Genomic DNA, 57,671 nt, shown 5'->3' on the forward strand with positions numbered 1-57,671 from the left:
GAACGTTTGTCGTTGTTGCGGGTGCAAAAGTACCACCTTTATTTACATTTACAAGCCTTTTTTTTATATTTTTTCCATGTTTTAAACGCTTTTTTCTTAACACTCTGATAACTGCTTATTTACAAAATTATTTTTTTCTTTATAATGTAGGTTTTTTCTTTATCACAGTGCCTTTATTATATTTTTAATACTTTTTGCAATGCCTGTTTTGTCAATTTTATATTCTTGAAGGCACTTTTTTGCTATTTATCTCCTCTTTTTACTCCTTCCTTCTTTTGAAAACAGCTGCCCTAGCCCCGAATTAAAAATAAATTCCAATTTTTTAAAACTCAAATTCCAATTTTCTTGGATTTTGAGATATTGTACGCGGGCTTCGACTTCGCTCAGCCTGACAAACGGTATTTGAATTCTAAAACTTCCTTTGTCATTAAATGGGCTTCGGCTTCGCTCAATCTGACATGACTGTAATTATGATTTGGTTTTGATTGATAAATCATAATTACAGTCATGTCTGCAGTACGCATAAGACGTACTGCGGTGCGTCTCTACGGAAAATTGGATTTTAATTAATTTTATACATATATATTATAGTGTGATTTTATACATATATATATGTATAAAAAATAAACCCGACAGGTTTTCAAAACCTGTCGGGTTACATATATAAGTATGAGTAGTTATTTCTTATTTAACTCTTTTGCTCTTTCCTGCCATTTAGCGGATAGTTCATCATAGTTTACGGGATTGGCTGGTTTTTGATTTACTAACCTGCCTGACTCAAAAGCTCGGACTAAGATTGTTTCTATTAAATAGTCCTCGTTTACTTCGTAAGGTTTGTATTCTGTTTTTAGACTGATATCAAAAAGGTTTGCGGTTGTATTTGACACAAAGGCTTTGAATCCACTTTTTAAGGTTTTGATTAGTTCGTATGTTGTAATTCCGGTTTGACGATGAATTAGTTTCACTAGAATCTGACCTTGTTTTCTTGAAAGCTTTTTAAGTCTTTCTTCGAATTCATTATTTAGATAATCTTCTACGATTTTAAAGTACTTTTTCTTTTCGCGATTGGTTTTCAAACGAGCCATGCCGCTATTTAGCGCTGTTAATCTGTCCGAAGCTAATTTAGCATAAGGATAAACTTTATATACTCTGTTTTGAAGAATTTGAAATTGCTTCAATTCTTCTGGATTCATCTTCTCCCCTTTTGAAATAATTATCTCAGGTAATTGGATAGTATCATTTAAAATAGAATCTTGCTCTGTTAGTATATATCCCATCTGCCCGTTCTCTTTTGGAGTAACTTGGGCGTGACATGAAAAGGAAACAAATAGTAAAAACAAAATAAAACTGGTAAATCTCATCGAATCATAATTTAAATGTAAAATTATATATTTATACACAACTCTAATACCAAATTTATATTTTAGCGGAAAAATATTTTTATGAGCACAAATTCTATCTTAAAAGATACCTCAATAGCATTCTTAGAAAGCTACCTAAATAATGCTTCTCCTACTGGTTACGAAAGTGAAGGCCAGAAACTTTGGATGAATTATTTAAAACCTTATGTTGATACTTTTATTACTGATACTTACGGAACGGCTGTTGGAGTAATAAATCCAGATGCTCCTTATAAGGTTGTTATTGAAGGTCATGCTGATGAAATTTCTTGGTATGTAAACTACATTACGGAGGACGGATTGCTTTATGTGGTTAGAAACGGTGGTTCGGATCATCAAATTGCCCCTTCTAAACGTGTACATATTCACACTAAAAAAGGTATAGTAAATGGTGTTTTTGGATGGCCGGCAATTCATACGAGGTTACGTGACAAAGAAGAAGTACCTAAGACCAGTAATATTTTTATTGATTTAGGTTGTGAGAATAAAGAACAGGTTGAAGCTTTAGGCGTTCATGTTGGATGTGTGATTACTTATCCTGACGAATTTATGATTTTGAACGAGAATAAATTTGTCTGCCGTGCTATCGATAACCGAATGGGCGGTTTTATGATTGCCGAAGTTGCTCGCTTATTGCACGAAAACAAAAAAACACTTCCTTTTGGTCTTTATATTGTAAATTCTGTTCAGGAGGAAATTGGTCTGCGCGGTGCAGAAATGATTGCACACAGAATAAAACCAAACGTTGCTATTGTGACCGATGTCTGCCACGATACTACTACCCCAATGATCGACAAAAAAGTGGAAGGTAATTTAAAAATGGGTAAAGGTCCAGTTATCGCCTACTCTCCAGCTGTACAAAATAATCTACGTGATTTGATTGTTGATACTGCTGAAGAGAATAAAATTCCGTTTCAGCGTCATGCTACATCTAGATCTACAGGAACAGATACAGATGCTTTTGCTTACAGTAACGGCGGTGTTCCGTCTGCATTAATTTCACTTCCTTTGCGTTATATGCATACGACCGTAGAAATGGTTCATAGAGATGATGTTGAAAATGTCATTCAGTTAATCTATGAGTCTCTTTTGAAAATTGAGAACAACGAGACTTTTTCTTATTTTAAATAAAATGTATTTTTAATGTAAATCCGGTTTAATTTTTTGACTGGATGTACAAATAATAAATTCACATGAAAATATTACTACTCGAAGACGACTTTACTTTATCAAAAGAAATCTCAGCATTCTTTACTTCAAAGGATTTCGAGTGTTTTGCTTATTATGATGGTTCTTTACTGCTAAAAAAATACTTTCCGTACGAATATGATTTGATTATTCTTGACATTAATGTTCCTGGAACAAACGGAATCGATGTTTGCAAAGGGATTCGGGAAATTGACAAAAAGACTCCTATTATTATGCTGACGGCTTTTAGCGAAATTGAAGATAAATTGTCTTCGTTCGATAATGGCGCAGATGATTATTTGGTTAAACCATTTCATTTTGACGAATTGTATGCCAGAGTACAGTCACTTTTAAGACGAAAAGAAGTTCCGCAGCAAGTAGAAAATAAAATCCTTATAAAGGATCTCGAAATTTTTGAAGATGATATGAAAGTTTTCAGATCTGGAGAAGAAATTAAACTTACTCCAAAAGAGTTTAAATTAATCCTTATTCTGGCGCATGCGAAAGGAAAAGTTTTGTCTAAACAATTTATTGCCGAGAAACTTTGGGATTATCATATTGAAACAAATCAGAATACTATTGAGGTTTATATTAACTTTTTGAGAAAAAAAATAGACAAAGACCATGAAGTAAAACTTATTCGTACCAAAGTTGGTTACGGATATTATCTAAGCGATCAGGAATGACATTAAAAAATCGAATATCACTTTTAGTCAGTTTACTGTTTACCATCCTTTTTGGACTGGCATCTACGGTGATATTTATTTTATATTCTAATTATAGAAAAGAAGAATTTCGTGATCGATTAGAAGTTAAAGCATTGTCTAATATAAAGTTATTAGTTAATGTCAAACAAATAGACAATCAGCTTTTAAAAATAATAGATCAAAACTCTATTAATAAATTATACGATGAAAAAACATTAGTTTTTGATTCTAATTATAAATTGATCTACAGCAGTATTGACGACGCTAAAATTAATTGGTCTGTAGACGATTTGAAGTATTTAAAAAAGAACAAAACCTTTTTTAAACAGCAAGGTGATTATGAGGTATACGGTGTTTTTTATGATACTAATGATAAAGATTTCTATGCCTTAATTTCTGCAACTGATGATTACGGAAACAGAAAATTACTATTCTTAAGATGTACTCTAGTTATTTCTTATATCTTTTTTACCACAATATGCTGGTTATTAACTTCTTTTATGGTTCGAAAAGCTATGAGTCCGCTGAATGCTTTTCATCAAAAAATAAAAAATATAAACGAAAATAACCTCGATACCAGAATTGAATCTAAAAGCAGTAAAGATGAAATTGATCTTATTGCAGATGAATTTAATTTTATGATGGATCGAATTGAAATCTCTTATCAAAGACAGAAAGAATTTACCGCAAATGCTTCTCACGAACTGAGAACACCGCTTTCGCGAATGACATCGCAGATCGAAAATGCTGTAGCTGATCCCGATATTAAGCCTAAAAGTAAGTCTTTCTTAAATGCTATACTGACAGATGTTAATCATTTAGGCGAATTAATCAATTCGTTATTAATTCTTTCCAAAATTGATAATCGAAAATCTGAAAATCATGAAATACAGCGATTAGATGAAATTCTATTTTCGTCTATTGAAAAAATAAATAAAACTTTTCCAGATTTCGTTATTCTTTTTGAAATGGAAGAAAGCGACGATCTTGATACGGCTTTAGAAATTGATGGAAACAAAAATCTTCTAGAAATTGCTATTTCCAATGTTTTAAAAAATGCCTATGTTTATTCGGATAATAAACAAGCTAAAGTTAAAATCAGTACCGAAAATAATCTGTTATTGATATCGATTTCCAATTCAGGACGTACATTAACTGAATTTGAGCAGAAGAATCTTTTTCAGCCTTTTATGCGTGGCGAAAATGCCAAAGGAACTACAGGCTTTGGATTGGGGCTTCGAATTGTCAACCGCATTCTCACACTTCACAATTCATACATAACTTACAGTATTCCAAGCGAAAACATTAATTTATTTTGTATCGTTTTTCGCAAATAAATTCATTTTTAAGCTATTTTTAAGGTTGATTTTAAGGTGTCTTAAAGTCTCTCGATAGCATCTTTGTACAAAATAAATTTGTACAATGAAAAAACTATTTACCTTCTTAGTATTTGCATTACTCCATCAAGTAGTTATGGCTCAAAAAACAGTCACTCTTGAAGAATGTGAAAGCCAATTCTTAAAAAAGAATCTTTTTTTACTGGCATCTCAATACAATATTGATGCTTCGAAAGCACTTACGATTCAGGCTCGCATTTGGGATAATCCAACAATTTCGGCAGAATTGAATGCGTATAATCCAGAACGAGACAAATACTTTGATATTGGTAAAGAGGGTCAGAAAGTATTTGCTATTGAACAGCTCATTTATCTTGGCGGTAAAAAACGTAACGAAGTAAAACTGGCTCAAGCCAATGAGAAATTAGCTGAATTTCAGTTTAATGACTTATTGCGCACCCTAAAACTGCAGCTGCGCAAGAGTTTTTTCACCGTGTATTACAATACTAAAAATCTTGAAAATACTGACAAGCAAATAGTAAACATAGAAAATCTAATTAATTCGTATTCCGTTCAAGCTCAAAAAGGCAATATTCCTTTAAAAGATGTTGTTCGTTTGCAATCCCTGTATCTTAATTTTAAGAATGAAAGAATGGAAGTGGTCAGTGATAATATAGAAGAACAGGCAAACTTAAAATTACTATTAAATGAAACTCAAAATGTAGTTCCTGTAGTAAGTAAAGACGATTCGAATAAATATTTAAAAATAATTGATTTTGATCTTAAAAGCTTCGAACATCAAGCAATTGCTAATCGACCAGATTATTTAGCTAAACAAAAAGAAATCGATGCGAACGAACTTAATGTTAAATGGCAAAAATCGCTGTCTGTTCCAGATATTACTTTAGGAGCTAATTATGATCAGCGAAGCGGTGCATTTAATAGAGAAGCTAATGTTAGCGTTGGAATTCCTCTGCCTCTTTGGAATAAAAACAAGGGTAATATAAAATATGCCCAAACCATCTTAGAACAATCTAAAATTGAAAAACAAAATTTTGAACTGCAGCTGCAAACCGAAATTACTTCTGCATGGACTAAATGGGATGAATCAAGACAAACCTACATTGTCATCAAACCTACTGTAAATGCGGATTTTGAAGCAGTTTACAACGGTATGCTAACCAACTTTCAAAAACGAAATGTAAGTCTTTTAGAATTTACAGATTTTATGGAAAGTTACAATCAAGCCATAATTCAATTAAATGAATTAAAGAAAAAAGTAGTGATCGCAGGAGAAGAATTAAATAGTACCATCAACAAAGATTTATTTTAAAAAACTAAAGAAATGAAACATATATTATTCATAGGAATTGCAGTTGCAAGTTTATCTCTTACAAGCTGCAAAAAAGAAGTTGAAAATCCAGAAACAAATACTTCATTTGTTTTAAGCGATGCGATGCTAAAAACGACTACAACTGCAACAGCCGAAACACAGCCAGTAAAAAATGAACTTAGTTTTTACGGAAAAATTACGGCTGATAATAATAAAATGATAGACGTTTATCCTTTAGTTGGCGGAAACGTAATGAAAGTTAACGTTGAGCTTGGTGACTATGTTAAAAAAGGACAAGTTTTGGCAACTATAAAAAGTACCGATGTTGCCGATTTTGAAAAACAATCTATAGATGCTAAAAGTGATTTACTTGTTGCTAAAAATAATTTAAAAGTTGCTCAGGAATTATTTGATGGTAAATTGAATTCGGAAAGTGATGTTCTGCAGGCAAAATCTGAAGTTAACAAAGCACAATCTCAATTGAGTAAAGTTCAGGAAACGTATAAAATATATAATATTAAAGCAGGATCAATCTATGAAGTAACTGCTCCAATCAGCGGTTTTATTATTCAAAAAAGTATTAATCAAGACATGCTTTTACGTAATGATCGTTCCGAAAATATTTTTGATATAGCAGAAATCAGCGAAGTTTGGGCAATGGCAAATATCAATGAAATTGATATTAATAAAGTAAAACTGGGAACAAGTGCGGCGGTGACAACTTTAAGTTATCCGGATAAAACATTTCATGGTAAAGTAGACAAAATTTACAATGTAATTGACCCTGAAACGAAAGCAATGCAAGCCAGAATTAAATTGAACAACTCTGATTATATGCTTAAGCCTGATATGAATGCTAATATAAAATTGTATTTCAACGAAAACCAATCTTTAATTGCTGTGCCTAGTAAAGCCATTGTGTTTGATAAAAGTAAAAACTTTGTAGTTGTATTTAAAGATCGAAATAATATAGAGACAAGACAAGTAGAAGTATATAGAGTTGTGGGAGATACTACTTATATCTCAAGTGGTTTAAAAGAAAACGAAAAAGTAATCACCAACAACCAGCTGTTTATTTATGGTGCTTTAAATAATTAAGACATGAACAAATTCATTAAAAATATTATTGCTTTTTCTCTAAAGAATAAAGCATTTACCTTCTTTTGGGTCGGGTTATTGGCTGTTGCTGGGTTTATTTCGTTTAAAAATATGCCTATTGATGCTTTTCCAGATGTTACCAATACGCAAATTATTATCATTACGCAATGGAATGGTAAAAGTGCTGAAGAAGTAGAACGTTTTGTTACTTCTCCTATCGAAATCTCGATGAACTCTGTTCAGAAGAAAACGAGTGTTCGAAGCATTACAATGTTCGGATTATCTGTTATCAAAATTATTTTTGATGATGGTGTCGACGATACATTTGCACGTTTTCAGGTCAACAATTTACTTAAAAATGTTTCGCTTCCAGATGATGTCGAACCAGATGTGCAGCCTCCTTACGGACCAACAGGTGAAATTTTTAGATACATTGTAAAAAGTGACAGCAGAGACAGCAGGGAATTGTTAACTTACCAAAACTGGGTAATCGACAAACAACTTCGTTCTCTTCCTGGTGTGGCAGATTTAAATGTTTTTGGAGGCCAGACTAAAACTTATGAAATTGGTGTTGATCCAATCAAACTTGCTAAATATAATATCACTCCCTTACAAGTTTACAACGCTGTAAATTCAGGAAATATAAATGTTGGTGGTGATGTGATCGAAAAAAATGGACAAGCATTTGTGGTTCGTGGTGTCGGTTTATTACAATCTAAAGAAGATATTGGAAATATTATCGTTGATGATGCCGCTGGAAATCCAATTTTAGTTAAAAACTTAGCGGAAGTATACGAAAGTTCGATGCCGAGAGTTGGACAAACTGGTATTGGAAATAATGATGATGCTGTAGAAGGAATCGTAGTAATGCGAAAAGGCGAAAATCCGCAGGAAACTCTTGCCTTAATAAAAGATAAAATAAAAGACTTGAATGAAAATGTTCTTCCTAAAGACATTAAAATTGAGACTTTTTATGATCGTGATAATTTAATGAACTTCACGACCGAAACGGTAATGCACAATTTATTCGAAGGAATTATTTTGGTTACTTGTGTGGTGTTCCTTTTTATGGCCGACTGGCGAACTACTTTTACAGTTTCTATTGTAATTCCGCTTTCCTTATTATTTGCATTTTTATGTCTTAAAATGATGGGAATGAGCGCCAACTTATTGAGTTTAGGTGCAGTCGATTTCGGAATTATTATTGATGGTGCGGTGGTTATGGTCGAAGGATTATTTGTGGTCTTGGATCATCGAGCGCATCAATTAGGAATGGAGAAATTTAATAAAATAGCAAAAGGAAGCCTAATCAAAAAAACAGGAACAGAAATGGGTAAAGCTATTTTCTTTTCTAAATTGATTATTATTACAGCCTTACTTCCTATTTTCTCTTTCCAGAAAGTAGAAGGAAAAATGTTCTCTCCCCTAGCCTTCACCTTAGGTTTTGCATTACTGGGAGCACTTATTTTTACGTTGACGTTAGTTCCTGTTCTATCGCATATTTTATTAAATAAAAATGTAAGAGAGAAAAATAATCCTTTTGTAAATTTCTGGGATCGAATCGTGACCAAAGGTTTTGCATGGACGTTTAAGCACAAAGTACAAACTTTAATTGCTTCTATCGGATTAATGGCTGGCGTTTTCTTTTCTGCAGGTTTCTTAGGAACAGAGTTTTTACCACAATTAAATGAAGGTGCCTTATGGGTTACAGCAGAATTACCGATGAGCACATCACTGCCTGAAAGTGTTAAAACGGCGGCAATGATTAGAAAAGACTTAGAAAGTTTTCCAGAAGTTAAAAAAGTGCTGTCGCAAACAGGACGAAGCAATGACGGAACAGATCCTAATGGTTTTGGATTTATTCAGCTTCAAGTTGATTTAAAACCGAAAGGCGAATGGACACGAAAAATTTCTATGGATGAGCTGATCAATGAAATGGATAATAAATTGAAAGTACACCAAGGAATTACGTATAATTATTCGCAACCCGTAATTGATAACGTTGCTGAATCTGTTGCGGGATTTAAAGCTTCGAATGCAGTAAAAATTTATGGAGACGATTTAAATAAATTAGACCAGCTTGCCAATGAAGTACTGGCAGAAATTAAAGATATTCCAGGTATAAAAGATGCGGGAATTTTAAGAAACGTCGGGCAGCCGGAAATCAGTGTAATCTTAGATCGTGAAAAGATGGCAGCTTACGGCGTGACATTAAGCGATGCTCAAGCCGTTTTAGAACTTGCTTTTGGAGGAAAAACTGCGACTGAAAAATACGAAGATGAAAAGAAATTTGATGTGCGTGTTCGTTTTTCACAAGAATACAGAAAAGATGAAAAAGATTTGGAAGAAATTAAAGTTCCAACAATCAGCGGTATTAAAATTCCTCTGAAAGAAATATGCGATATCAAAACTATCACTGGACCAGCATTTATTTACAGAGATAATACAAAACGTTTTATTGGAGTTAAATTCTCTGTTCGTGATCGAGATTTGGGAAGTACAATTGCCGAAGCGCAAGCGAAAGTAAACAAATTAAAACTTCCGAAAGGTTACACAACTGGATGGACTGGAGAATTTGAAAATCAGGTTCGTGCGAGTGCGCGTCTGGCGCAAGTGGTGCCTATCAGTTTAATTGGAATTTTTGTATTGCTGTTTATTTTGTTCGGAAACTTTAAAGATTCTTTGCTTGTATTGGCCAATGTTCCATTTGCAATTATTGGTGGAATTATTGCCCTGCATATTACAGGAATGAATTTCGGAATCTCTGCAGGAGTTGGTTTTATTGCCCTTTTAGGAATTTGTATTCAAAATGGAGTTATTCTGATATCAGAATTCCATCATAATTTAAAAGCCAAATTTACACTCGAAGAATCCATTTTCATGGGAGTAAAAGCCAGAACAAGAGCCGTAGTTATGACTGCGTTAATGGCCTCAATCGGATTGTTACCAGCCGCAATTTCTACAGGAATTGGTTCTGAATCACAAAAACCGCTTGCCATTGTAATTATTGGCGGTCTTATGACAGCAACTGTCCTTACTTTATTGGTATTCCCTATTTTATTCTGGATTTTCAACAGAAAAAAACATGTACCAATTGAATAATAGTTTTAATAGTTTTTTAGTTTAAATCAATTTGTTGGATTTAAAAGGAGAAAGCATCATTCTTGTAATGATGCTTTTTTGGTTTCAACTCAAAATGTTGTGGAAAAACATTATACGACTAAAAATTTTTAACGCAGAGAACACAACGTTTTTTCGCAGAGTTTACGAAGATTTGAATACTTGTTTACAAAATTTAAATCCTAAATGCTTTGTGAACTTTTTGTTTTTTAATAAACTCAAATATTAGAAAAACTGCGCGTTCTCCGCTATATTTTTTTTGTTTTGAAAAAGTTGAAAACAAAAAAAAGACCTTTTGCTCAGAAAGGTCTTTTAATACTAACTCAAAACTTTTTAAAATTTTATTTCAAATCTTTCAGTAATGCAATTGATTCTGAAGCATTTGATAATTGTGCATATTTTAATGCAGTATATCCTTTTTCATTTTTTTCAGTTGGACGTGCACCACTAGACAATAAAAGTTTTATGATTTCATGTTTATTGTAACGTGCAGCAATCATTAATGGTGTAAGATCGTCATCTGACATTTCGTTTACATCTGCACCATATTCGATAAATTTCTTAACTGTGTCAATGTCACCTTTGCTGATTGCAACATTCAATGGGTTTGCAGCGTAGCTTCCTAATTCAACTTGATTTTTTACAGATGAAACTCCATTTGAAGCCATAGCTACATTTCCTAATGTTACTAAAGCTAATCCTAAATAAATAACTGATTTTTTCATAATGATTGATTGTTTGTTAAATTGATTGATGATGATTTTAATTTCTATTCAAAGGTAATTATTTAATTGTATTATGCATTACAAAGTACTATGTTTTAACCAATTCTTAACATTTACTTAATAAAACCATAATTTAGAGACTAGAACATTACCAAATTCTTGATTTCTATATAATAGACTACAGAAAACACAAAATGTTACAATAAATCTGAAAAAAAAATAATTTACATAGCATTTTTTTTTACTATCAGCTGAAAAACAGGTTATTTTACTTCAGCTTTACCTTAAAATTAATAGTACATAGATTATTTCAAATCTTTTAAAATAGCTATAGATTCTGTTGCTTTGTAATATTGTGCATAACGCAAAGCTGTAAAATCGTTTTCATTTTTCTCCAAAGGTTTTGCGCCATGTGTCAATAAGATTTTAATGATTTCAAATTCATTATACCTTGCTGCTACCATTAATGGTGTCATATCTTTTAAAACTTTATTGACATCAAAACCGTATTCAATAAGTTTCTTAACGGTTCCAATATCTCCTTTACTTATAGCAAGATGCAATGCAGCGTTTGGATTGGTAGAAAATTCAACTTCATTTTTAGTACTTAATTCTGGATTGAATGCGAATGATGGATTTGCAAAAACAAAGACTGCCCCTGCAATAATTACTACTTTTTTCATGATGATGATTTTTTGATTGATGATGATTTAATCTTTAGACGACTTAAAGAACAATTAGGTTGCATTAAAAATCATTTTTTTTCAAAAAAAAGCGCAATTCAGATTTTACCGAACTGCGCTTTCCTATTTTAAGTAAAAATTAAAGCTTGAATCTTTTGCTGTAAATATTTTTCAAATCATCTTCAAACAAAGTAAATGGATCATTATAAAACGCTATAAAATCTGGCGCAGTTATTTGTCCGGGAAATGGAGCATAAAAATGCGTTGGACTCGTCATATCATTTCGCCAAACCAAAACATAGCATAATTTTAAATCTTTAGTCTTTACTGTTTTGAGTAAAACTTCAGTCCACCATTTTTCGTTAGGAATAGATTCTAAACCAGTCTCCGTAAAAGCGGCTAATTTTTTCTTTTTAACGGCTAAATCAGAAAATATTTTAAGCTTTTTAAAACCTGCATCTAAATCATATTTCCCGTCACGTCCAAAATCGCCGTAATCGTCCATTCCTAATAAATCAACATAATTATCGCCTGGATAGCGTTCTAAATATTCTTCTTCAGAATTAAATCGATTATCTGGAGAAAAGGCGTAAATAAAATTATGGACTCCCAAAGTATCTTTTAAATACGAAACGGTAAACTGCCAGACTGCAATAAAATCTTCACGGGCTGTCTGTGTTTTTCCCCACCAAAACCAGTCACCGTCAAACTCGTGAAAAGGTCTAAAAATCATTGGAGAAAGTTTGCCGTCTTTTGCTTTTACAGAATTTGCAAAATCGGCTATTGTTTTTAAAATCTCTTTGTATTGCTCATGATGAGATCCTCCTGGTTTTATTAGAGCCATTGATGCTTTAGAAATATCGTCTTTCCAGTAAAATCCGCCTTCAGAAGCAAGATTATTAAAATGCCATGAAACTGTTGTAATTCCTCCTCTCGCGTATGTATCAATTACAATTTTCCTTAAAGTTTCTTTTGCTTTTTCTGCTTGTTCTTTTGAACCTCCAGAAAAATCACTAAAATCAATTCCAACAATACCGGGATGTGAACCTGTTACGGATTTTACATCTGATCTATTAGATTCATTACTCCACCCGTGTCCATATTCTAAAGCGTGCTGGTGTCCAAAAAGAATATGATTTTCTGAAATCGTTTTTAAATTCTTGTAAAGATTCTTTGTTTCTTTTGTCGCATTTTTATCTAGCTGCGCAAAAAGAAAATGCCCTGCTGTAAGACATACAAAAAGCAGGGCATTTTTTTTGGTTATAAAATTCATGGTTTAAATAATTAGTTTAAACCCGAAATTACTATTTAGAAGATAGGTATTCTAATACGTTTTTATCAATACGTTGGTCAATATTGTCAATGTCTGCTTTTACAAATTTTTCTCCTAATATATTCTCGTACAATTCGATATATCTTTCAGAAACAGATTCAATATATTCATCAGACATATCTGGAATCTGCTGTCCTTCCTGTCCTTGAAAACCATTTTCGATCAACCAGCGGCGCACAAATTCTTTAGATAATTGTTTTTGCTCCTCTCCTTTTTCTTGTCTTTCAGCATATCCGTCAGCATAGAAATAACGAGAAGAATCTGGTGTATGAATTTCGTCAATTAAAACAATAACGCCGTCTTTTGTTTTTCCGAATTCGTATTTTGTATCTACTAAAATTAAACCGCGAGAAGCAGCAATTTCAGTTCCTCTATGAAATAAAGCACGGGTATATTTTTCTAAAACTAAATAATCTTCTTCAGAAACAATTCCTTTAGCTAAAATATCTTCACGAGAAATATCTTCATCATGAGAACCATTATCTGCCTTTGTAGTTGGTGTAATAATTGGCTCAGGAAATTTATCATTTTCTTTTAAGCCTTCTGCCATAGCAACGCCGCAGATTTGTTTTCTTCCTGCTGCATATTCACGAGCTGCGTGTCCTGACAAATAACCACGAATTACCATTTCTACTTTAAAAGGATCACATAAATGTCCAACAGCAACGTTTGGATCTGGAGTAGCAATTAACCAGTTTGGAACAATATCCTGCGTTAATTCCATGAATTTAGTTGCAATCTGATTTAGGATTTGTCCTTTGTATGGAATTCCTTTTGGCAAAACTACATCAAAAGCCGAAAGTCTATCGGTTGCTACCATTACCAAAAGTTCGTCGTTAATATTGTAAACTTCTCTAACTTTTCCGCGGTAAACTGATTTCTGATTCGGGAAATTAAAATTTGTAGTTGTGATTGTATTGCTCATTATCTCGTTGTGTTGTTTTTTATGAATGCAAATTTAAAATTATTTCACAGAGTTTCATCATCAAAAAAAAGATAAATAAGAAATGTGATTAATTGTGTTTAGTTTGCCTCGAATTACACAAATTTCCACGAATAATTTGTTAAAGTAATCAACTGATTTAGCAGCTAAAAAATTTGTGAAAATTTGTGTAATTCGGGACAAAAAATTCTAGACTAGTTCTTTGTCTAATATTTTTGAAGCAATATATCTTGCTACGCCATCTTCGGCATTGGTTTTAATAACTTCCAAATCTGGTAAAGTTTCTTTTAAAACCGCTGGAGCATTCCCCATAATTAAGCCTTTTCCAGATGCAGCTAACATTTGAACATCATTAAATCCGTCTCCAAAAGAAACGGCTTGTTCTAAAGTATAACCTTCTTTTTCGAGCACCTGTTCGATTGCAACTGCTTTATCTATAGATTTGTCCATAAATTCTAAACAAGTCGGCAGACTAAAAGCATGATGCAAATGTTCTGAAGAATTAGCTAAAACATCATCTTTTAATTTTACTAGTTTCTCGTGATCATCACATGAAAAGAAAATTTTAATCGCACCAAAATCTTCTAAGTTTTTATAGTCTACCAATTCTGGACGGTATTTTAATTCTGCTTGAAAAGAGTTCAATCTTTCATTCCATTTATTGGTCTGCCAAACATTCTCTTTAAATAAAACCACTGTAATGGCAGGATCAATTTCAACATTTAGAGCTGCTTTAACTATATCGCTGTCTAAGTTAAAAGCAAAAAGCTGTTCTTTATTTGGTGAATGAATTCTTGCTCCGTTTGAACTTACCAAATAAACGGGAATTTCAAGTGTTTCAATAATTGCCATTGCATCAAGATGATGACGTCCTGTAGCCACAACAATTAAATAACCTTGATTGTGAAGTTCTTGAAAAATGGATTTAGTATAATCTGAAATTCGGTGTTGAGGGTTGAGTAAAGTTCCGTCAAGGTCACTTACTACAACTTTTATATTTTTAAGTTTTGTCATAATTAATATCAAATATCGATGATAGGCAAATTTAAGGTTTTGAGCTCATTTAGACAAAGATTCCAAGCTTTGAAGGCTAAAAATGGGATAAGTTTATTATTTATTTAACTATTTGATCAAATACTGGATTTTAAACAATTAAACCTTAATAATTCCAGATTTGTATAAATTTATAGCCTTTTGAATTACTGTTTCTATTTGTTCTAACGGTAAATCTTCATTAACATCAAACAACATAATTTTCATTCGTGAACGATTTTCCTGAAGCAAAAAACGTTCATCAAAATGTTTTCCTTCCACAATTCCGATATAGGGCTGTTTGAGTTTTTATGAATCCATAAATAACAAAACATTTTTCCTTTATAACAAAAAAATGGCATTCCGTATTTTAAAACATTTGTAATGTCTGTGTCTTGTTTTAAGATAATATCTCTCATGGCAAGAAATGTTCATTTTATAGGTTCTTCTTGGTTTTGGTAGAAATCATCTAGTTCTTTCATCTTCTGATTTTTTTAGTTTTGGCAAACATAATTTTCAAAGTGTCAGAGCATTTTGATTCAGGTTTTATTTTGTAAAACAATGAGTCATTTTTGATATAAAAAATTTCTTTTGTAAAAAGACAAAAACTTTTTCCTTGATCTGGTTCACAATTTTGCATTGTTAATAATGGCAAAGGGGCTTTACCTTTTCTGTCAAAGAAAGTACAATCCACAAAAGGAGAAATCACATAACAAGTATCTATTTTTGTGCTGCTCAATTCGATAGAATCACCTATAATTTTCCACTTTCCTTTCGAAAACACTGTCCAATCACAGCCTGCACCTCTATAATCAAAAGTACTGTCAGCATTTATTTTAATACTTGACTTTCCTGGCACTATATACTCCGTATCGTACCAAGTGCCAACAAACTTATTTTTGGGGATTTCTTTTTTTTGACATGAAAACAAACCAATAAATAATATCAAAATCGATATTCTAATTTTCATTTAAATCTCATTTAATTAATTTCTAATTCAAAAAAATATTCGTTTTGTAATTTTCAAAAGAAAACATACAAAACGAATATCAATAAATGTTAAAACACAATTCACGATTTACATCTAACATTTTATTAAAATTAAAATTAGTCGTGATTCTCAATTTGCTTATAAGCGTCAATTACCTTTTTAACCAATCTATGACGCACGATATCTTTATCATCCAGATAAATAATTCCGATTCCGTCAATGTCTTTTAGAACCAAAATTGCTTCTTTAAGACCAGAAATAGTTCTTCGTGGTAAATCGACCTGTCCAGGATCACCCGTAATCATAAATTTGGCGTTTTTTCCCATACGAGTTAAAAACATTTTCATTTGTGAGTGCGTAGTGTTCTGTGCTTCATCTAGGATTACAAAGGCATTATCAAGCGTTCGCCCACGCATAAAAGCAAGCGGTGCAATTTGAATAATTCCTTTTAAAATGTAATCTTCGAGTTTTTCGTTCGGAAGCATATCACGCAGCGCATCGTAGAGCGGCTGCATGTAAGGATCTAGTTTTTCTTTCATATCCCCAGGCAGAAATCCGAGATTTTCTCCAGCTTCAACTGCAGGACGTGTCAAAATAATCCTTTTAACTTCTTTATCTTTTAACATTTTAACCGCCATAGCGACACCGGTGTACGTTTTTCCGGTTCCAGCAGGACCAATTGCAAAGACCATATCATTTTTCTTAATGGTATCAACCAGCAATTGCTGATTGGGCGTCATCGCTTTGATAATTTTACCGCCAACACCATGAACTAAGATTTTATCATGATCATAAGATCTTTTATCTTCCTGACCATCACTCATAATTACACGTTCAATTACATTATCATCAATATTATTGTAACGGGTAAAATGAAGCATTAATCTTTGAAATCTTTTTTCGAATTCATCTAAAACATCTTTTTCGCCAAATGCTTTTAAAGTTGTCCCTCGCGCTACGATTTTAAGCTTCGGGTAATACTTTTTAATGATTTCTAAATGGCTGTCCTGAGCGCCCCAAAATTCTTTTGGAGCAATATCTACTAGCTCGATTATTCTTTCGTTCAAATGAAGTAGTTTTAAATTAGATAATTCCTTTTTTTATTTAGTGGTTGTCGGGTCTTTTTTATTAGTCACAGTTTTCGGTGGCAGTTTTCAGAATATTCTTTATAATAAATTTAATTTTCTTTATAAAGAAGAAAACTGGAACAGAAACTGAGAACTGAGACTTCTATATCAGCAACTTAATTTTTAAAAACACAATTTGTCTTTTCTTTCTTTCAATTTGTATTTACTATTATTAGCTTTGCATTTCTCAAATTTAATGAAAATTAGATTTAAATACTATCAATAGTTATAAACAAAATGATGTCAATAATTACCCTTACTACAGACTACGGCTTAAAAGATCACTTTGTGGGGTCGCTGAAGGGTAAAATACTTTCTGAAAATTCAGAGGTTCAAATAATTGACATTTCTCACGACATTGATCCCTTTAATACTGCGGAGGCTAGTTATATTATTGGCGCCTCTTATTTTAGCTTTCCAAAAGGAACAGTTCACCTTATTGGTGTTGATATCGAGCGTAATAAAGAGAATCAGCATATTGCAATGCAGTGGAATGATCACTATTTTATTTGTGCCGATAACGGAATACTAAGTATGCTTACGCAGAAAATTGTTCCACAGAAAATTGTCGCTATAAATATTCACGATCGTTTCCCAATTGAGTCAACAGATTTGGACATATTTATCCAAGTTGCTTCTCATTTGGCAAAAGGCGGTCTATTGAATGTAATTGGCAAGGAAATTACTGCTATAAAAGAAGCTACGGAATTACAGGCTATTGTACCTGATGACGGAAATTCGATAAAAGGATATGTTATTTACATTGATCATTTTGGAAATGTTGTGACTAATATTTCTAAAAAACAATTCTTAGAAGTTTCGCGCGGACGTCCGTATGAGATTGTGATGAAACCTAAAAGTATCAAAACGATTCTGCCTAATTATTCGGCTATTGCAACTTCAGACAAATACCCGATTAAAACGTATGAAGGGGAAAAACTAGCCATTTTTAATGAAGCTGGTTTTCTAGAAATCGCTATTTTTAGGAGCAATCCTTCTAAAGTTGGTTCTGCTAATAGTTTATTGGGATTGAATTATCGTGATGTGATTACGATTCAGTTCTTGTAAAGATTTTAGATTGTTGATTTTAGATTTTAGATTTTTTTAAACATAGCCAACGGTTTCAACCGTTGGAACACAACGTATATCACGTTATGTATTATAACACGTTTCCCGCGGTGAAATTGTTGGAACGCAATGTATATCATGCTATGCATTACAACACGTTTCCCACGGTTGAAATTGTTGGAACGCAACGCATAGCACACAACACGTTTCCCACGGTTGAAATTATTGGAACGCAACGCATGGCACACAACACGTTTCCCGCGGTTGAAACCGCGGGCTATATTTGAAATACTGGGGCTATATTTGAGACAATATTTTTTATCTGATTCGAAAAAAAATAGACATTTATAATATTTCATTTTTTTCTTAAAACAACAATCAATTTTGGTATTTTTGCGCACCTGTAAGAATTAGATTTTCATATAATCTAAAATCTAAAATCAGCAATCTAAAATTACAATATGTTTGTCAGAATAGTAAAAATGAGTTTTCATGAAGAAAAAATCCCTGATTTTCTGGAGAATTTTGAATCTGTGAAAGAGAAAATACGAAATGCAGACGGAAATCGTTTTTTAGAATTGTATCAGGATAAAAATGACAAATGCATCTTTTTCACTTACAGTTATTGGGAAACCGAAGAAGATTTAGAAAATTACAGAAATTCTGAATTATTTAATACGGTTTGGAATTTTACAAAGAAATTATTTAATGCAAAACCAGAAGCGTGGAGCGTTGATAAATTGGTTAGCTTGAATTAGTTTCAAGTTTCAAGTTTCACGTTATATGCTTGACTTGAAAAATTTTGGTTATTTTAAACATAAAGGATCATTAGAAGGATTTTATAAATCGTACAGTTCGCAAAGCTTTGAGATTATGATATTTGAAAAAACAAAAAGCATTACCAATCCCAAAGGAGAAAGATAATATGAAGCGTTTAATTTTCGGAAAAGAGTATGCACGGGAACAATTAGATATTGCTTTATCAAATGAAGTACAACACAATTTTGTTAATGAAATTGACATACTTATAAAAGATAGTACCATAGCTTTGCAAATTGTAGAACCCATTCTCTTTAGTATCTATGAAAGAAAGAATATAGAAACTCAAAAACCATATGAAATATATCTATTGGATAATTACTGGGTTATATCTGGAACTTTAGAAATAGATTCTTATGGAGGAACTTTTCTAATAATTATTGATGCCAGAAATTCGCAAATAATTAAAATTACACATGGTAGATAATTTTATATCAAAATGAAAAATATGAAACAATTTACCAATTTAAACAATTCAACGATTACACAAATAAACGAATAAACCTTATACATGAAATCAATCATTTTAAGAGAAATAAAATCCTTTTTTGGCTCTCCTATTGGCTATTTAGTCATTGCGATTTTCTTAATCAGCAACGGACTCTTTTTATGGGTTTTTGAAGGAGATTACAATATTCTAAATTCTGGTTATGCCGATTTGACTCCATTTTTTACTTTGGCGCCTTGGATTTTAATTTTCTTAATTCCAGCAGTAACGATGAGAAGTTTCTCTGACGAAAAAAAACAAGGAACTTTAGAATTACTATTAACCAAGCCTTTATCGATTTGGGAAATCGTAAACGGAAAATTTTTCGGTTCTTTTTTATTAATCATTTTAGCTATTATTCCAACATTGATTTACGTAAAAGTAATTTCAGATTTGGGTGCGCCCGAAGGTAATATTGATATGGGAAGCACAATTGGTTCTTACTTCGGATTATTGTTTTTAATTGCTTCTTATTCAGCAATTGGCATCTTCACTTCTACCCTTTCAGAAAATCAGATCGTAGCTTTTATTATTGCTGTTTTCTTATGTTTTTTCTTTTATTTTGGTTTTGAAGGCTTAGCTTCTTTAATTCAGGGTTCGAATAATTTTGTAGCTGTTTTAGGAATGCAGAATCACTTTAAAAGTATGAGCCGTGGTGTAATTGACACACGCGATGTTATTTACTTTCTAAGCATTACAATCGCTTTTCTATCTTTTACTGTTTATCAACTAAAATCTTTTAAAGCGTAATGAAAGCATCTACAAAGCAAAATCTAAAAACATTAGGCATCACTATTTTTATTTTAGTTGTTTTAAATGTACTTGGAACCTTATTTTTTCAACGTTTTGATTTAACAAAAGACAAACGCTATACTTTATCGCCAACTTCATTAGGAATTATAAAACAAGTTCAAAATCCGCTTTCTGTAAAAATTTACATGGCAGGAGATCTTCCAGCAGATTTTAAAAGATTACAACAAGAAACGAAACAGTTATTAGAAGAATTTCAGGCGTATAATAAAAATATAGTTTTTGAATTTGTTGATCCTTTAGAAAATGAAGACGAAAGCGACGAACTGACAAAATCACTTTTCAAAAAAGGATTAACTCCTGTAAACATTACAGTTGACGACAAAGGAAAACAATCTCAAGCGATGGTCTTTCCTTGGGCAGTTGCAGTTTACAACAATAAAGAAGTAAATATTCCATTATTGAAAAATATAATGGGAGCTTCGACTACGCAAAAAGTAATCGGATCTATTCAGCATTTAGAATATTCAATTGCTGATGCCATAAATAAAATTACCAAAGACAAGCAGAAAAAAGTTGCTATTATAAGAGGTAATGGCGAATTGAAAGAAATTCATATTGCCAAAATGCTGGTGCAGATTAAAGAAAGCTACTACATTGGGCCTTTTACGTTAGATTCTGTTGCAACAGATCCAAATGGAACTTTAAATGCACTTAAAAAGTATGATTTAGCTATTATTTCAAAACCAACTGAAAAATTTACTGACGAGGAAAAAGAAGTTCTGGATCAGTTTATTATGAATGGCGGAAAAACGCTTTGGTTAATTGATCAGGTTGCTGCCGATATGGACAGTTTATACAATGATCAAGGCGCGGCTTTAGCTTATCCAAGAGATTTAAATCTAAATGATATGTTCTTCAAATACGGATTCAGAATTAATCCGGACTTGGTAAAAGACGAGCAAGGAACTCCTATAAAGCTGGCGACTGGCGAACAAGGAAGCGCAACACAATATCAGGATTTCGTTTGGAAATTTGCACCGCAGGTTTACCCAACAAGCGAACATCCAATTGTAAAAAATCTTGGAGGAATTAAATTTGATTTTACAAGCCCAATCGATACTTTGAAAAACGGAATTAAAAAAACGGTTTTATTGCAATCTTCACAGTACTCAAAAACTATCGGAGCGCCCGCAGAAATCAGTCTGAATATGGTAACCGAAAAATCGACTCCAGAAGAGTATGTGAATAAAGGAAATCTGCCGCTAGCTGTTTTATTAGAAGGATCATTCCACTCTGCTTTTGAAAACAGAGTTTTACCTTTTAAAGACAATTCTTTTGCAGCAAAAGGAAAACCAAATAAAATGATTGTTATTGCAGATGGAGATTTGGCAAGAAATCAACTAGACAAAAATAGAATGCCAGTTGAATTGGGTTACGATCAAAGAACTGGAAATTTGTACGACAACAAAGACTTCATCATGAATTGTATCAATTACCTTCTCGATGATACTGGACTTATTAACATTAGAAGCAAAGATGTAGAACTGCCTTTATTAGATAAAGAAAAAGTTTACGAAAGCTATAGTAATACCCAATTCATAACTATCGGAGTTCCAATTCTAATTTTATTAGTGTTTGGACTTGTATTTACCTTTCTTAGAAAAAGAAAGTACAGTAAATAGATGTTAATAAAAAAATTGCGAAACTAAGAATGTTTACGATATATTTGTAAAACCTTACTTAGTTGAAGAAAAACTGAGAAAAAGAGCAAAAAATAAAACAAAAGACGATGAAATTTATAGTATCGAGTTCGTACTTATTAAAACAATTACAAGTTTTAGGTAGTGTTATTAACAGCAACAATACACTTCCTATTTTAGATAACTTTTTATTTGAACTAGACAATAATGCCTTGACAGTTTCGGCTTCAGATCTTGAAACGACAATGTCAGCTACATTATCAATCGATTCTACAAGTAAAGGAAGCGTAGCTGTACCAGCTAAACTTTTGCTTGAAATTTTAAAAACTTTTCCAGAACAGCCGTTAACTTTTACTGTTGAGGATAACAATACAGTAGAAATCAGTTCAAATTCTGGTAAATATGCGTTGGCTTATGCTGCAGGAGAAGAATTTCCAAAAGCGGTAAGTCTTGAAGACCCATCTGTAACACTTGTTCCTGCTGAAGTTTTAGCAACTGCTGTAAGCAAAACTATTTTTGCTGCTGGAAACGATGATTTACGTCCGGTAATGTCTGGAGTTTTCTTCCAGTTCTCACCAGAAGGATTGATTTTCGTAGCAACAGATGCTCACAAATTAGTAAAATACGCTCGTACAGATGTAAAAGCTTCTCAAGTAGCAGATTTTATTATGCCGAAGAAACCTTTAAATATCTTGAAAAGTATTTTAGGTACTTCTGATGCTGAAGTAAAAATTGAATACAACGATTCAAATGCGACTTTCTCATTTGACAATTATATCTTAATGTGCCGTTTAATCGATGGAAAATATCCAAACTACGAAGCGGTAATTCCAAAAGAAAATCCAAACAAATTAATGATTGACCGTTCTTTATTTTTAAGTTCAGTTAAGCGTGTTGCGATTTTCTCTAACAAAACTACGCACCAGATTCGTTTAAAAATTGCTGGAGCTGAATTAAACGTTTCTGCAGAAGACATTGATTACTCAAACAAAGCAGAAGAAAGATTGACTTGTGATTATCAAGGAGATGATCTTCAAATTGGTTTCAACTCTCGTTTCTTAACAGAGATGTTAACTAACTTGCAATCTGACATGATTATGCTTGAAATGTCATTACCAAATAGAGCAGGAATTTTAACTCCTGTCGACGGTTTAGAAGAAGGAGAAACAGTTACTATGCTTGTAATGCCTGTAATGTTAAATAGTTAACATTAAAGTTTCTTTCTGTTACAGGGATATTTTTTAGTTTCAAATTAAAGATATATCATTGTAAAAAAAAAAAAGATATCGCTATTAACCAACCATTTTTTATACCTAGAAACCGCAATTCCTATAAAGAGTTGCGGTTTTTTATTTAGGTTATTTTGAGTTTCAGGTTTCAGGTTTCAGGTTTCAGGTTTCAGGTTTCAAGTTGATATACTGTGCGTATAATTTTTACCGCAAAGTGCGCTAAGATTTTGCTTCGGATTGTTTTAGAATGCTAAAGAACGCAAAGCTTTGTGTACTTATACTCTTTACTTTAGAGAAGAAAACTTTGTGATCTTTGCGTAAAATCTTAGCGCACTTTGCGGTAAAAATTACACGCAATCCATTTCAAACTGAAACCTAAAACTTGAAACCTGAAACATTTTTTTTCTTTAACTTTGTAATATGAAAATAGAAATTTGGTCGGACATTATGTGTCCGTTTTGTTATATCGGAAAAAGACAGTTGGAAAGTGCCTTAGAATCCTTTCCAAATAATGATTTTGAAATTGAATGGAAAAGCTTTCAGCTGGATCCAACCATCACTTCTGAACCAGATAAAGACGTTTATACGTTTTTAGCAGAAAGAAAAGGTATGTCGATCGAGCAATCTAAAGAAATGCACAAAGGCGTCTCAGAACGAGCTAAAAGTGTTGGTTTAGATTATAACTTTGATAAAGCTATTATATCCAATTCATTAAATGCGCACAGAATCATTCAGCTGGCGAAAACTAAAAATTTAGGCGATGAAATGGAAGAAATTTTCTTTAAAGCTTATTTTACTGACGGTGAAGATTTAAATAATGGTCTTACTTTAATAAAATTAGGAACAAAAGCAGGTCTGGAAGAAAACGAAATTAGAGAATTACTAGAAAGCGAAGATTTATTTGTAAAAGAAGTACAATCGGATATTAAAGAAGCAGGAGAAATTGGAGTTCAAGGCGTTCCGTTTTTTGTGTTCGACCGTAAATATGCAGTTTCCGGAGCACAGCCAGTCGATGCTTTTGTTCAAACAATTCAAGAAGTTTTAAAATAAACTTCTATTCTTATAAAAATTTAAAAGCGTGCTGTCTACAACTAGACAGCATGCTTTTATTATTTAGTTCTACAATAAACTAAAAATTAATGCCCAGCTTTACCTTTTGAATCTGTTGATTTTGTAGTTGAGCTTTTTCCTCTAGAACCAGAAGTTGATTTTTGAGTTTTTCCAGAATCTTTCATTCCAGATTTCGAATCTTTTCTTGAAGTTTCCATGATGTATAATTTTTTAAATTATTGATATACAAAGTTGCAAAATGGCTGGAAGTATTTTTTATAGAATTAAAATACAATTTTATAAAATAAAGAGCAGACAATAATGTAAGATTAAAACCAAATCCTATAATTTTTTTAATCATCTAATTTTCAAATTTGTATATATCCAAAAGTTGAAATTTATTCATTTAAAGTAACAGCTATGAAAACAAATAATAACATTAGATATACTGCTGAAACAGCAAATTTTAAATGCAGTAAACCGGATCATATTGATACAGCTCATGAAAATGAAGCTCTGGATGCAGAATTTACATCGGGACAAAACCCTGATACTACTTATAAAAATCAGTGTGATGACTTTTCTGATGACTCTTATGAAATTATAGAAAGCGGATTAAATACAGCTGAAGACAACACCCCTTTTTCAACTTATGACTGGGCAAATCCTTATGATAGTTATAATTTGGATCATTAAGATGAGAAAAACTCAAACCCGCCTTATAATAAATTTGAAAATTAAAAATACTGCTAGACATGTCGCCTAAAAATGATCAGGAAATTATGAATGAATACCTCTCTAATGAAAGAACTTTATTGGCGTGGCTTCGTACTGGAATTGGGATCATGGTTTTTGGATTTGTAGCTGTAAAATTTTCATTGTTTTTAAAACAGCTTCCGACAAAATATTTGGCCGAAACTATTGCACCCAACAGTAATTTCACGATTTACTTAGGAATTGGATTATTGATCGCAGGCGCTTTAACGATCCTCCTATCCTATTTAAGATATACTAAAACAGTCAAATTGCTAAAAGAAGGAAAGTACCAGTATTCAACCGCTATGCTTACCTTTATTACAATGATGCTTTTTGTTTTGAGTATTTCCTTAATTGCTTATTTAATTATTGCAGCAACAAATTAAATCTTCTAAGCTAATTGAAAAATAAATGAATGTACCACTTTTACAATTTAACGATAAAGGCATTTACTGTCAACAGGCGGATGTTTATCTTGATCCCTGGCGTCCGGTAACTAATGCTATTATCACACACGGTCATTCTGATCACGCGAGATGGGGACATCAAAATTATATCACACACTATTCGAACGTAGCCATCATTAAACATCGCTTGGGCGAAATTAATGTTACAGGAAAAGACTGGAATGAAACTTTTACTATAAACGGCGTTAAATTCTCTTTTCATCCCGCAGGACATATTATTGGCTCTGCGCAGATAAGAGTTGAATACAAAGGCGAAATTTGGGTTTTTACAGGTGATTATAAAACAGAAGACGACGGAATTTCCGTTCCTTATGAAGTCGTAAAATGCCATTCTTTTATAACAGAATGCACATTCGGACTCCCAGCCTTTAAATGGGAACCACAGGCCGAAGTTATGACTGACATTAATAATTGGTGGGCAGAAAATCGTGCAGAAGGAAAAACCTCTGTACTTTTTGGCTATTCTTTAGGAAAAGCACAACGTTTATTAAAAAATCTTGATCCCAACATTGGTCGCATTTACACGCATGGCGCGATTGAAAACATGACCGAAATTGTTCGTCCGTTAATTGATTTACCTGCAACGATAAGAGTAACGCCTGAAACCAAAAAAGAAGATTTATTAGGTAGCATAGTTATTGCACCGCCAAGTGCGCATGGCAGTACTTGGATCAGAAAAATGACTCCATTTGTAACGGGCTCAGCAAGCGGCTGGATGGCCTTTCGCGGCGCAAGACGCAGACGAGCCGTTGATCGCGGCTTTGTTTTAAGCGACCACTGCGACTGGACAGGATTACTAGAAAGTATTCAGGCAACTGGCGCCGAAAAAGTAATCTGCACACACGGTTATTCTGATATATTTTCAAAATATCTCCGAGAATTAGGTTATGATGCCAGAACTGCGAATACGCAATATGAAGGAGAAACAAACGACGTAACTAATGATGAATTGTGAAATTAATTGTAAATTGTTAATGGTGAATTGTTAATGCCCAACTCATAACTCATAACTCAAAATTAAATGAAAAACTTTGCCGAGCTTATAAAAACCTTAGATAGTTCTAATAAAACATCGGTAAAAGTTGATGCTTTGACGAATTATTTTCAAAAAGCAAGCGACGAAGACAAAGTCTGGACGATTGCCATTCTTTCGCATCGGCGTCCTCCCCGACCGGTTAATACGACCTTATTACGTTTATGGGCAAATGAATTGGCCAATATTCCACTTTGGTTATTTGAAGAAAGTTACCATATTGTCGGCGATTTGGCTGAAACGATCGCATTGGTTATTCCGACTACAAAGGAACATTCTGACAAAAGTCTGACCGAATTTTTACAAGAGATTATCGCTTTAAAAAAGAAAACAGATCCTGAAAAAAAAGAATATTTGCAGACGAATTGGCTAAACTTAAATTATTACGAACGTTTCGTTTTTACGAAGTTAATTACAGGAAGTTTCAGAATTGGTTTAAGTCAGAAATTAATGACTCGTGCGCTTTCTAAAGCTGAAATTATTGACGAAGATACTCTTGCCTATAAATTAATGGGAGACTGGAATCCGAATACGATCACTTTTAAAGAATTGATTTTAGACGAAAGAAGCAGCGATTATTTATCAAAACCATATCCGTTTTATCTGGCTTATCCGATTGAAGGTGAACTTTCAAATTTAGGAAATCCAGAAGATTGGAGTGCCGAACATAAATGGGACGGAATACGTTCGCAGACTATTATTCGCGAAAATGAAATTTATGTTTGGAGCCGAGGCGAAGAATTGGTAACCGACAAATATCCAGAATTTAATTCTTTCATCGGAATAATTCCAAACGGAACTGTAATAGACGGTGAAATTCTTCCTTTCATTGAAAATCAAATTGGTACATTTAATGATCTGCAAACCCGAATTGGGCGAAAAAATGTATCGGCTTCTGTTTTAAAAAATTCGCCCGTTATAATAAAAGCATATGATTTATTAGAATGGCAGGGAAATGATATTCGAAATCTGCCTTACGAAGAACGCCGTACTTTACTAGAACAATTATTTACAACTTTAATTGGAAAAGATATTCCGTTGCAGCTTTCCGAAAGATTTAATTTTTCAAATTGGGAAGACGTTACAGAAGAACGACTGAAATCCCGAGAAATGAAAAGCGAAGGTTTAATGCTGAAACGAAAAGATTCTCCATATTTAGTTGGACGAAAAAAAGGCGATTGGTGGAAATGGAAGATTGAGCCATTGGTAATAGATGCGGTCCTCACCTACGCTATGCGAGGCCATGGAAGACGCTCTAATTTATTTACCGATTACACTTTTGCTCTTTGGCAGGAAAATGAAAGTAAAGAACGTGAACTCGTCACTTTCGCGAAAGCCTATTCTGGCTTAACCGACGCCGAATTTAGAATGGTAGATGACTGGATCAAGAAAAACACATTGGAACGATTTGGCCCCGTAAGAAGTGTGACGCCCCAATTGGTATTCGAAATTGGTTTTGAAGGAATTGCACTTTCAAAAAGACATAAAAGCGGTGTTGCAACCCGTTTTCCAAGAATTTTAAGATGGCGTCACGATAAAAAAATCGATGAAGCCAATTCTATAGAAGATTTAAAAAATATGATATTATAAATGAATAGAGAGCAGTTATTTAAGATCGCCAGCGATTGGTTTGAAAATCAGGGATGGAAACCTTTTCCATTTCAGACTCAAACGTGGACTGCTTTTTTGCAGGGAAAAAATGGTTTGTTAAACGCTCCAACAGGAAGCGGAAAAACTTATGCACTATGGCTTCCCATTATTTTAAACTACATTAAAGAAAATCCGAATTACCAATCCAAGCATACTTCAGGCTTAAAAGCTATTTGGATTACGCCGCTCCGCTCTTTGTCTGTAGAAATAAAACAGGCCGCAGAAAGAGTTTTAAATGATTTAGATATAAAAATGACTGTTGGAATTCGTTCTGGAGATACTTCAGCATCAGAAAGAGCGAAACAAAAAGGAAAAATGCCAGATCTGCTCATTACTACTCCAGAAAGTCTTCAATTGCTTTTAGCATCAAAAGGATATGAAGCTGTTTTTAAAAACTGCAGTTCGATAGTTATAGATGAATGGCACGAATTACTTGGAACGAAACGCGGCGTACAGGTAGAATTAGGTTTATCCAGACTTAAAACTATAGCAAAAAATATTCGCATTTGGGGCATTTCAGCAACTATTGGCAACTTACAGCAAGCGCAGGAAGTTTTGCTTGGAATTGATTCTGAGGCGTACCATAATTCTGTTTTAATTAAAGCTGTAATTAATAAAAAAATAAAGGTCGTCTCAATTATTCCAGACAAAATGGACACTTATCCGTGGCGTGGTCATATGGGACTGCATTTGATTGATGAAGCAGCGAAAATTGTAAAAGCCAGTAAAACGACATTGATTTTTACGAATGTTCGTTCGGCATGCGAAATCTGGTACCAGCGATTATTAGAAAAATATCCCGAATTCGCCGGAGAAATGGCGATGCATCACGGAAGCATTGATCGAGAAACCCGACTTTGGGTAGAACAAGCCATTCGTAATGAAGAATTAAAAGTGGTTGTTTGTACTTCAAGTCTAGATTTAGGTGTTGATTTTGCTCCAGTTGAATCAATTATTCAGGTTGGCGGTCCAAAAGGTGTTGCGCGATTTATGCAAAGAGCTGGACGAAGCGGTCATCAGCCGGGAAAAGAAAGTGTAATCTACTTTCTTGCCACTCACGCCATTGAATTGATTGAAGCATCTGCCTTAAAAAAAGCCGTAGAAAACAGTGTAATAGAAGACCGTGTCCCGTATTTGAACAGCTGGGATGTTTTGGTTCAGTATCTTAACACTTTAGCTGTTTCTGATGGTTTCTTTCCAGATCAAATTTTTAAGGAAGTACAAGGCACTTTCAGCTATCAAACCATGAACAAGGAAAATTGGAATTGGATTTTAAATTTCATTACCAACGGAAGTCAAAGTTTACAGGCTTACGACGAATTCAAAAAAGTAGAAATTGAAGAAGACGGCCGTTATAAAATTAATAGCAGAATGATCGCTATGCACCACAGAATGCAGATTGGAACTATTGTAGGCGATGCGGTTTTAAATGTTAAGTTCATGAGCGGCGGTTATATCGGAACAATTGAAGAATGGTTTATTTCGAAGTTAAAACCGGGTGACACTTTTATTTTTGCGGGAAAAAAACTCGAACTGTTCCGTATTCGAAATATGCAGGTTTTGGTCAAAAAAGCAAGTGCGAAAAAAGAATCTAAAATTGCCAGCTGGATGGGAGGCCGTTTGGCACTGTCTTCTCAAATGAGCGAATTACTTCGTCAGGAATTGTATCGTGCCAACACAGATGATCTTTCACCTGAACTGAAAGCTTTGCAGCCTTTGTTTAAAAGACAGCGAAAAGAATCTATTGTTCCTGATACCAATGAATTTTTAATAGAAACTTTTAAAACCAGAGAAGGATATCATGCGATATTTTATCCTTTTGAAGGACGTTTTGTACATGAAGCATTAGCCAGTTTATTGGCATACCGAATCAGTTTGTTACAGTCCATCAGTTTTTCTCTGGCATATAATGACTACGGGTTTGAATTACTTTCTGATCAGGAAATTGATATTGAAGCAGTATTAGACAATAATCTTTTTTCAACAGAATATGTACATCATGATTTACAGAAAAGCTTAAATTCGACCGAAATGGCAAGAAGAAAGTTTCGTGATATTGCTGTAATCGCTGGATTGGTTTTTACTGGATTTCCTGGAAAAATGGTCAAAACGAAACATTTACAAAGTGGTTCTCAATTACTGTTTGAAGTTTTTAGGGATTATGAGCCAGATAATTTATTACTGCATCAGGCGTACCGCGAAACATTTGAACATCAGCTGGAAGAAGGGCGTTTGATTTTGGCTTTGGAACGAATTGCAAACCAGCAAATCGTCTGGAAACAATGTCTTAAACCTACTCCATTTAGCTTCCCTATCATTACAGACCGTTTGAGAGAAAAATTATCAAGTGAAACTCTAGCAGAAAGAATTCAGAAAATGACTGCTTCTTACATGAAATAATAATTTATGAAAATTGAAATTAATAACGAAGTATTCGAGCTTCATCCTACTGGCGCCCTTTATTGGGAAAGCAAAAAAACAGTCATTATTTCTGATCTTCATTTGGGCAAAGTAACACATTTTAGAAAACACGGAATTGCTATTCCACAAAGTGCTGTTTCAGAAAATTTTAGAAAAATTACAGAGGTTTTAGATTATTTCGTTCCTGAAAAAATTATCTTTTTAGGAGATCTATTTCACAGCACCAAAAATGCAGAATGGGATTTATTTGAAAATTGGGTTTTAGACAATAATTACGAAACCTATTTAATTACGGGAAATCACGATATTATTGATGAAAGTCATTATAAAAAAATCGGAGTTGTTGTAGTGGAAATGTTAGAAATCAATACATTTTTCTTTACTCATCATCCAACCGAAAAAGAAAACTTATTTAATTTTTCTGGACATATTCATCCTGGAATAATTTTGAGAGGTTTAGGACTTCAAAGCTTAAAATTACGTTGTTTTTTCAGGCAGCACAACCAAATGATTTTACCTGCATTTGGTGAATTCACTGGAAAGCATTTATTGAAGCCAAATTTAGACCACATTATATATGCAATCGCTGGAAATGAAGTTATTTTAATTAATAAGAAATACATAACTATCCATAATATTTGAAACTATTCTTAACCATTCTAATTTATTTTTTTTAAAGGTATTAATTATGCTCATATAAAGTTTTTCTTAAATAGTTATATTGAGCTTTTTGATTTTAAAAAATTATATTTCTTATTGTTATCGAATAGTAAAGTCTAAATTATTAGGATGTGTGTCCATCATAAAATATTCTTCATATAAATTGAATAGAAGAACAATGAAATGATTACTAAATATTAAGTAAAATAAATTCTAACTTAATAAATTATCACACTTTTAACAGTTAAACTGAATTTTACATTTTATCTGGGTTTTAACAAATCTTTTCTTAAAGTATGTTTAAATGTCTTATATTTGTTAGAGAAAATACCAAAATTAAAGCAAATGCAAAACAATATCCTAGGTGTCCTAAAAGAGCACGAAAACAAATTATTAACTGTATGGGCACAAATTCTTTCTGATATTGGAGCTAGTGATGGCGCTATGGAAGAAGAAGAGTCAAAAGAGTTCGCTTCTGTGTTTTTAACAGCCGTATCTAATGAAGATGCACGCGAGTTAGAAAAAGTAGAAGATCTTATAATTGGAATTTCAACTTCACGAGGAAAGCGTGGTTATTCCCCAAGAGAAAACGCTCAATATTTGACCTCTTTTAAAGAAGCTACTTCCAAAATTCTTTCGGAATTAATACAAGATCCTTCAAAACTTTACGAAGCCAATTTAAAATTGAATTCAGTTTTAGACAATTTGACTATTTTAACTTTTGAAGCCTTCATGAGAGGACGAGAAGATGTTATCTCAAGACAAGTTGATGAAATAAGTGAAATTTCGACTCCAGTTATTACTGTTTGGGAAGGTATTGTTGCTTTACCAATCATTGGTACATTAGACAGCTCCAGAACTCAGGTGGTTATGGAAAATCTTCTGCAGCAAATCGTAGACACAGGAAGCTCTATTGCAATTCTTGATATTTCAGGTGTTCCTGCAGTAGATTCACTTGTTGCCCAGCATCTTATTAAAACAGTTAGTGCAACACGTTTAATGGGTGCAGAATGTATTATTAGTGGAATTCGTCCAGAAATAGCACAGACTGTTGTTCATTTAGGAATTGATCTTACTGGAATCATTACAAAAGCATCTCTTGCTAGCGCACTTAAAACTGCATTTGACATGTTACAGCTTTCTGTTGTTAAAAGAAATAAATTGTAGATAAGATTTTATTATTCATATGGAAAGAATTCCAATACTAAAAATGGGGGATTTTCTGCTTGTTACCATACAAGTAGATTTGTACGATCAACTGGCAGAAAACCTCGAATCAGATTTAATTAATACTATAAGCAAACATAGCTCTAAAGGTGTATTAATTGATATTTCTGCAGTTTCTATAATTGACTCTTTTATGGGCCGAATTTTAGGGAATATTGCCGTTATGTCAAAAATAATGGATGCACAAACTGTGGTTGTAGGAATGCAGCCTGCAGTTGCTATTACACTTGTTGAATTAGGATTATCTTTAAACGGAGTCATAAGCGCCTTAAATGTTGAAAAAGGTATGGATCTACTACGCTCAAAAATGCAAAACAGCTATAATGAAGAGCACTTAGATGACAACGATAACGAATAGTAAAGAAGAGTCTCTTATTGTAAGGGAACAAGATGTGGTACCATTGCGCAATCGTGTAAAAGAGTATGGCGTAAAAATTGGTATGAGCATATTAAATCAAACCAAATTGATTACTGCCACAAGCGAACTTGTCCGTAACCTGCTCAAATATGGCGGTGGCGGCAAAGTCATCATAGAATCTGTCAGCAATGGCCGAGATAATGGTGTACGTGTAACCTTTATTGATCAAGGTCCCGGTATAGCCGATATAACACTGGCTATGAAGGATGGATACAGTACAGGAAAAAGCCTCGGCTTGGGTCTGCCAGGAACAAAAAGACTTGTTAATGAATTTGAAATTAAATCAGAACTAGGAAACGGAACTACCGTTACTATAACAAAATGGAAAAATGGATAATACGTTTTCCACTTATAAAATAGATGATCGAAGCCTTATTGCTTTTATAAAAAGAGAAATACATAATCTGGCCCTTCAACTGGGTTTTACACCTCACAGGGCCGCTGAAACAGATATTATTGTTGCAGAACTAACCTCAAATCTTATCAAATATGCTAATGGAGGGGAATTACTTTACAGAGCACATTTGGAAAATGGATACAATGAAATTGAGATTTATTGTCTTGATAAAGGTGTAGGATTTGAAAATGTTGCCAAAATAATGAACGACGGATATTCTTCTTCTAATACTCTTGGCCATGGATTGGGCTCGATTAAAAGATTAAGTAATGATTTTCAAATTTACTCCATGAAAAACTGGGGTTGTGTTCAATATGTTAGAATCTGCGAAAAACCCAATCTAGAATTACCTGCTCTTCAAACTGGAATCAGTCATGCTGCGATTGCAGTTAATTATCCAGGTGAAAAAATTTGCGGAGACGGATACCATATAAAATATTCTACTAGAGGTTTTCAAATCTTTGTTGGTGACGGATTAGGTCATGGAGAAAGCGCTGGAGAAGCTATACAAGCTGCAATAAAAATCTTTAAGCAATCTGCTGAAACAGAACCTTCAGCTATATTGCGGGATATACATTCTAGGGTAAAAAAAACCAGAGGATTAGTTGGAACAATAGCTTCAGTCGATTATAAATCGGAAACTTGGAATATTTGCGGTATAGGCAACATTAATACGAGAATTTATAACGGATTAGAAAATAAAACCTATACACCCTATAATGGAATTATAGGGCATAACATTCCGCGCACTTTAAACAGTACAATAGTTCCTTACAAAAGACATCAAATTATTGTTATGCATAGTGATGGATTACGTACCAGATGGAATCTTAATGATATGACTTCTATTCTTAAGCAGAGTTCATCCATAATTGCGTCAGCACTATTCAAAGAAAATGTGAGAGGTACAGACGACGCTACAATACTTGTTGGTAAAATAAATTAAGCCCCATGAAAGAGATCATAAAAATTAATCTTGATAACGAAATGGACTTAATACTAGCCCATAAGCGATGTATGAAAATTGCAGAAATGTGCGGTATGGCATCTTCTTTTCAAACAAGATTTGCAACAGCTGTTTCTGAAATTGCAAGATGCTCTATTGCCAAGGGTAAGGATTCTCTGCTTGTTTTGGGTGTGAATATTATTAAAAGCACACAAAAGGAAATTGCTGCAATTATAACAGACTCTGTTGATTTAAAAAACTGCAATCCAGAAGCATTTATTTATGCCTCTAAAATTTCTAATGATATGGAATATAGTTATTCTAATAATCAATCGATTACTAGAATAAGTCTGCCTATATCTTCTCCTGGATTACTTTCAGAAACCAAAATAAAAAGTCTTATTGACTATTTTAAATACGAGCCTCCTCTATCTCCTTACGATGAGATTAGAAAGAAAAATATCGAACTTATTGCTCTTTCAGAAAAACTGACAGAAAGCGAAAACAAATACAAACAACTGGCTAACACACTGCCAATTCTTATTTGTGTCATAAATGAACGTAATAATGTTTTATTGGTAAACGAATCTTTAGAAAAGTTTCTACTAAAGCCACTTCTTAATTTCGATAAAAAATCACTTCATAATTTTGTTCATCCCGATGATATCGATATAGTATTAGACGGATGGAGCAAAGCAAAAAGAAATCATTCTGTATTTTTTGGAGAAACCAGAATTAAAAATTCATCAGACTACACTTGGCATTTGGTTTCAATAACACCAAATAAAGCAGAAGACGGAACTTTTAATAACTGGCTGGTTTATTTTGTTGATATCAGCGCTCAAAAAATGATTGTTGAAACACTAAAAGACAATAGTGAACTAAAGATAATTCAGCATGAACTGGAAAGTGCAAATTCAAAACTTCTTTTCAAAAACAAAGAATTGGAGCAATTTGCGTATATAGCCAGTCACGACTTGCAAGAACCGCTTAGGAAAATCATGATTATGCTTTCGCGCGCTGGAGAACACTTAAGCGAAGATCAGAGAAAGCAGTATTATTTTGATCGAATTACGCTCGCAGCCGGAAGATTATCTAATTTAATTGCAGATGTACTTAACTATTCGCGAATTGATAATAAAGAAAAATATTTTGAACAAGTAGATCTTAATAATGTACTGCTGCAAGTTCAGGCCGACTTGAGTATGGTTATTGAAGAAAAAAATGCCATAATAAACGTGAACCCGCTTCCAAAAGTTTTGGGTCTGGATACACAGTTAGGTCAGCTATTTTACAATTTAATCAATAATGCACTTAAGTTTAATACTGCCCAGCCTACGGTAACAATTTCATACGGAGATGTTCCAAAAGATGAACATTTCGTCGCTAATCCCGAAAATTATGAAGTAATTTCTATTGCGGACAACGGAATTGGTATGGATAATAAATATTCTGCCCGCATATTTGATATGTTTCAACGTCTGCATGAGCGAGATCAATATGGAGGCAACGGAATTGGACTAGCGCTTTGCAGAAGAATTATTGAAAACCATAATGGTATAATTAATTTTAACAGTACACCAGATGAAGGAACTATTTTTTGGATTTATCTTCCAAAGAACAAAGTTTCATCTTCAGCTATTTTAAATTAGAAAGAGAGTTTATCTTTCTAATTTAAAATAGAATAGATCTTCTTTCATAATTCTTTACCACTGTTTGATTGCATATTAACTATGACAATCCTTCTAACTGCTGAAAAACAGGAATTAAAGCTTTTCCTTTTTCCGTCAAATTATATTCAATGTGCAAAGGCTTCAATTTAATGGTTGTTTTTTCTAAAAGTCCTTCTTCTTCCAGTTCTTTTAAAGCAGTAGCCAAAGATTGTTTATTTGATCCCTGAATTTGTCGCAGTAAACCATTAAATCGCAACGGAGATTCGACAGCCAAACGAAAAATTTCAGCTTTCCATTTACCCGATAATATTTTTAAAAGCCTTTGTGCTGGACAAGTTTCTATTTCTTCCATATTTTATTGTGTAGTCAAAAAAACTTGACCTCTTGTTTTGGAATGTTTTTTAATTAAATTTTGCGGAAATATTTAATGTAAAAATATAAAATGAAAACAAAGAAACCTAGTGAAATAACCATCGAGGATTTATTAAAAAAACAAAAGACTGTCGAGTTAATAATTTATATTCTATTAATTGTCACTGCTTTACTATTATTGATTATTGCTTTTCTATTTTAATATATTATTCTATTAATTTTACTTTTTTCATTTGATTATGATTACAATTTTGAATTCAAATTCATTTCAAAAAAATAAAAAATAAACCACTTTGAAAGACTCAAAATCGCAATCTGACGATTAAATATGGCGGAATGTCTAATTTAATTTTTTCTTTACGAAAAGTTTTGCAAAAAAAATTAAATTTGATCTCCCTAAATAAGCCATATACATTATGATTTTTCAAAAAAGAACTTTTAATTTTTTAACGCTGTTTTTATTTCTTTTCTATTCCGCGTTAAGTTATTCGCAAGAACAAAAACCTGTCAAAAAAGAAAACGCCGGCAGATTGTTTAATGACACAACGGCCACAGACAGCGATTATTTAATGGCGATTGAAAAAGCCGGAGAAGTGTTGGAATCTGCCTTTAACGACATCGATTTTCAAGGTGATACTCATCATCTTTTTGGCGAAATGAAACGCACAGAAAGCAAACTGAACCTTATTCTAGCCAGTCTAAAAGGAGCCAACCCAAATGTGCGTAACCAGCAGATGTATCGTATTGTTCTGCAGGAAATAGAACAGGAATTAGAAGAGCAGAATAAATCTATAAACGAGAGAAACCTTAATCTTGAAAAGATTAAAAGTCGTGTAATTGATCTTCGAAAAGACAAAACCCTAATTACTTTACTTAGAGATACTATTAAGCGCAAGCAATTCAAGAAAGAATTTGCCGATCTTAAAAAGAGATATGTTGGTACAGATAGTCTGATGACTAAAAACCAAACTGTTTTAAACAATAAAAAGAGATTAACCGTACAGCGAAAAATTGCTGTTTCGAGCGCTCTGGTAAATGTTGAAAGCAAACTTGAAAAATCAGGAATAAGTATTTTTAATAAAGAATACCCTTCCCTATGGCAGATCAGCGATTCTGCTATTGCTAAAAAAGTAACGCATAACATTAAAGCCAAAATTATAATTGAGGAAAATGTTGCCGCTTATTATCTCAGTTACAAAGCGGGCGGATTGATTACTTTATGTTTCTTCATGGGACTTTTGTTTTGGTACATTTCTAGAAACGTAAAATACCTAAAAGCAAATGGTTATTCTGAAAGTCTTTTACTTTTAAACTTCAAATATCTAAATCGCGGTGTTTTACTGCCGGTTTTGGTTATTGCTTTAAACATTGCCGTTGTTACCAATTTATATGCACCGGCATTATTTTTAGAATTATTACAGCTTATTCTGCTTGCAGTTTTAACCGTACTTTTCAAAAATCAATGGTCGGGAGTTTCCATGCGAAACTGGCTTTTCCTTTTAGGACTATTCTTTGCACTTTGCTTTTTGGATTTGTTTATTACCATCGGATTATTGCAGCGTTTTGCATTTGTAGCCATTAATCTTTTGGGTATTAGATACGGTTTAGTTCAAATTAAAACACTTAAAGAAGAACTTTATATAAAAGGCTTTTTTAAGTGGGCAAGTATAATTTTTATTGGCTTAAATGGCTTATCAATTCTTTACAATTTGTTTGGAAGGGTTTCGCTTTCTAACATGTTAACTATTACAGCATTTATTTCTCTTACTCAAATCGTTGCTTTAAGTGTAGTATTGAAGATAATTTTAGAGATTATTCTTTTGCAGATTTACACCACTAGAGTTAAAAGAGGAATAGAAAAAATGTTTGATTACGAAAGTTTGTCCGATACTTTAAAGAAACCTTTTATTATTGTAATCAGCTATATGTGGATTATTGTAATCGCATCAAATCTGAATATTTGGGAATCCCTTCGCGCTTCTTTTCAAAAGATATTAAGTCATCCTAATACAATTGGAAGCATCACTTTTACACTTGGTAATATTGTTTTATTCTTTATCATTATCTGGGTTGCCCATTTATTGCAAAATTATGTTGCTTATTTCTTTGGTGAAATTGATGATGAAAACGAAGAAAACATCAACAAAAGACAGCATTCAAAATTATTGATTACCCGATTAGTAGTTTTAATCAGCGGTTACCTTCTTGCCGTTGCTGCTTCTGGAATGCCGTTAGACAAACTGAGTATTCTTTTAGGAGCTTTAGGTGTCGGTGTCGGACTTGGACTTCAAAATGTAGTAAACAATTTTGTATCGGGAATTATATTGATTTTTGATAAACCAATTCAAATTGGTGACGTTGTCGAGATTAGTTCAGAATCAGGTCGTGTAAAATCGATGGGACTTCGTACAACCAAAATTAATGCGCCAAATGGAGCCGAAATCATTATTCCGAATGGTAATTTATTATCTCAAAATATTACCAACTGGACATATACGGATAATTTTAAATTAGTAGAAGTTACTTTTGAAATCGTAGGCGAAACCATTCCTGAAGAAATTAATTTAACGGTAAACGAAACACTCGCCAATCTGCCAATGGTAAATAATTCAAAACCATCACAGATTTATTACAGTGCTATTTCTGACGGAAAATATAAAGTGCTGATCAAATTCTGGTGTAGTATTTACCGAACAGAAGAAACGATAAGCTCTGCAAGACAAGAACTTTATACTAGTTTTAAAAATAAAGGCTTGAATTTTTCTAGTTAGAACTAATAAAGAAACATTCTGGTTATTTAAAAAGCTGCAACTCATTTAGGGCTGCAGCTTTTTTATTTATCGTTTATCCTAAATAGTATTATTCAAAGAACTTTCACTCCGTATAAAATAAAAAAAATAAATATCTAACAGTATGATTAGAATCATGTTTTGAAAATAATAATGATAATACATTTACCCTATTAAAATTAAATACTTAAAATAATTTCACAAATAAGAAGCACTAGCGATTGCACTAATTGTAAAAAGATATTAAGACTTAAAAATAAAAGTTCTGAAATACAGCTCTCGGAGATACTTACAAAAAGAAGCCATTGAAAGAATGTTTGAATTATCATAAAAACGCCAACTCTAAATCAAAATAACATGCTAACAACAGATATACTTGTCATAGGTTCTGGTATTTCGGGATTGTTCTTTGCTATAAAAACGGCAAAAAAACGTCCAGACTTATCAATTGTTATAATGACTAAAGAAACTGCGAAAAAAACTAATACTGAGCTCGCGCATGGCAGAATTGCAGTAGTAACAGATCTTATGAAAGATAGTTTTAGTCAGCATATAGAGGATACGCTTCGCTCTGGAGGCGGTTTATGCGATAAAGAAATTGTCAAAATGGTAATTACACAAGCACCCGATAGACTGAAAGAATTGATTGAAATGGGAGCTTCATTTGATCAAGACGAAAACGGAGAATGGAATTTGGGTCTTGAAGACGGACATTCACAACATCGAATACTCCATCATAAAGACAGTTCTGGATTGGAGCGAAAACTGCTTAAAATCATCAAGAAGTTACCAAATATTGAACTTTGGGAAAACCATATGGTTATTGACTTGAACACCGAATTCAAAAGAAATAAACCTACTTGCACGGGAGCCTTTTTTTATGATAAAAAGCATAACAAAATAAAATACATTAGAACCAGAGCCACTGTTTTAAATACTGGAGGATGCGGCCAGCTTTTTGAAAACACAACGAATGAGAAAATTGTAACGGCAGACGGAATTGCAATGGCGGCGCGTGCTGGAGCAGATATTGTAGACATGCAGTATATTCAGTTTCACCCAACTGCATTGTTTACTGGAAAAGAAAATCCGATGTTTTTAATTTCGGAAGATGTTAGAGGTTTTGGCGCTCATATTATAAGTGAAGACGGAAAAAGATTTCTTTTTAAGTATGATATCAGAGGTGAATTGGCAACACATGACATTGTTTTAAATGCCATTAGCAAAGAACTTCAATTGAGTTCAAAAGAGCATGTGTATTTAGACTGCAGGCATTTAAATGCTGCAGATTTTCAAAATCACTTTCCAGCAATTACAGCACATTGCAATGAATTGGGAATACGACCTGAAAAAGATTTAATCCCGATTGTCCCTGCAGCACATTATCAGTGTGGCGGTATACAAGTTGATCAGAATGCAGCGACCTATATCAAAAATCTTTATGCAATTGGTGAATGTGCAAGAACGGGGCTTCATGGTAAAAATCGTTTGGCCTCAAATTCCCTTTTAGAAGCTTTGGTATTTGCGCATCAAGCTTCAGAAAATGTAGATAGAACCATTGCTGGATTTACTTTTTCTACTAAAATATTAATTCCGAAGTTTCCAAAAGCTGAACAAGCAAACGATTATCATGCTTTTGAAATTCTGAAAAAAGAACTGCAAAAACTGGTCACTTCTTTTTATACCAGTGAAGAACGTGATTCCGAACTGGCTTTTGCGAAAATAAAAATGTTAAACGATACAGCAGTCTCATTTACAAAATCACATGAAATTACAATTCCTTTTATTGAATTTTCGAATATGATTGCGGTATCATTAATCATTATAAAACAATGCACAGCGGCAAAGAAACAAATGTACTGAAAACAAAATAGAAACTGATAGAATCCTTAACCACAATGAAACTAACAAACAAAACAACAATTGGTGAAATCGCAGCAGATGATTTTAGAACAACAGCTGTTTTTTCCAAATATCATATTGATTTTTGCTGCAAAGGATATCGAACAATCGAAGAAGTGTGTAAAAAAAGAGACATTGACGAAAACATCTTGATGGAACATATTGAAAAAGCCAGAACAAGTTCTGCCAATCAATCTTTTGATTTTAAAACTTGGCCTGTAGATATGATTGCAGATTATGTTACCAAAACACATCATAAATATGTGGAAGAAAAATCACCTATTATTCTTCAATATTTAAACAAATTATGCGGTATTCACGGCGCGGTGCATCCAGAACTTCATGAAATACATATTATTTTTTCAAAGTCTATTATGGATTTAACAGCACACATGAAAAGAGAAGAATTGGTCCTTTTCCCTTTTATTAAAAAAATGCGAAGTGCACAAAGCAAAGGAACTTCATTTGAAACGCCGGCATTTTTTAGTATCGAAAATCCGATTACGACCTTAAAAGAAGATTATATTACAGAGGGCGAACGTTTTAGAAGAATTGCCTCTTTAACCAATAATTATAAGCCTCCAATTGATTCGTGTGTTACGTATAAAACCGTTTTTACCATGTTAGAAGAATTTGATAAAGATTTAAAGAAACATATTCAAATAGAAAATAACATACTTTTCCCAAAGGCAATTGAGTTAGAAAAAACCTTTGAAAAAGTTTTCTAAATAAATAAAATGGAAGAAGGTTCTGCTCATAGGAATGGCGACAATACATATCCAAGATTTGGATTGTCTACCAAATACTGCGTTGGTTGGAGCTGCGCGTGCTGGTCACGCGTGGCTATGTCGCGAGCAGACCTCTTTTATTTTTGAAAGCGATTATATAGATGAATTCATTTTACTTCAAATAAATCAGTATCAATTTCTATTATTTTAAAATCTCAAAACAAATAATATCAAATAAATATTGGCTACTATTTTAATAATAACTTTAATTCAATTTCATAAAATCGTTACAAAATTAAATTTTACACCGACTATTTAAACAGCGGAAGGTTATCTTAAAACACTTATTGTATTTGCTAAATCTTCTTTCATAATAAAATCTTTAATGAATTCTTGAACTTCACCTCGAGCTTCCATTTTTGTTTCAAATGAATTAATATGAAATTCATCATCCTGATCGCTGATATGTATAATTTCAGTATATCCTTTTGAGATCAAACTGCCTTTTAATTTAATAATATTGAACTGTTGTTTTCCATTCAGCTCTTTACGCACCTGCAATTGTATAGCTTTTCCCATATATAAATAATTTTCACAGTAATTAGCTGTCATTCAATTATAAATTTATAATAATTAATGAATGGATATAATATTTTAACACAGGGTACAACCTATTATTTATCAACAGTTTATGAACATATTTTTTCTATGTTATTAATAACTGAAAATTAAGATCCAAATGAGTTAAAAAAAAGATCAAACATTTAAATGTTTGATCTTTTTTTTAATTTATAATATGATGGTTATCCTTTTAAGGGGTTGCAATGAATTGTATTATCTATTGTCAAATTCTCTGCGATTATAAAAAGTGTCATCTTCACTATCGTAACCAATTTCATCCTCAGGATAATAGGAATTCATTACTCTTTTTTCATAATTCCTGTCAAAATTGTTCAGCCTGTTATACCTGCTTGTGTTTCTAAAAGTATCGTATCCAATAGTATTGGCCATGACAATTTTCGTGTCTTTATTTATACTTACAGATCCAATCGGTATGATAATATGACTGTCTCCATCCTTATAAATAAATTCCTTTCCATTGTCGTTTGCTATAGCGTCGTGCACCTCATTGTGGCGGTCATCTATTAACGATTTATCTACATTTACATCTAAATAAACAACGCGCTGCATATCTTTATTAACCCAAAGATTGTCAATTTTACCGATAGTTCGGTTATCAGCATCTACTATTTTCCATCCTCTTACATCAGAATAATTTGAAGCAATCTTATAATCTGAAAGTTCGTCTAGTCTGTATAAATTTCTATCTTTATTTTCCATAATTCTTTATTAATATTAAATTGATTTTCTACTCTGCAGGTGTAGTGTTTTCGATTTCAACACTGTTATCAGTTGTAGTTTCATGATCTTTCAAAAAGATGTAGTATATAAGTGCTGCGATTAACAAAACCACAACAATCCAAGGCCATACCGGCTTTTTTTTCTCAATTTTAATTTCTGCCATAACTTATTTATTTTTTGATTATAGAATAGTTTTAATCTAATCTTAAAGGTACAAACGAGAATATACTGTGACGTATTTAATTTCAGGTGGATGTTACACAATTCCCAGTATATTAATCCATTATACAATTTACCCACGTAATATTTTACTACTTCTACATCTTACCAAATAAGTTTATTCTCGCAGCATACATAATATCGAAATCTATTTATTTAGGCATTTCGAATCAACAACAGTTTGCACAGGCCAGTAAACTTTCTTAATTTTATAAAATAGGGCGATCCAAACAGCCTAAATAATTTACAAAAGAGAAATTAGATGATTAACAACAATAAACTTAAAGCTGTCGCTTTCGGAGAAGTACTGTGGGATATTTTTGGAAATGAAAAAAAGATTGGCGGCGCACCACTAAATGTGGTTCTTCGCATGAAAGCTTTAGGCGCCGATGTAAATATGATAAGCTGCGTTGGTGAAGACCTAGATGGAGAGGAAATTATTTCAGAGATAAAAAGATTGGGTTTAGATACAGAAACCATCTTAAAATCAGACGATTTCCCGACTGGATTGGTAAATGTAACCTTAGATGAAACGAAATCTGCTACTTATGAAATCCTTTATCCATCGGCCTGGGATAAAATTATTCTAAACGAAACTGCTAGGGAATCGGTTCAAAATGCAGACGTTTTAATCTACGGAAGTTTGGTTTGCAGAGATGAGGTTTCAAGACAGGCTCTTGAAGAATTACTGCACACTAATGCATATAAAGTTTTTGATGTTAATTTAAGAAAACCTCATTATACTTACGAAATTCTGCAACAATTAATGCAGTCGGCAGATTTTATAAAATTTAATGATGAAGAAATTACGGAAATAAGTCAGGCCTTCGATTCTCCTTTCACTACAATAGAAGAAAACATGAATTTTATATGTTCTTTTACCAATGCAAAAGCCATCTGCGTCACAAAAGGAAAATATGGCGCTCTGTTGTTATGGGATAAACATCTTTATTCAAATACAGGTTATACCGTTACAGTTGAGGACACAGTTGGCGCAGGAGATTCTTTCTTGGGCGCTTTAGTGACATCCCTTTTAACTGGAGAAGAACCACAGCAGGCTTTAAATTTCGCCTGTGCAACGGGTGCATTGGTTGCAGGATCTGCTGGTGCAAATCCCACAATTGAATTAGAAGAAATTGATGCTTTAATAAATAGAAATTAGAAATAAACCCAAAAGCCTGACCAAAAAAAGTCAGGCTTTTTTTATAGTTATTACATGGAAAACATCTGTAAAACATGGGAACTATGTAAATTAAAACTGTAATTATTTCTTCCAAATCAACGTGAGCGCAGTAACTTGGGCTCTCAAAATAATATTGAAGAATGATGAAAAAATTACGAATTTCACTTATAAACATTCACGGACTTTTAAAAGGTTCTGGTCTTGAGATAGGAAAAGATGCTGATAACGGCGGCCAGACAAAATATATTTACGAATTAGCAGAATTTTTATCACAACATGAAGATGTTGAACATGTACATCTTTTTACCCGATTAATTGATGATCCTTCTGTTTCACCAGAATACGCAGTGCCTGTTGAAATAATAAATGATAAATTAGACATCAGACGAATTCCTTTTCTAGGAAAAAAATACAAAGCAAAAGAACAACTTTGGGAAGGTCTTGATACATTTGTCAACGGTGTTGTACAACATATTAAGGAACATAACATTTTTCCCGACTGGATTCATTCGCATTATGCTGACGCTGGATATGCCGCAGCCGAATTATCTGCCATTTTAAATATTCCTTTCGCCCACACGGGACACTCGTTAGGTTTTTATAAAAAGAAAAAATTACTTGAAGGCGGAGAAAATGAAGAAGATCTTGAAAAGAAATTCAAATTTAAAGCAAGAATTGCTGCTGAAGAACGAACATTAGAACTTTCTGAATTTATTGTTACTTCTACCGAACAAGAAATTGAAACTTATAAAGCTTATAAAAATTTTGAATTAGGAAAATACCACGCTATTTCGCCTGGAATTGACACCCGAAAATTTGTTCCCTATTACCATCAGGAAGTCGATCCTGAAAAAAATATGGAAGAAATCCAACGAAAATATTGGGTTTCAGAAACTATTTCGAAATTTTTAACCAATCCGCATAAGCCTATAATTCTGGCACTTTCGAGACCTGACCGCCATAAAAACTTGAACACTTTAATTGAAGTTTACGGTAAGGATAAGGAACTGCAAAGCATTGCCAATCTGGTAATTTTTGCTGGTATTCGTAAAGACATTGCCAAAATGCCAGAATCTGAAAAAAACGTTTTGACCGATTTACTTCTGTTAATGGACAAGTACGATTTGTACGGAAAAATGGCGATTCCTAAAAAACATGATGTCGAAAACGAGGTTTCTATTATATACCGATATGCCGCAGAAAAAAGAGGTGTTTTTGTGAATTTAGCGCTTCATGAAAATTTCGGCTTGACCGTAATCGAATCTGCTAGTTCTGGACTTCCTGTTGTGGTTACAAAAAATGGCGGACCTTCAGAAATTATTCCAGTTTGTCAAAATGGAGAATTAGTAGATCCGCAGGAAGAGAGTCAGATTAAAAAGGCTTTACGCAATATTCTGACTGATGAAAATCAATGGAAATATTATTCTAATAATGGAGCAATCAACATTCAAAAACATTACAGCTGGCTGAGCCACGTTAATCAATATGTTGATTTGGTGAATGAAAACTTATCGCTTTCTTCTGGAGCAGGAATCAAAAAACAACATTATCCAAACATCAATATCAGCCGATTAAAACGAAAAATAGATCATTTATTGGTTTCTGATATTGACGGGACACTAATTGAACCCAAATTGGCTAATCCTGGATTAAAAGAACTAAAAGCACATCTTGTCAACCGTACCGAAAAAATGGCTTTTGCAATGGCTTCGGGAAGAAATCTGGAATTGGTAAAAAAAGTAATTAACGAAGAAGAATTTCCTCTCCCCGACTTCATCATTTGCTCTGTTGGAACTGAAATTTATTATACAAACGGAACTGATTATATTTTAGACAAAGGCTGGGCTAAATTTTTAGCAGGAAGATGGAAAAGAGACGATATAGTAAGTAGATTGAAAACCGTTAAATGGATCAAACTACAGGAAGAAGAAGCGCAGAATCCTTATAAAATCTCTTACTATTATGAAAAAGAAAAATACAATCACGAAGAATTAATTTCGGCTTTGGGAACAGGCTGGTATAAAGTGAATATTATTCCGAGTCACGGCCAGTTTTTGGACTTTATTCCGAAAAGAGCTTCTAAGGGAAATGCGATCAAATTTTTGTGCCGCAAATGGGCTATTCCGTTATCTCATGTTATTGCAGCTGGTGATTCTGGAAATGATGTCGATATGTTTAGAGGTCCCGTAAAAGGAATAATTGTTGGCAATAGAAGTGCCGAGCTGGCAGATTACGAAACAACTAAAAGCATTTATGTTGCCAAATCTTCAGCTTCAGAAGGAATTCTAGAAGGATTAAAACATTATAAAATAATTAAATAACCCGTTGGGTGTAAAAAATAAACACATAATTCTTTTAGCTGGCTATTGGGATTGTGTGTCTCAAAAAATTATACTAACAGATTAAATAGTAATAAAATGTATTCAGGTTCAGGATTTAGTAATTGGGAAATTGGAGATGTTGATGTATTTATAGATGAAAAAGGAGTTCATCATTTATTTCATTTAATTATCCCAAATCACGATTATATAGCGCATGCAGTATCAAAAGATGGTCTTTCGTGGAAACGAGTAAAAAACGCCCTTTTTGTTGGTGATCCAGGAGAATGGGATGATGATATGTTGTGGACAATGCATGTCAGCAAAAAATCCGAAGGTGATGGTTATGAAATGTATTATACCGGTCTTAAACGTCAGGACAAAGGAATTGAACAGAAAGTGGGGCGAGCTGTTTCAAATGATTTGCTTACGTGGAAAAAAGAGAATCTATACGGACTTCCTTTCCAAAGCGAAGCACCGCATTACGAAGGGAAAAAGAATAATCCAAGGGAATGGATTAGTTTTCGAGATCCTTTTAAATATCAATATAAGGGCGAAGATTATCTGCTAATTTGCGCAAGAAGTGCGTCGGGTCCTATTTATCGCCGAGGCTGTATTGGTGTTGCAAAAAGAGAAGAAGATGGATATGTACTGCAAAAACCACTTCATATTCCTTACGTTTATGATGATGTTGAATGTCCGTGTGTTTTTGAAATTAAAGGAAATTATTATTTATTAGGATCAATTAGAGAGGATATTAAAGTCCGTTATTGGTCGGCATCTGAATTTAGAGGTGAATATTCTGCTTTTCATAATAATGTTTTACTGCCACAAGGGAATTATGCTGCGAGAGTTGTAAAAGACGGAAAACATTTTCTGGTTTATAATTTCTATTTCGCTGACGGAAATGTGAATACACACCGTGTTATTCCGCCTCCAAAAGAATTATCGACAGATAAAAGCGGTAGACTTCTATTGAAAACCTATTATTACTGGGAAAAACTGTATCAGAAAACTATTCTTCAAAAAGATCTGCCGCAACCCATGCCTATTTTAGGAAATCCAACAGCTGAATTTGTTTTAGAAAATGAAAACAAATGGCGTTTTGGCTGTCGAAGCGGTTATGAAATTTACGGTTTCGAAAAACCTTCATCTGACTTTGTTTGGGAAGGAACGCTTTCTGTTGAAGGAATGGGAAAAACTGGTTTTGTAATTGAATGCGATAAAGAAGGAACGGGTTATTATATTTCAATTGATTTTATGAATGGTTTTGTCCAGTTTAGAGCTTGGGGATTTAATGAAAAAGATGTGAAAAACAATTTTATCTTCGAAAATATCCAAACCAATCAATTTGAAATTGGAGAAGAAAAACAGATTTCTTTTAAAATTATCCGCTACGGAAATTACTATGAACTTTCGATTAATGATATTGTAAAACTGACTTTATTAGATTTTAAATACAATGAAGGCAAAGTTGGAATTTATGTCTGCTCGGCTGTTATTTCGATTAGTGATTCCAGAATTCACGTAATTCCAGAACCAGAAAATGAATATGCAGCTTCAGATCCCGAAAAATATAATGATGATTATAATAAGATTATGCAGTTAGACACTCGTACAAACATTAATTAAATTTTTCATTATGAATATTCAAATCAATAAAATTATAGCCGTACTGCTTTTTTGTCTGGCTTTCACGATATCGCACGCGCAAAGCAATGATGCTCAAAAATGTCGTTACACCAAAACAAATTATGGCTATTTAATGGTTCTTCGCGAAGGCGATAATGTTTTGGAGTTAATCGAAAATCTGGCAAAAGAACAAAAAATTCCATCGGCAAATTTCACTGGAATTGGTTTTGCACAAGATGCTACATTTGGTTTTTATGATTTTGGAGAAAAGAAATTTCATCCCAAAACTTTTAATAAAGTTGAAATGGGAAGCATTACGGGATCTATCGCCTGGAGCGAAAACAAACCTTCTATACACATGCACGGCGTAGCAACCGATGATAAATTTGATGCATATGGAGGTCATATTTTGGGGCTGAAAGTTGGAACTGGCTCTATGGAAATTTATATTACTGTAAATAATGAAAAACTAGAAAGGAAAATAGAGCAGCCTTTAAATGCTAATGTTTTGCAATTGCCTTGTTTGAAATAGATTTGGTTAACATAAATGTTTATTTTAACCGATAAAACTTAAATTGGCTTCTTGAATAGAAATACACCAATAAAAAATGCGTGAAGTAACTAAAACTTTACGCATTTTTTATTTTTATTTAATTTAATCTTTCGGTAGTTTCAATTCTTAAACAATGTTCTGTTCCTAAATAAAGCGGATCTCCATGTTTTTCTGACCAAAATCCGTCAAGTACATCTTTAGTGATACAACGGTAAACAGCAACTCCTTTATAGGTTTTATTATCGTCTCCTTTATAACTAAAATTAATAACCAAAACATTGTCTTTGAAAAAGCCATGCCCTTTTTGTATTTGTGAATTGTTGATAAGCCAATGCGCAATTACTCGGTTATTTTTATCTAATTCTAAAGTTAAAACACCTTTATAACTAATCTCATTAGTCTCATCTTGATTGCTTCCAGAAATGGAAAATGTACCCACTAAATCTTGTAAAGTCATTTTATAATGCAGAAATTAACATTTGTTCTAAAAGGCTTCGCGCCTTTGTGAGCACAAATTAACGCAAAAAAAATACGTAATAAAAACAAACAAAAATCTTTACGAATCATTTTGTTTGTCCTTAAACGTATTTAGGTAAAATGTTATTTCTCTCTTTTAATAATAAACGTAAAGCATGATCTTAGAATCAGAACCTTCTATAACTTTTTCAAGTCTTTTAAAGAAAATATCGCTTACCATCGGGCAGCCGTGGCTGTTGATAATGTAATATTCTTTTTCTTCGTCAGGAACTTCTCTGTAACGGTGTAATACAATTGCTCTTTTCATCGCGTTGCTGTTACTTTCGTCTAGTCCGTTAAGTCTGAAAGCTTTTCCAAAAACTCCGTTATAAGACTTCTCGATAGAATAACGGCCAAGGGATGAACAGTTTGAATTTGGAGTATTACTGAATTGCAAAATATCGCCTTTTATTCCTGTTTCAGATCCTGAACCATGTGCTACAAGACCTTGATCTAGTATTTTGTTGTTCTGAAGATCATATACAAAAAAACGATTTTTTCCAGATTTGATTTTCATATCTACCAGAAAAGCAATTTTATTGCTGTAACCGCGGTTTGATGAAGTAAAAGATTTTATCTCCCCTACATGGTCTGTAAGTCTAGCAAACTCTACTTCGGTTAATATTTCTTTCCTGTCCGTTACATTGTAGGTTGTAAAGGAACTTAAGGAAAAAAGCAGTGCCATAAAAAATAATCTCATAAGCAGGGCATTATATTAAGTTAAACAGAAGATTTGGGATCTCGTGACAAAAAACTTTATCAGTTTTTTGTTGTTGCAAAATTATGTACATTTTTTATACAATTCCCATGTTTGATGTGTTAAATATATTATAAATATTTGACATTACGCTACTTATGTTGCTTTTTTTTATTTTCAAGCCCTAAATAATGGGATTTTGGGCAATAAATAGGAAGATTGAAAGGCTTCTAAGTAATACTTTGAAGATCTGCATGTTAATTTGATAACAAATGAAATTATTCTTGTAAAGAAAAACCTTGGACTATAATCTAATTTTAGGATAATAAAAAATCAAAAAAATATAGTCATGGAAAATACAAATAACTACAACAGCGAAGATCTTCAAAAATGTCCATATCATGCACAGCTAAACAGTATGAGTAATGATAAAAATCCAGATGAACATGTTAATACCGGAGACTGGGAAGATGAACGTGATGAAGATGGCACAGATCCAAATCGTTATGAAGAAGAAAAAGGAAATAATAATTCTGGCGGTGCAGGAAGCACTGGAAGCGCAGCGACTAACAGTTAATATTTATTAAAACTTAATTTAACAGCACTATGATCACAGACAGCAACCGAAATTATGATCAAAACGAAAATAATTTCCCTCAAGACATTCAAAACGAAACAAATCAATATTATCGCGAACAAAACGAACAAATTGAAGATGAAGACAAACAGGAGGAACAACTTCTAGATTCTTATCCTGGAGCGGGAGAAAACAACTATCTTGACAATGAATTTTCTAATGCTTTGGAAAGAGACGATCAAGAAGATCTTGAACAAGATATTGATGAAAGTGATCTGGAAGAAGATGATTGGGACGAAGAAGATGAAGAAGAACTTGACCAAGATGATCTGGATGATGATCTTGTAGAAGATTATGACGAAAATGACCGTGAAGTTGAACCTGAAACTTTTACCGATGATAGTTTTAAAATAGACTAAAAATTCTTAAAAGATAAAACATAAGAAATCCCATTTAAAATGGGATTTTTTTATTGCCTTTTTCAAGATTAAATAGCTGCAAGATTAAAATTAAACAATACTTCTCGAGAATTATATAAAATCTTCGAGATTAAAAGAATGTACTTTTAAGAATGTCTAAAAGGAAAAATAGGCATTAAATAATCTTCAAATTAAAACTTAAATTATATGAAATCCGAAAACTACTTTTACAGTGATGACTCTTCAGGCGACATGACATCATACGAAGAACAGCTTCTTTTAAATTATGATGATTACCTAGAAAGCGGTTTTACAAGCTCAGTAAAAGCGCAAAATCATTACAATTTGGAACTTGGCGATCTAGACGAATTTCTTGAAGAAGATTTAGAATCGGAATATGATGAAAATGACTGGGAAGAAGAGGAAGATGATCTTTCGGAAGAAGATGAAAATACTGAGGGCGACCCAGAAACTTTCATAATGTAAAAGGAAAACTCTTTCTAAACACGTTAGCTATTTTCGTATTCATGTTGAAGTTTGTCAAGAAACTTAAACAATTTATTATTCATTAAGTTATAATCGAAACTGCGAATTTCATCTGGTTTTTGTACATATCTGTGCATGGTATTTTTGATTAAGAAATCTTCGTCAGATTCGATCAGGAGCTCGATTACCTCCTTATTAAGTTCCATATGGCATTGAAATCCATAGACCAAAGCTGAATACGCTATAATTTGCCGCGGACAGCCTTCGCTAAACGCTAATATCCTGCTGTTTTCTGTAATTCCTGGCATATCATTATGCCAGTGTCCTACAGAAAGTGGTGAGCCAAAATGCGATATTTTATCGTCATTTAATCCAGCTGCTGTAAGTTCAATAGGAAAAACTCCTATTTCTTTTTCAGGACTTGATTCAAATTTTGCCCCTAACGCTTTACCAATTAGCTGGGCTCCAAGACATACTCCAACTACGGCTTTTCCTGTATTGATACATTTTTGTATTAAATTTATTTCCGCTTGTGAATCAAAATAGGGATATTCTTTTTTGGAAGAATCTGGACTTTGAGGTCCTCCCATAATTACAAGTAAATCAATATCTGCGGCTGTATCCGGCAAAGGCTCATAATTATATACTTTTGAAAAACTGATTTTATGATTTCGGTTTTGAGCCCATTCTAGATATGCTCCAGGCGCTTCAAAAACTTTATGCTGTACAAAATGAATATTCATATTTTAAATAATTGATTATAATTTTTACTTGCTAACTTTCGTGCTAATAATTTTTGCTAATGCTTTACACAATTCTTTCTTATTTATTTTGAAGGAATAAATTTAGCAAATAACTTCCCATGCAATCTGGTACAGATTCGATATAAATGAATAGTCCAGTTTTATCATACTTAAATTTCTAAAAAACTAAACTGATACTTATTTAAGTAACTGATTTCGTTAATAAAATCACCTTTTTTTACTAAATTTGATATACTCCCCTTTGCTGATTTTTTCTAACATTTAATAAAATCATATGAAGATCCTTCCAATCAATTCTACTTTACTGGTTATCGATATTCAGGAAAGACTGCTTCCCAAAATTGACAGTGGCGAAGCTATTCTTAAAGATGTTATCTGGTCTGTAGATTTAGCTAATACAATCGGTATTCCAATCCTTCTGACAGAACATTGTCCAGATAAAATTGGAACAACACCTGCTGTATTAAGGGAAAAATTTGAAGAAAACGATATTATTTCTAAGTCTTATTTTTCTGCTGTCCGCGAAGGAAATCTTCTTACTATTATAGAAAAAGAAAGAAAACAGATTATTGTAGTTGGAACTGAAGCTCACATTTGCGTACAACAAACGGTACTAGACTTATTGGAACTCGACTATGAAGTTTTTATTCTAGAGTCAGCTGTTGGCACACGAAATCCAGATGACAAAATAAAGGCTGTTGAAAGAATGAGGCAAAACGGCGCAGAAATCATTACAAAAGATATGCTGGCATTTGAATGGCTAGAAAAAGCTGATAGAGAGATTTTTAAAATTGTTCTTAATAATTTTATTAAATAAAACATTCGAACCAAAAATAATATCAAACAGTAAAATGAAAAACACCTTAATTACTGGAAAATGCTATGTCCTAAAAGAAAATAAAAACTGGGAGGAATGCATTGATTTAGCGCTTAAAAAAATATAACCGCAGTCCAAAATTTTCATTAATAGTCCTGCGGTTTAGTATTTATAAATCAATCCTCCATATTTTTTTACTATTGAATGAATGCCAGAATATCTGCATTAACCGTATCTGCATCAGTCGTCGGGATTCCGTGACATAAACCAGGATAAGTAATCAATTTTCCATTTTTCACTAGCTTGGCAGCTCTTAATGCAGTAGGCACATGCGGCACAATTTGGTCATCTTCTCCATGAAGAATCAGAACCGGCACATCTACGCTTTTCAAATCTTCGGTAAAATCAGTTTCAGAAAATGCTTTTATACAGTCATAATGCGCCTTAATTCCTCCCATCATTCCCTGGCGCCACCAATTATCCTGAATTCCTTTTTTTACAACAGCCCCTTCCCTATTGTAGCCATAAAATGGGAACGTTATATCCTGATAAAACTGCTGTCTATTATTGGCCGTATTAAAGCGAATATCATCAAAAACCGCCAAAGGAACACCATCTGGATTATTTTCGTCTAAAATCATATAAGGCGTTACCGCACTTATAAGCACCACTTTGGCAACCCTCTCTTTTCCATATTTTGCGGCGTATCGTATTGCTTCTCCCCCTCCTGTTGAATGACCAATATGAATGGCATCTTTTAAATCTAAAAATGCTGTCAATTCTGCTACATCAGCTGCATAAGTATCCATTTCATTCCCTTTATACGTCTGTGTTGATCTTCCGTGTCCTCGTCTGTCATAGGCCACAACTCTAAATCCTTTATCGAGAAAAAAATGCATTTGTGTATCCCAGTCGTCTGCAGAAAGAGGCCATCCATGATGAAAGAAAATGGGCTGTCCTGTTCCCCAGTCTTTGTAATAAATCTCCGTTCCGTCTTTTAATGTAATAGTGCTCATTGTAGTTTTTTTTTAATGGTTATTAATAGATTAAAATCAAAAAATTGATACTAAAGCTTTCATTTTTAAATGGCTAAAATCTTTTTTTAGCCTTATAAATTTTCATACCAGTCTAAAATATAATCGGCTACAATTTCCCATCCGTTTTCCCCACAGATGAAATGGCTTTTGCCTTGAAAAATCTTTAGATCAACACGGCTGCTACTATGTTTGTATTTATGCGCCAAGGTTTTGGTGAGTTCGGCAGGAAAAATAGCATCACTTCCACCGCCAATAAATAAAATAGGTTCATGTGATTTTTTAAAATCGATATTCGAAAAAGAATTCAAAACAAGTTCTCGACTTACTTTAAAGCTTTCAGGCACTGCAATTGCAGCAAAGGCATTTGCTCTTTCATTCAACGGAAGTGTATTAAAAAAACATTTGTCATACCATTCGCGGCTTCCCATAAAATATTTTTTACCAGAAAAAAAGCCAAATGCAGGAATTACTGATTTCAGTGTTTGAAGTGGAGGGAAAACGTTTTTTGGAGGCGCACCGTCAATGCTTACCGCTGCAGATGCTTTTCCTAATTCAAGCAGTTTCATTGCTGCCATTCCTGCCATTGAATGTCCAATAATTAATGGCTTTTCTGGAAGACTGTCGATTAGCTTTACAATATTGTTAACGACGTCTATAAATCCAGTTTTTACAAGATCAGGATGCACTTTATTTCTTAAATCAGCAGGATTTCCTTCATGACCTGGATTAGCCGGAGTGTACACGGTATAACCTTTCTTTTCATAATGGTCTTTCCACTTTGCCCAGCTTAAGTCGTTTACAAAGTTTCCATGTATGAGTATTATGGATTTTGATTTTGTCATAATAAAAATATTTAGTGAGTATTTAAAGGTTTTAAATAATTCATAAACGCATTTAACCTGTTAATTCTAAAAACATAATCGTATGAATCGGTTTCATATTTAAATTTTAGAATAAATAAAGGAGCCGCTGCTAATTAATATACAGCATATTGAGGAAAGACAAGAACTATGCTAAAATAGTAAATTATTATATATCAAATAAATACAAAGAAAAATACTTTTATTGTTAGTGATATTTCGCAAATAAATAGTGTTCTAGTGATATATAAAAAAAGATTGATGTCTAGGAGAAGAAAAAGAAAAACACCCTGTAACAAAAAAGAAAAACTTTGATTCTAAATGTAAATTCATTTAAAATCAAAGTTCTATACTTATAAAATTGAAGTTTGAAATATTATAAAAAACTATCAAACCTTTCAAAATGGCAGGTATATCCATTTGGATTTTTGATCAGATAATCTTGGTGGCTTTCTTCGGCTGGCCAGAATTTAGTAAAAGGTTCAAGTGTAGTAACCACTTTGCCATGCCATTTTTCAGACTCATCTACAATTTTAATCACTTCAGCAGCAATTTGCTTTTCTTCATCATTTTGTATAAATAGAGCCGATCTGTAGCTTGATCCAATATCATTACCTTGTCGGTCTTTAGTTGTTGGATCGTGCATTCTAAAAAAGTAATCCAGTAGTTCTTTATAAGATGTTTCATTTGCATCATACGTAATTTCCATGCCTTCTGCATGTCCCGGATGATTCTGATAAGTTGGGTTGTCATTTATTCCGCCAATATATCCCACTTCCGTATCTTTTACACCAGGGCGCACACGAAACAAATCTTCCATACCCCAAAAACAGCCTCCGGCTATATATGCCTTTTTTAAGTTTTCCATAATTTTTTAATTTTTAATATTTCACTGCAAAAATAGTACCCTCGATATTTGTAATTATTTTAAATAAACGTTTCGTAACCAGCATTATATGCATCCATTACATATTTTATGTAACTTTACTTTTAGTCAGCATAAAGCAGTAACATTTCTATCCAAAATAAATTACACTAGCAAAATTAAAAAACAAACTACAATTCTGTTTTCTAAAATTTCAACAAATTTCATCATAATATAACGATATTTCGAAAGTATTTGAAATCAGCAAAACATTCAAAACACTGAATATCATTAACTTACATATGAGGCAGGTTTTTTGTAAATGAAGATTTAAATTACTGTTTTTAAAGTTACGAAAAAACTTTTACAGCAGTATTTCATGAATATCTAATTGTAACACAACATTTCAATTAAATACTTTTAAATATGCAAAACGACATTTACCAAATTAAACGGTTATTAACCACAAAAAACAGAACCTTTTCCTACTACAGTCTGACCGAAATGGAAAATCAGGGCTTTAATATTAAAAAAATGCCTTTTTCAATTCGTATTCTGTTAGAAAATGTACTTCGTAATTATGATGATTTCGCTATTACAAAAGAAAATATTGAAACGCTGTTAAACTGGAAACCTGAAGCTTCGGATAAAGATATTCCTTTTAAACCAGCTCGTGTGTTAATGCAGGATTTTACGGGAGTTCCAGCTGTTGTCGATATTGCATCGCTTCGAGCTGAAGCTGCTAAAAAAGGAAAAAATCCAGATATGATCAACCCGTTAATTCCCGTTGATTTAGTCATCGACCATTCTGTACAGGTTGATTATTTTGGAACGGAATATTCCTATCTGCGAAATATGGAAGAAGAATACAAACGGAATACAGAGCGATACGAATTTTTAAAATGGGCACAGCAGTCTTTTAGTAACTTTAGCGTAGTTCCACCGGGAATGGGAATCTGCCATCAGGTTAATTTAGAGTATTTGTCAAAAGGTGTAATTGAAAGAAATGGAGAAATTTTTCCTGATACTTTAGTGGGGACAGATAGTCATACCCCAATGGTTAATGGAATTGGTGTTATCGCTTGGGGTGTGGGCGGTATTGAGGCAGAAGCTGCGATTTTGGGACAGCCTATTTATTTTATTATGCCCGAAGTTATTGGACTTAAATTATCTGGAGAAATTCCGCTTGGATCAACTGCCACAGATATGGTGCTTACTATTGCCGAACTGCTTAGAAAATATGGCGTTGTTGGTAAATTTGTCGAAGTATTTGGTCCAGGATTAGATAGTTTAAGCGTGCCAGACCGCGCCACAATTGGAAACATGTCACCAGAATTTGGCTGTACAGTTACCTACTTCCCTATAGATGAAAAAACACTAGAATATATGCGCCTGAGCAACCGTTCTGAAGAACAGATTGATTTGGTTGAACAATACTGCAAAGCTAATTTACTATGGCGTACAGGCGACGAAAACATTACATATACAGATATTCTTGAACTTGATCTTTCTACAATTGAGCCAACTATTGCCGGACCAAAAAGACCTCAGGATAAAATTCTGCTTAAAAATTTACAACCCAAACTTATTGACTTACTTGATAAAACGTTTGGAAGAAAAAATCTGGCACCTAAACAAGATGCGCGCTGGTCTAGCGAAGGTGGTTCACAGCCCATACAAGGTGAAGCTGTAGTTCCTGACAACGCAAAAATTGAAGAAAAAATAGAAAATGGCATTAAAACCGTTGCAGTTACATTAGGAAATGAACAGTTTATGCTTTCTGATGGTGCGGTGGCTATAGCGG

58 protein-coding genes (1 of these 58 running past the window's edge) are annotated in these 57,671 nt (G+C 33.1%); 37 read left to right on the plus strand and 21 right to left on the minus strand.

Going from position 1 to position 57,671, the window contains the following annotated elements; all coding sequences use genetic code 11:
* Positions 1–188, plus strand: a 188-nt coding sequence (locus tag BSF42_RS22640) for a hypothetical protein (RefSeq protein WP_216360284.1), incomplete at its 5' end; no start/stop codon positions are given.
* A gap of 195 nt (positions 189–383) precedes the next feature.
* Here the strand turns inward: BSF42_RS22640 and BSF42_RS22485 are convergent.
* Complete coding sequence (locus BSF42_RS22485) at positions 384–524, minus strand: hypothetical protein (protein WP_172426704.1); 141 nt, start codon at positions 522–524, stop codon at positions 384–386.
* Between the two features lie 153 nt (positions 525–677).
* Positions 678–1,361, minus strand: coding sequence for a DUF4294 domain-containing protein (locus BSF42_RS15510; protein ID WP_095954002.1), 684 nt, complete (start codon positions 1,359–1,361; stop codon positions 678–680).
* An 81-nt stretch (positions 1,362–1,442) separates the two neighbouring features.
* Between BSF42_RS15510 and BSF42_RS15515 the strand changes: the two genes are divergently transcribed.
* The 6 genes from BSF42_RS15515 (at position 1,443) to BSF42_RS15540 (ending at position 10,165) form a co-directional block, all read left to right on the plus strand.
* The gene (locus BSF42_RS15515) at positions 1,443–2,531 is read left to right on the plus strand and encodes a M42 family metallopeptidase (protein ID WP_095954003.1); all 1,089 of its coding nucleotides are present in this window, start codon (positions 1,443–1,445) and stop codon (positions 2,529–2,531) included.
* A gap of 62 nt (positions 2,532–2,593) precedes the next feature.
* Complete coding sequence (locus tag BSF42_RS15520) at positions 2,594–3,274, plus strand: response regulator transcription factor (protein WP_095954004.1); 681 nt, start codon at positions 2,594–2,596, stop codon at positions 3,272–3,274.
* The gene (locus BSF42_RS15525; protein ID WP_095954005.1) at positions 3,271–4,632 is read left to right on the plus strand and encodes a HAMP domain-containing sensor histidine kinase; all 1,362 of its coding nucleotides are present in this window, start codon (positions 3,271–3,273) and stop codon (positions 4,630–4,632) included. The genes BSF42_RS15520 and BSF42_RS15525 overlap by 4 nt, the downstream gene beginning before the upstream one ends.
* Before the next feature lie 85 nt (positions 4,633–4,717).
* The gene (locus tag BSF42_RS15530) at positions 4,718–5,965 is read left to right on the plus strand and encodes a TolC family protein (RefSeq protein WP_095954006.1); all 1,248 of its coding nucleotides are present in this window, start codon (positions 4,718–4,720) and stop codon (positions 5,963–5,965) included.
* Between the two features lie 12 nt (positions 5,966–5,977).
* Positions 5,978–7,063, plus strand: a complete 1,086-nt coding sequence (locus BSF42_RS15535) for an efflux RND transporter periplasmic adaptor subunit (protein WP_095954007.1) — start codon at positions 5,978–5,980, stop codon at positions 7,061–7,063.
* Positions 7,064–7,066: 3 nt separating this feature from the next.
* Positions 7,067–10,165 carry an efflux RND transporter permease subunit gene (locus tag BSF42_RS15540; RefSeq protein ID WP_095954008.1) on the plus strand — a complete coding sequence of 1,033 codons (3,099 nt, stop codon included), beginning with the start codon at positions 7,067–7,069 and terminating at the stop codon, positions 10,163–10,165.
* A gap of 359 nt (positions 10,166–10,524) precedes the next feature.
* Here the strand turns inward: BSF42_RS15540 and BSF42_RS15545 are convergent, their stop codons facing one another.
* The 8 genes from BSF42_RS15545 to BSF42_RS15580 form a co-directional block, all read right to left on the minus strand.
* Positions 10,525–10,908 carry an ankyrin repeat domain-containing protein gene (locus BSF42_RS15545; protein ID WP_095954009.1) on the minus strand — a complete coding sequence of 128 codons (384 nt, stop codon included), beginning with the start codon at positions 10,906–10,908 and terminating at the stop codon, positions 10,525–10,527.
* Positions 10,909–11,213: 305 nt separating this feature from the next.
* A complete protein-coding gene (locus BSF42_RS15550; RefSeq protein ID WP_095954010.1) occupies positions 11,214–11,591 on the minus strand; it encodes an ankyrin repeat domain-containing protein in 378 nt (125 codons plus the stop codon).
* A 139-nt stretch (positions 11,592–11,730) separates the two neighbouring features.
* Positions 11,731–12,864, minus strand: coding sequence for a glycoside hydrolase family 26 protein (locus BSF42_RS15555; RefSeq protein WP_095954011.1), 1,134 nt, complete (start codon positions 12,862–12,864; stop codon positions 11,731–11,733).
* Between the two features lie 31 nt (positions 12,865–12,895).
* Positions 12,896–13,849 (minus strand): phosphoribosylaminoimidazolesuccinocarboxamide synthase, encoded by a 954-nt coding sequence (locus BSF42_RS15560; RefSeq protein WP_095954012.1) that lies wholly within the window; start codon positions 13,847–13,849, stop codon positions 12,896–12,898.
* Between the two features lie 207 nt (positions 13,850–14,056).
* Positions 14,057–14,881, minus strand: coding sequence for a Cof-type HAD-IIB family hydrolase (locus tag BSF42_RS15565; RefSeq protein WP_095954013.1), 825 nt, complete (start codon positions 14,879–14,881; stop codon positions 14,057–14,059).
* A gap of 242 nt (positions 14,882–15,123) precedes the next feature.
* Positions 15,124–15,318 (minus strand): DUF1801 domain-containing protein, encoded by a 195-nt coding sequence (locus BSF42_RS22810; protein ID WP_305775238.1) that lies wholly within the window; start codon positions 15,316–15,318, stop codon positions 15,124–15,126.
* A gap of 59 nt (positions 15,319–15,377) precedes the next feature.
* A complete protein-coding gene (locus BSF42_RS15575) occupies positions 15,378–15,869 on the minus strand; it encodes a hypothetical protein (protein ID WP_095954014.1) in 492 nt (163 codons plus the stop codon).
* A gap of 137 nt (positions 15,870–16,006) precedes the next feature.
* Positions 16,007–16,957 (minus strand): PhoH family protein, encoded by a 951-nt coding sequence (locus BSF42_RS15580; RefSeq protein WP_095954015.1) that lies wholly within the window; start codon positions 16,955–16,957, stop codon positions 16,007–16,009.
* Positions 16,958–17,257: 300 nt separating this feature from the next.
* On the opposite strand from BSF42_RS15580, the gene BSF42_RS15585 reads away from it, so the two are divergent.
* The 7 genes from BSF42_RS15585 (at position 17,258) to BSF42_RS15615 (ending at position 24,123) form a co-directional block, all read left to right on the plus strand.
* Entirely contained in the window at positions 17,258–18,085 is an 828-nt protein-coding gene (locus BSF42_RS15585; RefSeq protein ID WP_095954016.1) for an S-adenosyl-l-methionine hydroxide adenosyltransferase family protein, read from the plus strand.
* Positions 18,086–18,546: 461 nt separating this feature from the next.
* The gene (locus BSF42_RS15590) at positions 18,547–18,843 is read left to right on the plus strand and encodes a putative quinol monooxygenase (RefSeq protein WP_095954017.1); all 297 of its coding nucleotides are present in this window, start codon (positions 18,547–18,549) and stop codon (positions 18,841–18,843) included.
* 122 nt (positions 18,844–18,965) lie between these two features.
* Positions 18,966–19,331 (plus strand): NTF2 fold immunity protein, encoded by a 366-nt coding sequence (locus BSF42_RS15595; RefSeq protein WP_141248467.1) that lies wholly within the window; start codon positions 18,966–18,968, stop codon positions 19,329–19,331.
* An 84-nt stretch (positions 19,332–19,415) separates the two neighbouring features.
* Entirely contained in the window at positions 19,416–20,141 is a 726-nt protein-coding gene (gene gldF, locus BSF42_RS15600; protein ID WP_095954019.1) for a gliding motility-associated ABC transporter permease subunit GldF, read from the plus strand.
* Positions 20,141–21,826, plus strand: a complete 1,686-nt coding sequence (gene gldG / locus BSF42_RS15605; protein ID WP_095954020.1) for a gliding motility-associated ABC transporter substrate-binding protein GldG — start codon at positions 20,141–20,143, stop codon at positions 21,824–21,826. Before gldF ends, gldG begins: the two co-directional genes overlap by 1 nt.
* A 107-nt stretch (positions 21,827–21,933) precedes the next feature.
* A complete protein-coding gene (dnaN, locus tag BSF42_RS15610) occupies positions 21,934–23,052 on the plus strand; it encodes a DNA polymerase III subunit beta (protein ID WP_095954021.1) in 1,119 nt (372 codons plus the stop codon).
* Between the two features lie 441 nt (positions 23,053–23,493).
* Positions 23,494–24,123 carry a DsbA family protein gene (locus tag BSF42_RS15615; protein ID WP_095954022.1) on the plus strand — a complete coding sequence of 210 codons (630 nt, stop codon included), beginning with the start codon at positions 23,494–23,496 and terminating at the stop codon, positions 24,121–24,123.
* 86 nt (positions 24,124–24,209) lie between these two features.
* Here the strand turns inward: BSF42_RS15615 and BSF42_RS22770 are convergent, their stop codons facing one another.
* On the minus strand, positions 24,210–24,341 hold the full coding sequence (locus BSF42_RS22770; RefSeq protein WP_256385383.1) for a hypothetical protein: 132 nt from the start codon (positions 24,339–24,341) through the stop codon (positions 24,210–24,212).
* A 202-nt stretch (positions 24,342–24,543) separates the two neighbouring features.
* Between BSF42_RS22770 and BSF42_RS15620 the strand changes: the two genes are divergently transcribed.
* From BSF42_RS15620 to BSF42_RS15670, 11 genes are all read left to right on the plus strand, one after another.
* On the plus strand, positions 24,544–24,819 hold the full coding sequence (locus tag BSF42_RS15620) for a hypothetical protein (protein ID WP_095954023.1): 276 nt from the start codon (positions 24,544–24,546) through the stop codon (positions 24,817–24,819).
* Positions 24,820–24,878: 59 nt separating this feature from the next.
* The gene (locus BSF42_RS15625; RefSeq protein ID WP_095954024.1) at positions 24,879–25,265 is read left to right on the plus strand and encodes a YidH family protein; all 387 of its coding nucleotides are present in this window, start codon (positions 24,879–24,881) and stop codon (positions 25,263–25,265) included.
* A 25-nt stretch (positions 25,266–25,290) separates the two neighbouring features.
* The gene (locus BSF42_RS15630) at positions 25,291–26,301 is read left to right on the plus strand and encodes a ligase-associated DNA damage response exonuclease (RefSeq protein ID WP_095954025.1); all 1,011 of its coding nucleotides are present in this window, start codon (positions 25,291–25,293) and stop codon (positions 26,299–26,301) included.
* A gap of 66 nt (positions 26,302–26,367) precedes the next feature.
* A complete protein-coding gene (locus BSF42_RS15635; protein ID WP_095954026.1) occupies positions 26,368–27,969 on the plus strand; it encodes an ATP-dependent DNA ligase in 1,602 nt (533 codons plus the stop codon).
* A complete protein-coding gene (locus tag BSF42_RS15640) occupies positions 27,970–30,429 on the plus strand; it encodes a ligase-associated DNA damage response DEXH box helicase (protein ID WP_095954027.1) in 2,460 nt (819 codons plus the stop codon).
* A 6-nt stretch (positions 30,430–30,435) separates the two neighbouring features.
* Complete coding sequence (pdeM, locus tag BSF42_RS15645; protein ID WP_095954028.1) at positions 30,436–31,092, plus strand: ligase-associated DNA damage response endonuclease PdeM; 657 nt, start codon at positions 30,436–30,438, stop codon at positions 31,090–31,092.
* Between the two features lie 363 nt (positions 31,093–31,455).
* Positions 31,456–32,277, plus strand: a complete 822-nt coding sequence (locus BSF42_RS15650) for an STAS domain-containing protein (RefSeq protein WP_095954029.1) — start codon at positions 31,456–31,458, stop codon at positions 32,275–32,277.
* Positions 32,278–32,320: 43 nt separating this feature from the next.
* A complete protein-coding gene (locus tag BSF42_RS15655; RefSeq protein ID WP_253251080.1) occupies positions 32,321–32,695 on the plus strand; it encodes an STAS domain-containing protein in 375 nt (124 codons plus the stop codon).
* Positions 32,676–33,092: an anti-sigma regulatory factor gene (locus BSF42_RS15660; protein ID WP_095954031.1), complete on the plus strand. Its 417-nt coding sequence runs from the start codon at positions 32,676–32,678 to the stop codon at positions 33,090–33,092. Before BSF42_RS15655 ends, BSF42_RS15660 begins: the two co-directional genes overlap by 20 nt.
* Positions 33,085–34,098, plus strand: coding sequence for a SpoIIE family protein phosphatase (locus BSF42_RS15665; protein WP_095954032.1), 1,014 nt, complete (start codon positions 33,085–33,087; stop codon positions 34,096–34,098). The genes BSF42_RS15660 and BSF42_RS15665 overlap by 8 nt, the downstream gene beginning before the upstream one ends.
* A 5-nt stretch (positions 34,099–34,103) precedes the next feature.
* The gene (locus tag BSF42_RS15670; protein WP_095954033.1) at positions 34,104–35,750 is read left to right on the plus strand and encodes an ATP-binding protein; all 1,647 of its coding nucleotides are present in this window, start codon (positions 34,104–34,106) and stop codon (positions 35,748–35,750) included.
* A 79-nt stretch (positions 35,751–35,829) separates the two neighbouring features.
* Here BSF42_RS15670 and BSF42_RS15675 read toward each other — a convergent pair whose 3' ends face one another.
* Positions 35,830–36,123, minus strand: coding sequence for a helix-turn-helix domain-containing protein (locus BSF42_RS15675; protein WP_095954034.1), 294 nt, complete (start codon positions 36,121–36,123; stop codon positions 35,830–35,832).
* Between the two features lie 436 nt (positions 36,124–36,559).
* Between BSF42_RS15675 and BSF42_RS15680 the strand changes: the two genes are divergently transcribed.
* The 3 genes from BSF42_RS15680 (at position 36,560) to ric (ending at position 41,562) form a co-directional block, all read left to right on the plus strand.
* Positions 36,560–38,914 (plus strand): mechanosensitive ion channel family protein, encoded by a 2,355-nt coding sequence (locus tag BSF42_RS15680; RefSeq protein ID WP_095954035.1) that lies wholly within the window; start codon positions 36,560–36,562, stop codon positions 38,912–38,914.
* A 375-nt stretch (positions 38,915–39,289) separates the two neighbouring features.
* Entirely contained in the window at positions 39,290–40,795 is a 1,506-nt protein-coding gene (locus tag BSF42_RS15685) for an L-aspartate oxidase (protein ID WP_095954036.1), read from the plus strand.
* A gap of 35 nt (positions 40,796–40,830) precedes the next feature.
* Positions 40,831–41,562 carry an iron-sulfur cluster repair di-iron protein gene (ric, locus tag BSF42_RS15690; RefSeq protein ID WP_095954037.1) on the plus strand — a complete coding sequence of 244 codons (732 nt, stop codon included), beginning with the start codon at positions 40,831–40,833 and terminating at the stop codon, positions 41,560–41,562.
* 330 nt (positions 41,563–41,892) lie between these two features.
* Here the strand turns inward: ric and BSF42_RS15695 are convergent, their stop codons facing one another.
* The 3 genes from BSF42_RS15695 to BSF42_RS22490 form a co-directional block, all read right to left on the minus strand.
* Positions 41,893–42,141: a hypothetical protein gene (locus tag BSF42_RS15695; RefSeq protein WP_095954146.1), complete on the minus strand. Its 249-nt coding sequence runs from the start codon at positions 42,139–42,141 to the stop codon at positions 41,893–41,895.
* 255 nt (positions 42,142–42,396) lie between these two features.
* On the minus strand, positions 42,397–42,903 hold the full coding sequence (locus tag BSF42_RS15700; RefSeq protein ID WP_095954038.1) for a PRC-barrel domain-containing protein: 507 nt from the start codon (positions 42,901–42,903) through the stop codon (positions 42,397–42,399).
* Positions 42,904–42,931: 28 nt separating this feature from the next.
* Positions 42,932–43,087 (minus strand): hypothetical protein, encoded by a 156-nt coding sequence (locus tag BSF42_RS22490; RefSeq protein ID WP_172426705.1) that lies wholly within the window; start codon positions 43,085–43,087, stop codon positions 42,932–42,934.
* A gap of 318 nt (positions 43,088–43,405) precedes the next feature.
* On the opposite strand from BSF42_RS22490, the gene BSF42_RS15705 reads away from it, so the two are divergent.
* The 4 genes from BSF42_RS15705 to BSF42_RS15720 all read left to right on the plus strand — a co-directional run bounded on the left by BSF42_RS15705 (position 43,406) and on the right by BSF42_RS15720 (position 48,808).
* A complete protein-coding gene (locus tag BSF42_RS15705) occupies positions 43,406–44,305 on the plus strand; it encodes a carbohydrate kinase (RefSeq protein ID WP_095954039.1) in 900 nt (299 codons plus the stop codon).
* Positions 44,306–44,466: 161 nt separating this feature from the next.
* Positions 44,467–46,647, plus strand: a complete 2,181-nt coding sequence (locus BSF42_RS15710; protein WP_095954040.1) for an HAD-IIB family hydrolase — start codon at positions 44,467–44,469, stop codon at positions 46,645–46,647.
* 96 nt (positions 46,648–46,743) lie between these two features.
* Positions 46,744–48,276, plus strand: a complete 1,533-nt coding sequence (locus BSF42_RS15715) for a glycosyl hydrolase family 32 (RefSeq protein ID WP_095954041.1) — start codon at positions 46,744–46,746, stop codon at positions 48,274–48,276.
* Positions 48,277–48,286: 10 nt separating this feature from the next.
* Positions 48,287–48,808 (plus strand): PPC domain-containing DNA-binding protein, encoded by a 522-nt coding sequence (locus tag BSF42_RS15720; RefSeq protein ID WP_095954042.1) that lies wholly within the window; start codon positions 48,287–48,289, stop codon positions 48,806–48,808.
* Between the two features lie 118 nt (positions 48,809–48,926).
* Here the strand turns inward: BSF42_RS15720 and BSF42_RS15725 are convergent, their stop codons facing one another.
* Positions 48,927–49,286, minus strand: coding sequence for a hypothetical protein (locus BSF42_RS15725; protein WP_095954043.1), 360 nt, complete (start codon positions 49,284–49,286; stop codon positions 48,927–48,929).
* Between the two features lie 156 nt (positions 49,287–49,442).
* On the minus strand, positions 49,443–50,045 hold the full coding sequence (locus tag BSF42_RS15730; RefSeq protein WP_095954044.1) for a murein L,D-transpeptidase catalytic domain-containing protein: 603 nt from the start codon (positions 50,043–50,045) through the stop codon (positions 49,443–49,445).
* 346 nt (positions 50,046–50,391) lie between these two features.
* Between BSF42_RS15730 and BSF42_RS15735 the strand changes: the two genes are divergently transcribed.
* From BSF42_RS15735 to BSF42_RS15745, 3 genes are all read left to right on the plus strand, one after another.
* On the plus strand, positions 50,392–50,619 hold the full coding sequence (locus BSF42_RS15735; protein WP_095954045.1) for a hypothetical protein: 228 nt from the start codon (positions 50,392–50,394) through the stop codon (positions 50,617–50,619).
* 29 nt (positions 50,620–50,648) lie between these two features.
* Positions 50,649–51,038, plus strand: coding sequence for a hypothetical protein (locus tag BSF42_RS22495; protein WP_095954046.1), 390 nt, complete (start codon positions 50,649–50,651; stop codon positions 51,036–51,038).
* A gap of 207 nt (positions 51,039–51,245) precedes the next feature.
* Positions 51,246–51,524 carry a hypothetical protein gene (locus BSF42_RS15745; RefSeq protein ID WP_095954047.1) on the plus strand — a complete coding sequence of 93 codons (279 nt, stop codon included), beginning with the start codon at positions 51,246–51,248 and terminating at the stop codon, positions 51,522–51,524.
* Positions 51,525–51,547: 23 nt separating this feature from the next.
* On the opposite strand, the gene BSF42_RS15750 is transcribed toward BSF42_RS15745, so the two are convergent.
* A complete protein-coding gene (locus BSF42_RS15750; RefSeq protein WP_095954048.1) occupies positions 51,548–52,267 on the minus strand; it encodes a type 1 glutamine amidotransferase in 720 nt (239 codons plus the stop codon).
* A gap of 295 nt (positions 52,268–52,562) precedes the next feature.
* Here BSF42_RS15750 and BSF42_RS15755 point away from each other — a divergent pair, with 295 nt between their 5' ends.
* Positions 52,563–53,105 carry an isochorismatase family protein gene (locus BSF42_RS15755; protein WP_095954049.1) on the plus strand — a complete coding sequence of 181 codons (543 nt, stop codon included), beginning with the start codon at positions 52,563–52,565 and terminating at the stop codon, positions 53,103–53,105.
* Between the two features lie 197 nt (positions 53,106–53,302).
* On the opposite strand, the gene BSF42_RS15760 is transcribed toward BSF42_RS15755, so the two are convergent.
* The 3 genes from BSF42_RS15760 to msrA form a co-directional block, all read right to left on the minus strand.
* Positions 53,303–54,121, minus strand: a complete 819-nt coding sequence (locus tag BSF42_RS15760; protein WP_095954050.1) for an alpha/beta fold hydrolase — start codon at positions 54,119–54,121, stop codon at positions 53,303–53,305.
* 92 nt (positions 54,122–54,213) lie between these two features.
* Positions 54,214–54,984: an alpha/beta hydrolase gene (locus BSF42_RS15765; protein WP_095954051.1), complete on the minus strand. Its 771-nt coding sequence runs from the start codon at positions 54,982–54,984 to the stop codon at positions 54,214–54,216.
* A gap of 394 nt (positions 54,985–55,378) precedes the next feature.
* Entirely contained in the window at positions 55,379–55,870 is a 492-nt protein-coding gene (msrA, locus tag BSF42_RS15770; RefSeq protein ID WP_095954052.1) for a peptide-methionine (S)-S-oxide reductase MsrA, read from the minus strand.
* A gap of 423 nt (positions 55,871–56,293) precedes the next feature.
* On the opposite strand from msrA, the gene acnA reads away from it, so the two are divergent.
* Positions 56,294–57,671: the 5' end (the start) of an aconitate hydratase AcnA gene (gene acnA, locus BSF42_RS15775; protein ID WP_095954053.1), read on the plus strand. Its footprint extends 1,394 nt past the window's final position; 1,378 of the gene's 2,772 nt are visible here — the first part of the coding sequence; its start codon is at positions 56,294–56,296; its stop codon lies beyond the right edge, outside the window.

Source organism: Flavobacterium sp. ACN6 (assembly GCF_002304005.1).
GTDB lineage: Bacteria > Bacteroidota > Bacteroidia > Flavobacteriales > Flavobacteriaceae > Flavobacterium.

Coding starts and splice junctions, on each gene's coding strand:
- BSF42_RS15745 (WP_095954047.1), top strand. CDS start 51,246: ATGAAATCCGAAAACTACTTTTACAGTGATGACTCTTCAGGCGACATG.
- BSF42_RS15765 (WP_095954051.1), bottom strand. CDS start 54,984: ATGACAAAATCAAAATCCATAATACTCATACATGGAAACTTTGTAAAC.
- BSF42_RS15670 (WP_095954033.1), top strand. CDS start 34,104: ATGAAAGAGATCATAAAAATTAATCTTGATAACGAAATGGACTTAATA.
- BSF42_RS22770 (WP_256385383.1), bottom strand. CDS start 24,341: ATGGAAACTTCAAGAAAAGATTCGAAATCTGGAATGAAAGATTCTGGA.
- BSF42_RS15520 (WP_095954004.1), top strand. CDS start 2,594: ATGAAAATATTACTACTCGAAGACGACTTTACTTTATCAAAAGAAATC.
- BSF42_RS15755 (WP_095954049.1), top strand. CDS start 52,563: ATGAAGATCCTTCCAATCAATTCTACTTTACTGGTTATCGATATTCAG.
- BSF42_RS22485 (WP_172426704.1), bottom strand. CDS start 524: ATGCGTACTGCAGACATGACTGTAATTATGATTTATCAATCAAAACCA.
- BSF42_RS22490 (WP_172426705.1), bottom strand. CDS start 43,087: ATGGCAGAAATTAAAATTGAGAAAAAAAAGCCGGTATGGCCTTGGATT.
- BSF42_RS15700 (WP_095954038.1), bottom strand. CDS start 42,903: ATGGAAAATAAAGATAGAAATTTATACAGACTAGACGAACTTTCAGAT.
- BSF42_RS15515 (WP_095954003.1), top strand. CDS start 1,443: ATGAGCACAAATTCTATCTTAAAAGATACCTCAATAGCATTCTTAGAA.
- BSF42_RS15735 (WP_095954045.1), top strand. CDS start 50,392: ATGGAAAATACAAATAACTACAACAGCGAAGATCTTCAAAAATGTCCA.
- BSF42_RS15530 (WP_095954006.1), top strand. CDS start 4,718: ATGAAAAAACTATTTACCTTCTTAGTATTTGCATTACTCCATCAAGTA.
- gldF (WP_095954019.1), top strand. CDS start 19,416: ATGAAATCAATCATTTTAAGAGAAATAAAATCCTTTTTTGGCTCTCCT.
- BSF42_RS15630 (WP_095954025.1), top strand. CDS start 25,291: ATGAATGTACCACTTTTACAATTTAACGATAAAGGCATTTACTGTCAA.
- BSF42_RS15705 (WP_095954039.1), top strand. CDS start 43,406: ATGATTAACAACAATAAACTTAAAGCTGTCGCTTTCGGAGAAGTACTG.
- BSF42_RS15535 (WP_095954007.1), top strand. CDS start 5,978: ATGAAACATATATTATTCATAGGAATTGCAGTTGCAAGTTTATCTCTT.
- BSF42_RS15710 (WP_095954040.1), top strand. CDS start 44,467: ATGATGAAAAAATTACGAATTTCACTTATAAACATTCACGGACTTTTA.
- BSF42_RS15635 (WP_095954026.1), top strand. CDS start 26,368: ATGAAAAACTTTGCCGAGCTTATAAAAACCTTAGATAGTTCTAATAAA.
- BSF42_RS15560 (WP_095954012.1), bottom strand. CDS start 13,849: ATGAGCAATACAATCACAACTACAAATTTTAATTTCCCGAATCAGAAA.
- ric (WP_095954037.1), top strand. CDS start 40,831: ATGAAACTAACAAACAAAACAACAATTGGTGAAATCGCAGCAGATGAT.
- pdeM (WP_095954028.1), top strand. CDS start 30,436: ATGAAAATTGAAATTAATAACGAAGTATTCGAGCTTCATCCTACTGGC.
- BSF42_RS15525 (WP_095954005.1), top strand. CDS start 3,271: ATGACATTAAAAAATCGAATATCACTTTTAGTCAGTTTACTGTTTACC.
- BSF42_RS15540 (WP_095954008.1), top strand. CDS start 7,067: ATGAACAAATTCATTAAAAATATTATTGCTTTTTCTCTAAAGAATAAA.
- BSF42_RS15715 (WP_095954041.1), top strand. CDS start 46,744: ATGTATTCAGGTTCAGGATTTAGTAATTGGGAAATTGGAGATGTTGAT.
- BSF42_RS15720 (WP_095954042.1), top strand. CDS start 48,287: ATGAATATTCAAATCAATAAAATTATAGCCGTACTGCTTTTTTGTCTG.
- BSF42_RS15695 (WP_095954146.1), bottom strand. CDS start 42,141: ATGGGAAAAGCTATACAATTGCAGGTGCGTAAAGAGCTGAATGGAAAA.
- BSF42_RS15555 (WP_095954011.1), bottom strand. CDS start 12,864: ATGAATTTTATAACCAAAAAAAATGCCCTGCTTTTTGTATGTCTTACA.
- BSF42_RS22810 (WP_305775238.1), bottom strand. CDS start 15,318: ATGAGAGATATTATCTTAAAACAAGACACAGACATTACAAATGTTTTA.
- BSF42_RS15750 (WP_095954048.1), bottom strand. CDS start 52,267: ATGAATATTCATTTTGTACAGCATAAAGTTTTTGAAGCGCCTGGAGCA.
- BSF42_RS15590 (WP_095954017.1), top strand. CDS start 18,547: ATGTTTGTCAGAATAGTAAAAATGAGTTTTCATGAAGAAAAAATCCCT.
- BSF42_RS15575 (WP_095954014.1), bottom strand. CDS start 15,869: ATGAAAATTAGAATATCGATTTTGATATTATTTATTGGTTTGTTTTCA.
- BSF42_RS15615 (WP_095954022.1), top strand. CDS start 23,494: ATGAAAATAGAAATTTGGTCGGACATTATGTGTCCGTTTTGTTATATC.
- BSF42_RS15725 (WP_095954043.1), bottom strand. CDS start 49,286: ATGACTTTACAAGATTTAGTGGGTACATTTTCCATTTCTGGAAGCAAT.
- msrA (WP_095954052.1), bottom strand. CDS start 55,870: ATGGAAAACTTAAAAAAGGCATATATAGCCGGAGGCTGTTTTTGGGGT.
- BSF42_RS15685 (WP_095954036.1), top strand. CDS start 39,290: ATGCTAACAACAGATATACTTGTCATAGGTTCTGGTATTTCGGGATTG.
- gldG (WP_095954020.1), top strand. CDS start 20,141: ATGAAAGCATCTACAAAGCAAAATCTAAAAACATTAGGCATCACTATT.
- BSF42_RS15760 (WP_095954050.1), bottom strand. CDS start 54,121: ATGAGCACTATTACATTAAAAGACGGAACGGAGATTTATTACAAAGAC.
- BSF42_RS15545 (WP_095954009.1), bottom strand. CDS start 10,908: ATGAAAAAATCAGTTATTTATTTAGGATTAGCTTTAGTAACATTAGGA.
- BSF42_RS15655 (WP_253251080.1), top strand. CDS start 32,321: ATGGGGGATTTTCTGCTTGTTACCATACAAGTAGATTTGTACGATCAA.
- BSF42_RS15665 (WP_095954032.1), top strand. CDS start 33,085: ATGGATAATACGTTTTCCACTTATAAAATAGATGATCGAAGCCTTATT.
- BSF42_RS15550 (WP_095954010.1), bottom strand. CDS start 11,591: ATGAAAAAAGTAGTAATTATTGCAGGGGCAGTCTTTGTTTTTGCAAAT.
- BSF42_RS15565 (WP_095954013.1), bottom strand. CDS start 14,881: ATGACAAAACTTAAAAATATAAAAGTTGTAGTAAGTGACCTTGACGGA.
- BSF42_RS15660 (WP_095954031.1), top strand. CDS start 32,676: ATGACAACGATAACGAATAGTAAAGAAGAGTCTCTTATTGTAAGGGAA.
- BSF42_RS15640 (WP_095954027.1), top strand. CDS start 27,970: ATGAATAGAGAGCAGTTATTTAAGATCGCCAGCGATTGGTTTGAAAAT.
- BSF42_RS15675 (WP_095954034.1), bottom strand. CDS start 36,123: ATGGAAGAAATAGAAACTTGTCCAGCACAAAGGCTTTTAAAAATATTA.
- BSF42_RS15585 (WP_095954016.1), top strand. CDS start 17,258: ATGTCAATAATTACCCTTACTACAGACTACGGCTTAAAAGATCACTTT.
- BSF42_RS15620 (WP_095954023.1), top strand. CDS start 24,544: ATGAAAACAAATAATAACATTAGATATACTGCTGAAACAGCAAATTTT.
- BSF42_RS15625 (WP_095954024.1), top strand. CDS start 24,879: ATGTCGCCTAAAAATGATCAGGAAATTATGAATGAATACCTCTCTAAT.
- BSF42_RS15680 (WP_095954035.1), top strand. CDS start 36,560: ATGATTTTTCAAAAAAGAACTTTTAATTTTTTAACGCTGTTTTTATTT.
- dnaN (WP_095954021.1), top strand. CDS start 21,934: ATGAAATTTATAGTATCGAGTTCGTACTTATTAAAACAATTACAAGTT.
- BSF42_RS15730 (WP_095954044.1), bottom strand. CDS start 50,045: ATGAGATTATTTTTTATGGCACTGCTTTTTTCCTTAAGTTCCTTTACA.
- BSF42_RS15650 (WP_095954029.1), top strand. CDS start 31,456: ATGCAAAACAATATCCTAGGTGTCCTAAAAGAGCACGAAAACAAATTA.
- BSF42_RS15510 (WP_095954002.1), bottom strand. CDS start 1,361: ATGAGATTTACCAGTTTTATTTTGTTTTTACTATTTGTTTCCTTTTCA.
- BSF42_RS22495 (WP_095954046.1), top strand. CDS start 50,649: ATGATCACAGACAGCAACCGAAATTATGATCAAAACGAAAATAATTTC.